The sequence below is a fragment of the Actinopolymorpha sp. B17G11 genome (assembly GCF_040196095.1).
Classification (GTDB): domain Bacteria; phylum Actinomycetota; class Actinomycetes; order Propionibacteriales; family Actinopolymorphaceae; genus Thermasporomyces.
This window is the reverse complement of the sequence record NZ_JBEFTW010000033.1, coordinates 1-57,671: the sequence shown is the minus strand read 5'-3', so window position 1 is coordinate 57,671 and position 57,671 is coordinate 1. Positions and strand designations below refer to the sequence as shown.

The 57,671-nt window shown below is 69.5% G+C and carries 49 protein-coding genes (1 of these 49 running past the window's edge); 23 read left to right on the top strand and 26 right to left on the bottom strand.

The annotated features are described in order from the left end of the window. Together metE and ABN028_RS27220 are read left to right on the top strand one after the other, a co-directional pair. On the top strand, positions 1–1,382 hold the 3' portion of the coding sequence (gene metE, locus ABN028_RS27225; RefSeq protein WP_349698595.1) for a 5-methyltetrahydropteroyltriglutamate--homocysteine S-methyltransferase. Its footprint begins 901 nt before the window's first position; only the last 1,382 of its 2,283 coding nucleotides appear in the window; its start codon lies beyond the left edge, outside the window; it ends in the stop codon at positions 1,380–1,382. 28 nt (positions 1,383–1,410) lie between these two features. Further along, positions 1,411–2,340, top strand: a complete 930-nt coding sequence (locus tag ABN028_RS27220) for a helix-turn-helix transcriptional regulator (protein ID WP_349698594.1) — start codon at positions 1,411–1,413, stop codon at positions 2,338–2,340. A 21-nt stretch (positions 2,341–2,361) separates the two neighbouring features. Here the strand turns inward: ABN028_RS27220 and ABN028_RS27215 are convergent, their stop codons facing one another. Then, entirely contained in the window at positions 2,362–3,726 is a 1,365-nt protein-coding gene (locus tag ABN028_RS27215) for an ADP-ribosylglycohydrolase family protein (RefSeq protein WP_349326965.1), read from the bottom strand. Positions 3,727–3,844: 118 nt separating this feature from the next. On the opposite strand from ABN028_RS27215, the gene ABN028_RS27210 reads away from it, so the two are divergent. After that, on the top strand, positions 3,845–4,471 hold the full coding sequence (locus tag ABN028_RS27210) for a Maf family protein (RefSeq protein WP_349698593.1): 627 nt from the start codon (positions 3,845–3,847) through the stop codon (positions 4,469–4,471). 9 nt (positions 4,472–4,480) lie between these two features. Here ABN028_RS27210 and ABN028_RS27205 read toward each other — a convergent pair whose 3' ends face one another. From ABN028_RS27205 to ABN028_RS27180, 6 genes are all read right to left on the bottom strand, one after another. Beyond that, positions 4,481–5,233: an SDR family NAD(P)-dependent oxidoreductase gene (locus ABN028_RS27205; protein ID WP_349326963.1), complete on the bottom strand. Its 753-nt coding sequence runs from the start codon at positions 5,231–5,233 to the stop codon at positions 4,481–4,483. A gap of 70 nt (positions 5,234–5,303) precedes the next feature. Continuing rightward, positions 5,304–6,176, bottom strand: coding sequence for a fumarylacetoacetate hydrolase family protein (locus ABN028_RS27200; protein ID WP_349698592.1), 873 nt, complete (start codon positions 6,174–6,176; stop codon positions 5,304–5,306). A 60-nt stretch (positions 6,177–6,236) separates the two neighbouring features. After that, positions 6,237–7,040 (bottom strand): sugar phosphate isomerase/epimerase family protein, encoded by an 804-nt coding sequence (locus ABN028_RS27195; protein WP_349326961.1) that lies wholly within the window; start codon positions 7,038–7,040, stop codon positions 6,237–6,239. A gap of 190 nt (positions 7,041–7,230) precedes the next feature. Continuing rightward, a complete protein-coding gene (locus tag ABN028_RS27190; RefSeq protein WP_349698591.1) occupies positions 7,231–8,844 on the bottom strand; it encodes an HNH endonuclease signature motif containing protein in 1,614 nt (537 codons plus the stop codon). A 194-nt stretch (positions 8,845–9,038) separates the two neighbouring features. After that, a complete protein-coding gene (locus tag ABN028_RS27185) occupies positions 9,039–10,574 on the bottom strand; it encodes an acyl-CoA carboxylase subunit beta (RefSeq protein WP_349326959.1) in 1,536 nt (511 codons plus the stop codon). A gap of 195 nt (positions 10,575–10,769) precedes the next feature. After that, the gene (locus tag ABN028_RS27180; protein WP_349326958.1) at positions 10,770–11,936 is read right to left on the bottom strand and encodes an acyl-CoA dehydrogenase family protein; all 1,167 of its coding nucleotides are present in this window, start codon (positions 11,934–11,936) and stop codon (positions 10,770–10,772) included. Between the two features lie 99 nt (positions 11,937–12,035). Here ABN028_RS27180 and ABN028_RS27175 point away from each other — a divergent pair, with 99 nt between their 5' ends. The 8 genes from ABN028_RS27175 to ABN028_RS27140 all read left to right on the top strand — a co-directional run bounded on the left by ABN028_RS27175 (position 12,036) and on the right by ABN028_RS27140 (position 21,449). After that, positions 12,036–12,434, top strand: coding sequence for a MerR family transcriptional regulator (locus tag ABN028_RS27175; protein ID WP_349326956.1), 399 nt, complete (start codon positions 12,036–12,038; stop codon positions 12,432–12,434). Positions 12,435–12,451: 17 nt separating this feature from the next. Then, a complete protein-coding gene (locus ABN028_RS27170) occupies positions 12,452–14,539 on the top strand; it encodes a heavy metal translocating P-type ATPase (protein ID WP_349698590.1) in 2,088 nt (695 codons plus the stop codon). A 9-nt stretch (positions 14,540–14,548) separates the two neighbouring features. After that, complete coding sequence (locus ABN028_RS27165; protein ID WP_349698589.1) at positions 14,549–14,914, top strand: iron chaperone; 366 nt, start codon at positions 14,549–14,551, stop codon at positions 14,912–14,914. Positions 14,915–14,939: 25 nt separating this feature from the next. Next, a complete protein-coding gene (locus ABN028_RS27160; protein ID WP_349698588.1) occupies positions 14,940–15,653 on the top strand; it encodes a class I SAM-dependent methyltransferase in 714 nt (237 codons plus the stop codon). Between the two features lie 144 nt (positions 15,654–15,797). Continuing rightward, the gene (locus ABN028_RS27155; RefSeq protein WP_349698587.1) at positions 15,798–17,798 is read left to right on the top strand and encodes a VWA domain-containing protein; all 2,001 of its coding nucleotides are present in this window, start codon (positions 15,798–15,800) and stop codon (positions 17,796–17,798) included. 77 nt (positions 17,799–17,875) lie between these two features. Next, positions 17,876–19,636: an acetyl/propionyl/methylcrotonyl-CoA carboxylase subunit alpha gene (locus ABN028_RS27150; protein WP_349698586.1), complete on the top strand. Its 1,761-nt coding sequence runs from the start codon at positions 17,876–17,878 to the stop codon at positions 19,634–19,636. A 34-nt stretch (positions 19,637–19,670) separates the two neighbouring features. Beyond that, the gene (locus ABN028_RS27145) at positions 19,671–20,582 is read left to right on the top strand and encodes a DMT family transporter (protein ID WP_349698585.1); all 912 of its coding nucleotides are present in this window, start codon (positions 19,671–19,673) and stop codon (positions 20,580–20,582) included. Positions 20,583–20,594: 12 nt separating this feature from the next. Beyond that, entirely contained in the window at positions 20,595–21,449 is an 855-nt protein-coding gene (locus ABN028_RS27140; protein WP_349698584.1) for a hypothetical protein, read from the top strand. 27 nt (positions 21,450–21,476) lie between these two features. Here the strand turns inward: ABN028_RS27140 and ABN028_RS27135 are convergent, their stop codons facing one another. Together ABN028_RS27135 and ABN028_RS27130 are read right to left on the bottom strand one after the other, a co-directional pair. Beyond that, positions 21,477–21,692 (bottom strand): hypothetical protein, encoded by a 216-nt coding sequence (locus ABN028_RS27135; RefSeq protein ID WP_349326946.1) that lies wholly within the window; start codon positions 21,690–21,692, stop codon positions 21,477–21,479. A 100-nt stretch (positions 21,693–21,792) separates the two neighbouring features. Beyond that, positions 21,793–23,223 (bottom strand): NAD(P)H-quinone dehydrogenase, encoded by a 1,431-nt coding sequence (locus ABN028_RS27130; protein WP_349698583.1) that lies wholly within the window; start codon positions 23,221–23,223, stop codon positions 21,793–21,795. Positions 23,224–23,325: 102 nt separating this feature from the next. Between ABN028_RS27130 and ABN028_RS27125 the strand changes: the two genes are divergently transcribed. Next, entirely contained in the window at positions 23,326–23,778 is a 453-nt protein-coding gene (locus ABN028_RS27125) for a gamma-glutamylcyclotransferase (protein WP_349326943.1), read from the top strand. Between the two features lie 21 nt (positions 23,779–23,799). Here the strand turns inward: ABN028_RS27125 and ABN028_RS27120 are convergent, their stop codons facing one another. Continuing rightward, a complete protein-coding gene (locus ABN028_RS27120) occupies positions 23,800–27,615 on the bottom strand; it encodes a S8 family peptidase (RefSeq protein WP_349698582.1) in 3,816 nt (1,271 codons plus the stop codon). 155 nt (positions 27,616–27,770) lie between these two features. Between ABN028_RS27120 and ABN028_RS27115 the strand changes: the two genes are divergently transcribed. Next, positions 27,771–28,577, top strand: a complete 807-nt coding sequence (locus ABN028_RS27115; protein WP_349698581.1) for a purine-nucleoside phosphorylase — start codon at positions 27,771–27,773, stop codon at positions 28,575–28,577. 163 nt (positions 28,578–28,740) lie between these two features. Here ABN028_RS27115 and ABN028_RS27110 read toward each other — a convergent pair whose 3' ends face one another. After that, on the bottom strand, positions 28,741–29,760 hold the full coding sequence (locus tag ABN028_RS27110; protein ID WP_349698580.1) for an aldo/keto reductase: 1,020 nt from the start codon (positions 29,758–29,760) through the stop codon (positions 28,741–28,743). Positions 29,761–29,906: 146 nt separating this feature from the next. On the opposite strand from ABN028_RS27110, the gene ABN028_RS27105 reads away from it, so the two are divergent. Then, on the top strand, positions 29,907–30,809 hold the full coding sequence (locus ABN028_RS27105; protein ID WP_349326937.1) for a LysR family transcriptional regulator: 903 nt from the start codon (positions 29,907–29,909) through the stop codon (positions 30,807–30,809). A gap of 184 nt (positions 30,810–30,993) precedes the next feature. Beyond that, positions 30,994–32,658 (top strand): phospho-sugar mutase, encoded by a 1,665-nt coding sequence (locus ABN028_RS27100; RefSeq protein WP_349698579.1) that lies wholly within the window; start codon positions 30,994–30,996, stop codon positions 32,656–32,658. 96 nt (positions 32,659–32,754) lie between these two features. Here the strand turns inward: ABN028_RS27100 and ABN028_RS27095 are convergent, their stop codons facing one another. Next, positions 32,755–33,783 carry a cyclase family protein gene (locus tag ABN028_RS27095; protein ID WP_349698578.1) on the bottom strand — a complete coding sequence of 343 codons (1,029 nt, stop codon included), beginning with the start codon at positions 33,781–33,783 and terminating at the stop codon, positions 32,755–32,757. 212 nt (positions 33,784–33,995) lie between these two features. Then, positions 33,996–34,643, bottom strand: a complete 648-nt coding sequence (locus tag ABN028_RS27090; protein ID WP_349326932.1) for a hypothetical protein — start codon at positions 34,641–34,643, stop codon at positions 33,996–33,998. A gap of 167 nt (positions 34,644–34,810) precedes the next feature. On the opposite strand from ABN028_RS27090, the gene ABN028_RS27085 reads away from it, so the two are divergent. Further along, complete coding sequence (locus ABN028_RS27085) at positions 34,811–35,137, top strand: ArsR/SmtB family transcription factor (protein ID WP_349326930.1); 327 nt, start codon at positions 34,811–34,813, stop codon at positions 35,135–35,137. Between the two features lie 96 nt (positions 35,138–35,233). On the opposite strand, the gene ABN028_RS27080 is transcribed toward ABN028_RS27085, so the two are convergent. Together ABN028_RS27080 and ABN028_RS27075 are read right to left on the bottom strand one after the other, a co-directional pair. After that, a complete protein-coding gene (locus ABN028_RS27080) occupies positions 35,234–35,899 on the bottom strand; it encodes a class F sortase (protein ID WP_349326929.1) in 666 nt (221 codons plus the stop codon). Further along, entirely contained in the window at positions 35,886–36,761 is an 876-nt protein-coding gene (locus ABN028_RS27075) for a hypothetical protein (RefSeq protein ID WP_349326928.1), read from the bottom strand. Before ABN028_RS27075 ends, ABN028_RS27080 begins: the two co-directional genes overlap by 14 nt. Positions 36,762–37,047: 286 nt before the next feature. Between ABN028_RS27075 and deoC the strand changes: the two genes are divergently transcribed. The 4 genes from deoC to ABN028_RS27055 all read left to right on the top strand — a co-directional run bounded on the left by deoC (position 37,048) and on the right by ABN028_RS27055 (position 41,998). Continuing rightward, entirely contained in the window at positions 37,048–38,001 is a 954-nt protein-coding gene (gene deoC, locus ABN028_RS27070) for a deoxyribose-phosphate aldolase (RefSeq protein ID WP_349698610.1), read from the top strand. Positions 38,002–38,359: 358 nt separating this feature from the next. After that, positions 38,360–39,796, top strand: coding sequence for an aldehyde dehydrogenase family protein (locus tag ABN028_RS27065; protein ID WP_349326927.1), 1,437 nt, complete (start codon positions 38,360–38,362; stop codon positions 39,794–39,796). After that, positions 39,789–40,733 carry an aldehyde dehydrogenase family protein gene (locus ABN028_RS27060; protein WP_349698577.1) on the top strand — a complete coding sequence of 315 codons (945 nt, stop codon included), beginning with the start codon at positions 39,789–39,791 and terminating at the stop codon, positions 40,731–40,733. Before ABN028_RS27065 ends, ABN028_RS27060 begins: the two co-directional genes overlap by 8 nt. A gap of 17 nt (positions 40,734–40,750) precedes the next feature. Beyond that, on the top strand, positions 40,751–41,998 hold the full coding sequence (locus ABN028_RS27055) for a SatS C-terminal domain-containing protein (protein ID WP_349326925.1): 1,248 nt from the start codon (positions 40,751–40,753) through the stop codon (positions 41,996–41,998). On the opposite strand, the gene ABN028_RS27050 is transcribed toward ABN028_RS27055, so the two are convergent. Continuing rightward, on the bottom strand, positions 41,970–42,653 hold the full coding sequence (locus ABN028_RS27050; protein ID WP_349698576.1) for a MarR family winged helix-turn-helix transcriptional regulator: 684 nt from the start codon (positions 42,651–42,653) through the stop codon (positions 41,970–41,972). The genes ABN028_RS27055 and ABN028_RS27050 overlap by 29 nt on opposite strands. A gap of 61 nt (positions 42,654–42,714) precedes the next feature. Here ABN028_RS27050 and ABN028_RS27045 point away from each other — a divergent pair, with 61 nt between their 5' ends. Both ABN028_RS27045 and ABN028_RS27040 read left to right on the top strand, forming a co-directional pair. Continuing rightward, positions 42,715–43,449, top strand: coding sequence for an SDR family NAD(P)-dependent oxidoreductase (locus ABN028_RS27045; RefSeq protein ID WP_349326922.1), 735 nt, complete (start codon positions 42,715–42,717; stop codon positions 43,447–43,449). 145 nt (positions 43,450–43,594) lie between these two features. Continuing rightward, entirely contained in the window at positions 43,595–43,780 is a 186-nt protein-coding gene (locus tag ABN028_RS27040) for a PspC domain-containing protein (protein ID WP_349326920.1), read from the top strand. 44 nt (positions 43,781–43,824) lie between these two features. On the opposite strand, the gene ABN028_RS27035 is transcribed toward ABN028_RS27040, so the two are convergent. Both ABN028_RS27035 and ABN028_RS27030 read right to left on the bottom strand, forming a co-directional pair. After that, on the bottom strand, positions 43,825–44,175 hold the full coding sequence (locus ABN028_RS27035) for a hypothetical protein (RefSeq protein ID WP_349692045.1): 351 nt from the start codon (positions 44,173–44,175) through the stop codon (positions 43,825–43,827). Between the two features lie 84 nt (positions 44,176–44,259). After that, positions 44,260–45,381 (bottom strand): adenosine deaminase, encoded by a 1,122-nt coding sequence (locus ABN028_RS27030; RefSeq protein WP_349326918.1) that lies wholly within the window; start codon positions 45,379–45,381, stop codon positions 44,260–44,262. 492 nt (positions 45,382–45,873) lie between these two features. On the opposite strand from ABN028_RS27030, the gene ABN028_RS27025 reads away from it, so the two are divergent. Then, positions 45,874–46,773 carry a hypothetical protein gene (locus tag ABN028_RS27025; protein WP_349698575.1) on the top strand — a complete coding sequence of 300 codons (900 nt, stop codon included), beginning with the start codon at positions 45,874–45,876 and terminating at the stop codon, positions 46,771–46,773. A 150-nt stretch (positions 46,774–46,923) separates the two neighbouring features. On the opposite strand, the gene ABN028_RS27020 is transcribed toward ABN028_RS27025, so the two are convergent. The 8 genes from ABN028_RS27020 to ABN028_RS26985 form a co-directional block, all read right to left on the bottom strand. Further along, complete coding sequence (locus tag ABN028_RS27020) at positions 46,924–48,228, bottom strand: thymidine phosphorylase (RefSeq protein WP_349698574.1); 1,305 nt, start codon at positions 48,226–48,228, stop codon at positions 46,924–46,926. Positions 48,229–48,359: 131 nt separating this feature from the next. Beyond that, complete coding sequence (locus ABN028_RS27015) at positions 48,360–48,758, bottom strand: cytidine deaminase (protein WP_349327328.1); 399 nt, start codon at positions 48,756–48,758, stop codon at positions 48,360–48,362. Positions 48,759–48,862: 104 nt separating this feature from the next. Then, positions 48,863–50,158, bottom strand: a complete 1,296-nt coding sequence (locus ABN028_RS27010; RefSeq protein ID WP_349326915.1) for an ABC transporter permease — start codon at positions 50,156–50,158, stop codon at positions 48,863–48,865. A gap of 85 nt (positions 50,159–50,243) precedes the next feature. After that, complete coding sequence (locus ABN028_RS27005; RefSeq protein ID WP_349698573.1) at positions 50,244–51,380, bottom strand: ABC transporter permease; 1,137 nt, start codon at positions 51,378–51,380, stop codon at positions 50,244–50,246. Further along, positions 51,377–52,939 (bottom strand): ABC transporter ATP-binding protein, encoded by a 1,563-nt coding sequence (locus ABN028_RS27000; protein WP_349698572.1) that lies wholly within the window; start codon positions 52,937–52,939, stop codon positions 51,377–51,379. Before ABN028_RS27000 ends, ABN028_RS27005 begins: the two co-directional genes overlap by 4 nt. An 81-nt stretch (positions 52,940–53,020) precedes the next feature. Continuing rightward, positions 53,021–54,151: a BMP family lipoprotein gene (locus ABN028_RS26995; RefSeq protein WP_349698571.1), complete on the bottom strand. Its 1,131-nt coding sequence runs from the start codon at positions 54,149–54,151 to the stop codon at positions 53,021–53,023. Between the two features lie 228 nt (positions 54,152–54,379). Continuing rightward, on the bottom strand, positions 54,380–55,630 hold the full coding sequence (locus tag ABN028_RS26990) for an amidohydrolase (RefSeq protein WP_349326910.1): 1,251 nt from the start codon (positions 55,628–55,630) through the stop codon (positions 54,380–54,382). Between the two features lie 421 nt (positions 55,631–56,051). Further along, positions 56,052–57,020 carry a hypothetical protein gene (locus ABN028_RS26985; protein WP_349698570.1) on the bottom strand — a complete coding sequence of 323 codons (969 nt, stop codon included), beginning with the start codon at positions 57,018–57,020 and terminating at the stop codon, positions 56,052–56,054. Positions 57,021–57,671 lie beyond the last annotated feature (651 nt).

Below are 57,671 nucleotides of genomic sequence, written 5' to 3'. Positions count from 1 at the left end.
GGCGTACCGACCTCTCCGGCGCTCTCGCCACTGCCGCCTCGCTCCTGGGTTCGGTCGGCGAGCTGGTCGTGAGCACCTCGTGCTCGCTGCTGCATGTCCCGCTCGACCTCGACCTGGAGCGGGGCCTGCCGGCGGACCTTCGCGAACGGCTGGCGTTTGCCCGGCAGAAGGTGGCCGAGGTGGTCCTGCTGGGCCGCGCGCTGCGGGAGGGTCGGTCCGCGATCGAGTCGGAGCTTTCCGCGGCCACGCGCGCCCGAGCGACGGCCCGGCAAGGTGCGGTTGACGCGCGGGTGCGAGCCCGGATCACCGCGCTGGGCGAGGGCACGCCACGAGGCGACTTCGCCGCCCGGGCGGCCACCCAGAAGGCGGTGGGGAACCTGCCGTTGCTGCCCACGACGACGATCGGGTCGTTCCCGCAGACGAAGGAGATCCGCGCCGCACGGGCCGATCTGCGGGCGGGTCGGATCTCCGCGGCCGACTACGACGCCGCGATGCGGGCGGAGATCGACCGGGTGATCGCCCTGCAGGAGGACGTCGGGCTGGACGTGCTGGTCCACGGCGAGCCCGAACGCAACGACATGGTGCAGTACTTCGCCGAACGCCTCGCGGGCTACGCGAGCACCGATCATGGCTGGGTCCAGTCGTACGGCAGTCGTTATGTCCGGCCACCGATCCTCGCAGGGGACGTGTCCCGGCCCGAGCCGATGACGGTGGAATGGACGACGTACGCACAGTCGCGGACGACGAAGCCTGTCAAGGGAATGTTGACAGGCCCGGTGACCATGCTCGCGTGGTCCTTCGTCCGCGACGACCAGCCGCTCGCCGACACCGCGAAGCAGGTGGCGCTGGCGCTGCGGGACGAGATCCGCGACCTGGAGGCGGCGGGCATCCGCTACATCCAGGTGGACGAGCCGGCCCTGCGGGAGCTGTTGCCGTTGCGAGCGGCGCAGCAACCGGACTACGTCGCGTGGGCGGTCGCGGCGTTCCGACTGGCGACGTCAGGGGTCTCCGACGGCACCCAGATCCACTCGCACATGTGCTATTCGGAGTTCGGGGAGATCGTCGACACCATCGACGCGCTCGACGCCGACGTCACCAGCGTGGAGGCGGCCCGGTCCCGGATGGAACTCGTCGCCGACCTCGCACGGGCGGGCTACCAGCGAGGTATCGGGCCCGGGGTGTACGACATCCACTCGCCGCGGGTGCCCAGCACCGACGAGATCGAGACCGCGCTGCGGCTCGCGCTGGAGGCGGTGGAGGTCGACCGGCTGTGGGTCAACCCCGACTGCGGACTCAAGACCCGCGGCTATGCCGAGGTCGAGCCGGCGCTACGGCACATGGTCGAGGCCACCCGCCGGGTGAGGTCCAGCCTGTCCACCTGAGATCCCGGACGGCCTAACCTGTCTGTTCGTGACATGCCGTGTGGTCGTCCGGACCGGTCCGGAGGTGGCGCACTACCCGCCTGGCGCCACCTTCGGACCACGGACGCTGGTCGACTACGAGTTCGTCTGGCTCCTCGCCGGGAGCGCGCGCTGGACCTGCGACGAGCCCGACAGCACGCGCCCGGAACCGCCGACGCGCCGCCACCTGCGACCCGGCACCCTGCTCCTCGCCCGCCCGGGGATGCGGGACCATTTCGCCTGGGACCCGACGCGGGCATCGCTGCATGCGTTCGTCCATTTCCGGGTGCTCGAAGCCGATCTCGACACGCTCGGACCACCGGAAACCTGGCCGATCTCCCGGGCGCTGACCCCGGCCGACCCGCTCGCGGCACTGTGCCGGTACTCCCTGTGGCTTGGCCGGGGAAGGGCTCGAGGGACCCAGCCGGGAACCACGCGCACGGGCCAGAACGATCGCACGACCGACGTCCTGGGCTTCCTGCTCGACCTGTTCGTCCGTGGTCCCGTTCCGGCCGATGACGAAGGCGACGAGATCCATCCGTACCTCGCGCGGCTCGCCGACCACCTTCGTCGGACCTGGCGCGGCGGTGGGACCACACCGCTCGCGCTCACCGAGATGGCCGCCGCGGCTGGCATATCCACAGGACACCTGAGCCGGTTGTTCCGGGCGGAGTACGGGATCGGGCCGGTCGCGGCGATCGAGCTGGTCCGGCTGGCCCGGTCGGCCACCCTGCTCCAGCGCAGCAACCTCACCGTCGGGGCGGTCGCGAGCGCGTGCGGCTTCGCCAATCCGTTCCACTTCTCCCGCCGGTTTCGCGCGGTGTACGGCGTCCCGCCGCGCACCTACCGCACCGACCGGGGCTCCGACGATCCACTCGCACCGCTCACCCCGGCCGGCCTCCTGCCCCTCGCGCACCGCCTGCTCGTCGACGACGCGTAGACGTGGCCCGACCAGACCTGGTCAGGGGGAGGACCTGGTCAGGGGTGGAGGAACGCGCTGGGAGGAGTACGTACGAGCCAGTGCGAAGGTCCGTTGCGCAACGTCGCGGATGCTGCTCCGGTCGAACCCGTAGAGCCCGCTGCGCAAGGTGTCGGCAAATGGCGATGTCCAGTGCCGCGGCAACCCACCCCTTCCCACGAAAGCGCCGGCGACCGAACCCACCGTCGCGCCGTTGGAGTCGGTGTCAAGGCCGGCTTGCACGGTCAGCCCGATCGCCCTGGTGTAGTCGTCCTCGGCGTAGAGCAGTGCCAACACGCAGGCAGCGGCGTTGTTGATCGTGTGCACCCAGTGGTAACGGCCGTAGCGTTCCCGCAGCTGGGTCAACGCGTCGTCCCAACTGACCTTCGAGTCCCGGACCCAGACCGCCCAGGTGAGCGCCTCGACCAGCCGGGTCCGCTGCGGCACGTGGTTGATCGACTCCTCGACGGCCTCCCGCAACGTCCCGGCCGTGAACGCCGCCGCCACCAGCGCCGCCGCCCACATCTCGCCGTAGATCCCGTTGCGCACATGGGAAAGCGCCGCGTCCTCGAACGCCATCAGGGCCGCGTCCCTCGGCCGTCCGGCACACACGTACCCGAAGACGTCGCCCCGGATCTGCGCCCCGATCCACTCGCGGTACGGATTGTCCACCACGGCGGCGACGGACGGGTCGACGCCGTTGACGAGGTTGCGGTAGGTCGCCCGCTCAGCGGTGTAGGTGAGGTGGTACGGAAGCCGCAGGAGCCATTCGGCGGCCACGTCGGCGGTGGTGAAGTCGAAGCCCTTCGTCTCCAACAGGTGCAGGCCGAGCAGCGTGTAGTCGAGGTCGTCGTCGCGCGGTACACAGGTGATCCGTCCCTTGGTCGTCTGTGTCCAGCACGGGTTGAGGACGTAGCCCTCGGGCATCGGGTCGAGCCGCGTCACGTAGTCGCGGATCGGGTAGTTGTGGGTCTGTTCGAGGTAGCTGCGCAGGCGTTCGGGCGTCCAGTGCTCGCCGTTCTCGACGGGTTTGCCGAGGCAGTTGCCGGCACATCTTCCGAGCCACGCGGCCTCGATCCGGTCCCGCAACTCGGCCGCCCCGATCGGCCGCTGGCCGCGGCTACGGATGCGCGTCGGCGGGAGTTCGGCCTCGATCTCGGCCCTGGTTGAGGGTTCGTGGTAGGGCCATTCCGCGGACTGTTTCAGCTCGGCCATCTGGTCGAGGAGAAGACGGGCGCGGGTGACCGTCATCTCGCCATGGTCGGCGTCAAGCTGGGCTTGCACAGCCGCCACGTCATATCCCGACTCGATGCGTTGTTCGATTTCGTACGCAAGAACGGTCGGAAGGTCAGCCGGCTCTTTCTCCACAGGTCTCCTCAGGGCACAGATCTTGCCGACGTGACCCTACCGAGTCCGCGGGGTGACCGCACGCGACACTACCGACACGGACAGCAGACGTCAGGGCGACCCTCGTAGGATGCGGCCCGTGCCCCATCCAAAGCAACCCAACCACCATCGCCTTGTCCTCGCCTCGGCCTCACCAGCCCGGCTCGCGACGCTGCGGGCCGCCGGTATCGAGCCCACCGTGATCGTGTCCGGGGTCGACGAGGACGGCGTGGCAGAAGAGAACGCGGCACAGCACGCACTCACGCTCGCCTGCCGCAAAGCCCTTGCGGTGAAGGACAATCTCCCGAATGAACCGGCCCTCGTCATCGGCTGTGACTCGGTCCTGGAGTTGGCCGGCGAGGTCCTGGGCAAGCCGGGGACCTCCACCGAGGCTGTCCGCCGGTGGCGTCAGATGCGCGGTCGCGCCGGCAACCTGCACACCGGGCACTGCGTTGTCGATGCCGTTTCCGGACAGACGGCCGCTGCCGTCGGCTCGACCGTCGTCCACTTCGCGGACGTGACCGACGCCGAGATCGAGGCGTACGTCGGCACCGGCGAACCGCTCGCGGTCGCGGGCGGGTTCACGATCGACGGACTCGGCGGTGCGTTCGTCGACCGGATCGAGGGCGACCACCACAACGTGGTGGGGCTCTCCCTGCCCCTGCTCCGGCGCCTTCTCGGCGACCTGGGGGTCAGCTGGCCGGACCTGTGGACGAAGGGAGCCTGACGACTTTCGTCACGTCCGCGGACGAAGGCGGAGGTTCTGCATCCCGCCGTCGACGAAGACCTCGACGCCCGTGCTGGCACCGGCCGCGGGCGACGCGAGGTAGATGATCGCCGACGCCACTTCGCGTGCGGAGACCAGGCGGCCCATCGGCTGGCGGGCCTCCAGGGCCTTGCGCTCGGCGACGGGATCGTCGGCCCGGTCGAGCAGCCGGCCGATCCACGGGGTGTCGGCCGTGCCCGGGTTGACGCAGTTGACCCGGATGCCCTCGTGGACATGGTCCGCCGCCATCGCCATCGTCAGCGAACGCACGGCCCCCTTGGACGCGCTGTAGAGCACGCGCTGCGGGATGCCCGCCGTCGCCGCAACGGAGCAGGTGTTGACGATCGCGGCCGACGGTGACTTCCGCAGGTGCGGGAGCGCCGCACGGCTCACCCGGGCCATCCCGACCACGTTGACGTCGAGGACACGGTGCCATTCCGAGTCGTCGTTGTCGGCCACCGTGCCCTGAGCCCCGATGCCGGCGTTGTTGACCACGATGTCGAGCCGGCCGAACTGCTCGACGACCGTCTCGATCGCCGTGCGTACGGACGCGTCGTCGGTGACATCGCACTGCACCCCGACGAGCGGCTCCCCCACCTCCTTGGCGTTGAGGTCGAGGCAGGCGACCTGCGCGCCTCGCGCGGCCAGGAGCTCCGCGACCGCCAACCCGATGCCCGACGCACCGCCGGTGACGGCCGCCGCCAACCCGTCGAAATCACCCATCGCCTTCTCCGCTGTACGTTGCGTTGGTCCGGTGGTCCGGTGGTCCGGTGGCCCGGGGTACCGTCGCCGCTCAGGCCTCGACCAGCCGCTGGCGCTGCCGGCCGAGCCCGTCGATCTCCAGCTCCATGACGTCACCCACCTGGAGGTACGGGAAACGCCCGGACAGCGCCACACCCTGCGGCGTTCCCGTGTTGAGTAGGTCGCCCGGCTCGAGGACGAGGTACTGCGACAGGTGCCAGATGAGATAGGCCACGTCGAAGATCATGTCCGTGGTCGTGGAGTCCTGGCGTACGTCGCCATTGACATACGAACGCAACCCCAGCTTGCCCGGCGTCACCTCGTCGGCCGGCACGAGCCACGGGCCGAGCGGGTTGAACGTCTCGGCGCACTTGCCCTTCGACCACTGGCCGCCGGACTGTTCCTGCTGGAACGCCCGCTCCGACACGTCGTTGGAGACGACGTAGCCGGCCACGTGGTCGAGCGCCTGTTCGGGCGAGTCGAGGTAACGCACCCTCTTGCCGATCACCACACCGAGCTCGACTTCCCAGTCGGTCTTCTCGGCGACACGCGGGATGCGTACGTCGTCGTACGGACCGACCACGGTGTTGGGGTGTTTGAAGAACAGAATCGGCGTGTCCGGCGGCGGGGACCCGGACTCGGCGGCGTGGGCAGCGTAGTTCTGGCCGATGCACAGCACGGCCGTCGGCCGGGCGATCGGCGCACCGATCCGCAGGGCGCTGCCGTCGCCCGGGTCGTCGAGCGCCGGCAACCCGCCATCCGTGACGGCGGCCCGGACTCGGCCGATCCCGTCGTTCGCCAGGAAGGCGCCGTTGATGTCGCCACCGGTGTCACTGGTCAGCGACGAGAGGTCGAAGAGCCTGCCGTCATCGGTGCGTACGGCGGGGCGCTCCTCACCGATGTTCCCCAAGCGCAACAGCTGCACGTCAATGCCTCCTTGACAGGTGAGGGTGGAGCCACGGGCACGGAGCGCGGGCGCCTACGGTCAGGCAGCCCAGGTGGAGTGGCCGTGCGCGACCAGCCAGTCGCCGCCGGCCTTCGCCACGTCGAACGGATCACCGGCGGCCTCGTCGAGCTCGATCACGTGGTAGCCGACGTTGGTGCCGGCAGCGATCGCGGCGACGTTGTCGACCGACCCTTCGCCGACCGCCGTCTGGAGCTGGTCGCGGACGCCTGGGCCGTCCTTGACGTGCAGGGTGAACACCCGGTCAACGTAGGACGTGATGACCTCGGCCGGGTTCTGGCCCGCCGTGTGCGCCCAGTAGACGTCGACCTCGAGGAAGACCCGTGGGTCGAGGTTGTTCACCAGGAGGTCGTAGGCGGGCGTGCCGTCCTCGACGGGCTGCCACTCGAAGTCGTGGTTGTGGTAACCGACCTTGACTCCACGGGACTCGGCGCGAGCCGCCGCGGCGTTGAGCCCCTCGGCGAGCAGCTTCACGCCCCCGGCGGTGGCCAGCGCCTTGCCGTCGACGCCGGCGACCGCGCCCGGAACGGGGGCGATCAACCGGTCGGTGCCGAGGATCTCCAACTCGTCGTAGACCGCGTCGGCCTCCTCGCCCGCTGACACCGATCCGTGCACCGCCACGACCTTGAGGCCGTTGGCGTCGAGCTCGGCCCGGAACGTGCGCGCGTCGGCCAGCCGGTCGGCGACCTCCCGCTGCGCGTTGCCGATACCGAACGCCTCGACCGCGCGGAAACCCTGCTCGGCCGCGCGGGCAAGTGCCGCCGCACGGTCCGCGGCGAGTGCGTCGCGGACGGTGTAAAGCTGGAGGGCGAGGGGTGTCGCCATGGTTGTCACGCTCCGTTGTGGATGAGCTCGTGGTTGTCGAGCGCACAGACTGCCGGTCCCGCCCATCCTGCCTGAGTGCCCGCGGACCGAATACACCGTCCCAGTGCCTGAGACGTCACGTCCGGTCGAGGACGTACGTACGCCCAGGTCAGCGGCCCACCGGTAGGTGCCAGCCGACCCGCTGGTGGAATCAACGCGGTGTTGATCCTGCGCCGGTCGCCGGGTCGATCGCGTCGGCGCTGGGTGGCGGTTCGGGGTCGACGGTGTAGGTGTGGCCGAGGGGGCTTTGGGTGGTGAGGTGGCCGGGTTGGTTCTGGGTCCACCACCAGCCGGCTTCGTGTTTGGCGCGGTGGTGTCGTCGGCACAGTGGGGCCATGTTGCACAGGCAGCTGGGTCCGTCGAGGCGGTGTTCGATGGTGTGGTCGAGGTCGCAGGCGGTTGCGGGTCTGGAGCAGCCGGGTTGGGCGCAGGTGCGGTGGGTGGCCTGGATGAGGCGGCGTTGGGCCGGGGTGGGTTTGTAGCGGCGGCTGGAAGCTTGGTGGTAGACGACTTTGCCGTCGATGGTGACGGTGCGGCAGTACTCGAACCCGCCAGCTGCAGCGTTCTTGATGTCGTCGATCACCGCGGGGGTGATCGCGCCGAGGCCGGCGAGTTCGCCTGCCTTCTCGCCGAGGCGGAGCCAGGTCTCCAGGTCGGCGACCAACTCCACCTTCGCCACCAGCCGCTCATCACCTGCCTCGACACACGCACCACCATCACCCGGGGCATCCCAGGCATCCACGTCACCGACGACCTCGTGTTCGGTGACACTGCGGGACGCGCTGCCAAACGCGCTGCCGGACACGGGGCCGGACGCGGGGCCGCGGTCGGGGTTCCAGTCGAGGTCGAGGTCGCGGTCGGGGTTCCAGTCGAGGTCGCGGTCGCAGTCGCAGTCGGGGTTGCCGGGCGCCGGGTCGGGGCTGCTGGTCTGGTCCGCAGTTGTGGCCGGATCGGCGGCGGCGGCCGTGACTGCGGGATTAGCGGCGGGGTTTCGGCCGCGGAGTAGGTCGAGGAACACGTCGGCTTCGATCTGCGCGAGCGTCCTGCCGTCGCCATCGCCCTTGATGCGTTTGGCGAGGGATTTGACGAACACCCGCGCGGCCGCGGTACCGGCCATCGGCAGGTCCTGACCCGTGATGCTGCCCGTGCCGTCGGGGTTAGCCCCGAACCGGATCCGACGTCCCTGCTGCGCCTCCCGCCGACGCTCCTCCGCACCGTCCGGGTCGAGCTCCAGCACCTTCCGCCGCAGCCGCCGCACCAACTGCGCCCGAGTCAAACCCAACCCGACCGCAGCATCAGCAGCAAGGATGAACTCCTCCGCCCGCCGCGCAAGCTCCGGCGCCAACCAGGACGTCTCCTCCGCGATCGTCCGCGCCTTGCCCAGATTGATGCTCCCCGCCGCGAGTGCGGCCCGAGTGCCAGGGAGTCGTTCGGTCAACTCGTAGGCGAAGGACAGTTCCCGATCAGCCGACCCCGGCGACAAACCCAACGCCGCACCCACCTCCGCAGACGCGAATTCACCAAAACACCGATCCAGCTCAGGCGGCGAATCCGGCTCACACGCCGGCGACCGCGCCACCATCCCCATCGCCCCATATAGCTGCGCGTTCGACCACGACACCTGCCGCTCCCACGCGGCCATCACCACCACACGCGCATGACCATTCACCGCAGCAACATCGATCCCCGCTAACACCGCGGCAAGCTCAGGACCCGGCGCAGCCGAAGCCAACGCACTGAGGTCAGGAACCCGAGGATCGAACATAGGAGCGAGTCTACCAGAAGTTGATCAGAACCACGGCCAGAACAGGCTTGTTTTCAAGAGGGTTCGCCGTCTGCCATTCACCCAGCCGACACGGATAGCGCTCATCGCGGAGCTCCGGCCAACGCCACTCACACCCATAGCGGAGCTCCGGCCGGTGCCAATAACGGACTTCGCCGGCGCGGTGAGGTCACCGCTCACACGGGAGGGACGCCGTGCCGCTTGTCCGGCGTACGACGGTCCTTGGTCTGGGCAGCCGCAAGCCGCGCCACCAGCTCACCACGCAGGGCGCCCGGTTCGACCACCGCGTCGATCACGAGGTCAGAGGCGAGCCGCAGAATGTCGATGTCGTCTTCGTACTCCGCCCGCAGCCGCTCCACATAGGCTTCCCGCTCGACCGGATCCTCGATCTCGGCGATCTTGTTGTAGTACACGGCATTGATCGCCGCCTCCGGTCCCATCACCGCGATCTTCGCCGTCGGCAGGGCGAGGCATGCATCGGGTGAGAATCCGGGCCCGCACATCGCATAGAGCCCGGCACCATAGGCCTTGCGCACAATCACCGACACGGTAGGAACGTTCGCCTCCGCCACCGCGGTGATCATCTTGGCGCCCGCGCGGATGATTCCCTGGCGTTCCACCTCGCTGCCGATCATGAATCCCGGAACGTCGGCGAGGTAGACCAACGGCACGTTGAACGCATCGCAGAGCCAGATGAACCGCGCCGCCTTGTCCGCACTGTCGACGAACAGCACTCCACCTTTGACCGCGGGATTGTTGGCGACGACCCCGACGACCTGACCTTCCAGACAACCGAACCCCACGATGAGCTCTGGTGCGTACAACGGCTTGATCTCGAAGAACGAGTCGCCGTCGAGAAGGGCGTCGAGCACCTCGTGCATGTCATAGCCGATGCTGTCCTGCTCCGGCACGAGGTCGGCGGTGAAGTCACGCGCGGGCGGACTCGCGGCGTACGACGGCGGACGATCGCGCCAATGTGCCGGTATATAAGAGAAGTACGTCTTGGCGAGGTCGATCGCCTCGGCGTCGTCGGCCGCCAGCAGGTCACCGCAACCTGAGATTGACGCGTGCATCCGCGCGCCGCCCATCTCCTCCAGTGACACCTTCTCGCCGACGACCATCTCGGCCATCCGGGGCGAGCCGAGATACATCGACGCGTTGCCCTCGACCATGATCACGAGATCGCAGAACGACGGGATGTACGCACCTCCGGCAGCGGACGGGCCGAACAGGCAACAGACCTGCGCGACCTTGCCCGACAGCGCCACCTGGTTGGCGAAGATCCTTCCCGCGCCACGACGACCTGGAAAGAGCTCCACCTGGTCAGTGATCCGGGCACCGGCGGAGTCGATGAACCAGAAGATGGGAAGCTCGTCACGCAAGGCGATTTCGGTCGTACGCACGATCTTCTCCACCGTGCGGGCACCCCAGGAGCCCGCCTTCACGGTGGGGTCGTTGGCCACCACCAGGACGGGGCGTCCGCCGACGAGGGCACGGCCGGTGACCACGCCGTCGGCCGGCAGGTCAGCGGCCGCTGCATTGGCCAACTGACCGTCCTCGACGAACGTGCCCGGGTCGACGAGCAGGGCAACCCGGTCACGGACATAGAGCTTCTGCGCGTTCGCAAGCCGCGCGGCACCTTTGTCGGACGGGCGCAACGTCGCCTCGCGGGCGGCCGCGACTGCCTTGGCGTGGTCCTTGCGTTCACCCATCGCGTCGCCCCCAGTGTCCTTAGGCCCTGTCTCCCAAATCGCGCCTGACTCGCGACGCCCCGCATCCCGGCTGGCTGCGTTCTCGTCGATCGGCGCACAAACCCAGTGCGCCTTCCTCCTCCGCCTAGCCAACCGGGCGCGGATGCGCCGCTCGCTTGACCGGCGCCATTTGGGAGACAGGGCCTAGTCAGAACACTAACGGACCGGCAGGCCCAGGTCGCGGGCGATCACGAGCCGTTGGATCTCGCTCGTCCCCTCACCGATCTCCAGGATCTTCGCGTCACGGTAGAACCTGGCGACCGGGTACTCCTCCATGAAGCCGTACCCACCGAAGACCTGCGTCGCCGTCCTCGCCGCAGCCACGGCGGCCTCGCTGGCGAACAGCTTCGCCATGGCGGCGGCGCGCTTGACCTCGGCGGCCGGTCGGCCGGCGTCCTTGGCCGCCGCGGCCTTGTACGTAAGGAGTCGCCCCGCCTCGACCGAGACCTGCAGGTCGGCGATCTGGAACGCCACCCCCTGGTTGGCACCGATCGGTTTGCCGAACGACGTCCGGCTCTTCGCGTAGTCCAGAGCGGCGTCAAGGCACCCTTGCGCGAGCCCCACCGACAGCGCCGCCAGGGCGATCCGCCCATGGTCGAGGATGGCGAGGAACTGCTTGATCCCCTCACCCCGCCGCCCCAAGAGGTGGTCGACAGGCACGCGGGCGTCCGTGAAGGTCAACGGATGCGTGTCGGACGCGTGCCAGCCCAGCTTGCGATAGGCCGGCTCGACGACGAAGCCTGGCGTGCCTGACGGAACGATGATCGCGGAGATCTCCGGACTTCCGTCCGGCAGGTCACCGGTCCGCGCCGTCACGGTGACGAGAGAGGTGATCGGCGTACCGGAGTTGGTGATGAACTGCTTCGACCCGTTGACAACCCAGTGGTCATCGGCAACGACGGCACGCGTCTTCGTCGCCGCCGCATCCGAACCCGACTCGGCCTCGGTGAGCCCGAAACCCGCCAACGCGGCCCCGGCGGCAAGGTCCGGGAGCCAGCGTTGTTTCTGTTCCTGCGTACCCCAGGAAAGGATCGGCCCGATCCCCAACCCCACCGCGGCCTCCAGCGTCAGGCCGAGCGACTGGTCCACCCGGCCGACCTCCTCGATCGCGACGCAGAGGCTGGTGAAGTCGCCGCCTGATCCGCCGTACTCCTCGGGCACCGGCAACCCGAAGAGTCCCAGCTTGCCCATCGCCTGGACGGTCTCGACCGGGAAGTGGTGCCGCTCGTCCCAGTCGGCGGCATGGGGCGCGATCTCCGCCTCCGCGAACTCGCGCACGACCTCACGGAAAGCTTCGTGCTCAGGTGAAAGCTCGAACGTCATGATCCCCAGAGCTCCCGCCGCTCGGTGGCCGCGAGGCCACGTTTCGCTTACGCTTACGTAAACGTAAGTCTGACTCTACCTCGGCGCAAGGGATATCCGATGAACGCTCCCGCCCGATCGACGCAGGAAACCTGGACCATCACGGAACTGGCCGCGGAGTATTCGGTGACACTGCGGACGATCCGGTTCTACGAGGACCAAGGCCTCATCTCGCCCGAGCGGCGTGGGAGCCAGCGGGTCTTCCGCGCCCGCGACCGGGTACGCCTGGGCCTGATCCTGCGCGGCAAGCGGCTCGGCTTCTCCCTCCAGGAGATCGCCAAGATCGTCGACATGTACGACGCGGAACCCGGGGAGGCCGGGCAGCTGCGGTATCTCCTGGAGCAGATCGCCGTACGACGGGAAGAACTCGAGCAGCGCCGCCGCGACATCGAGGAGACGCTGGACGAACTCGCCGAGGTGGAACGCCGCTGTCGCGAGGATCTTGCACGATTACCCTAGGGGGGTATGGTGTACCAATGACGCACGCCGACACCGGGCACCACGGGCACGACACGCAGGTTGGACAGGCCAGGCATGACCAGCACGCCGGCCATGACAAGCACGCGGGACATGATCCGGAGATGTTCCGCCGCAGGTTCTGGCTGAGCCTCGTCCTCACCATCCCGATCGTGGTGACCAGCGAGATGGTCATGGGCTGGTTCGGCTACTCCCTCGACATCCCGGGCGTCACCTGGATCGGCCCGGTGCTCGGCTCGGTCGTGTTCCTCTATGGCGGCTGGCCGTTCCTCGCCGGTGGCGTCACCGAGATCAGGGACCGCGCGCCCGGCATGATGCTCCTGATCTCCATGGCGATCGTCGTCGCCTACGTCGCCTCGCTCGCCAGCACCGCCGGGCTCTTCCAGCTGGAGTTCTGGTGGGAGCTCGCGGCCCTCGTCACCATCATGTTGCTCGGCCACTGGCAGGAGATGAAGGCGATCGGCCAGGCACAGGGCGCACTCAGCGCCCTCGCCGCACTGATTCCCGACGACGCCGAACGCTTCACCCCCGGAGGCGGCGTCGAACGCATCGACGTCACGGACCTGCGGCCCGGCAACGTCGTCCTCGTCCGTCCGGGCGCACGGGTGCCCGCCGACGGCACGATCGTCACCGGCGGCGCGGAGTTCGACGAGTCGATGATCACCGGCGAGTCCCGGCCGGTGGCACGCGGCGAAGGTGATCGCGTCGTCGCCGGCACGGTCGCCACGGATGCGGCGGTCCGGGTCGAGGTCACCGCTGTCGGCGACGACACCGCCCTCGCGGGCATCCAGCGTCTCGTCGCGCAGGCGCAGGCCTCCCGTGGCCGTGCGCAGGTCCTCGCCGACCGCTTCGCCGCCTTGCTCTTCTACGTCGCGACAGGTGCGGGTCTCCTCACGTTCCTCACCTGGTGGGCGCTCGGCAACCTCGGCGAGTCCGTCACGCGCACGGTCACCGTCCTCGTCATCGCCTGCCCACATGCCCTCGGTCTCGCCATCCCGCTCGTCATCTCGCTGTCCACCGCGGTCGCGGCCCGCTCCGGCATCCTCGTCAAGGACCGGTTGGCACTGGAACGCATGCGTACCGTCGACGCGGTTCTCTTCGACAAGACCGGCACACTCACCAGGGGCGAGCACGTCGTGGCCGGGGTCGCCGCCACCGACGGCACCACCGAGTCCGAGGCGCTCCGCCTCGCCGCCGGCGTGGAAGCCGACAGCGAACACCCCCTCGCGCGGGCGATCGTCGCGGCCGCCGCCCGCCGCGACGGAGCCACTCCGCCGCCCGCGGCGACCCGCTTCCGCGCGCTGACCGGTCGTGGTGCGCAGGCCGACATCGACGGTACGACGTACGCCGTGGGCGGCCCCGCGCTCATGCGGGAACACGGTGCGCAGGTCCCGCCGGACCTGCGTACCGCGACCGAGACATGGGCCGAGCGCGGTGCCGCCGTCCTCTGCCTCCTCCGCCTGCCGTCGCCGAGCGACTCCGCGACCCCTGTCGTGCTCGGGGCGTTCGGACTCGAGGACGAGGTACGCCCGGAGGCGCGCGAGGCGATCGCGGAGCTGCGGCAGCTGGGGCTCGGCACGATCGCGATGATCACCGGCGACGCCCGCCAGGTGGCCCAAGCGGTCGCCGCCGACCTCGGATTCCGCGAAGGCGTCGACGAGGTCTTCGCCGAGGTCCTGCCCGCCGACAAGGACCGCGCGGTCGCCGAGTTGCAGGAGCGCGGCCTCACCGTCGCGATGGTCGGCGATGGGGTCAACGACGCACCGGCACTCGCCCGGGCCGACGTCGGCATCGCGATCGGCGCCGGCACCGATGTCGCGATCGAGTCCGCGGGCGTCGTCCTCGCCACCTCGGATCCGCGCGCGGTCACCGGCGTGATCCGGCTGTCCCGCGCGTCGTACCGCAAGATGATCGAGAACCTCGGCTGGGCGGCGGGCTACAACGTCGTCGCGATTCCGCTCGCGGCCGGCGTGCTCGCCTGGGCCGGCTTCAGTCTCAGTCCGGCCGTCGGCGCGATCCTGATGTCCCTCTCGACGATCGTCGTCGCCCTGAACGCACAGCTGCTCCGCCGCGTCCGACTCGCATAGGCTTCTGCAATGGTGCAGAGCAAGGCCCTCACCGCCGACGACTATCTCGCCGACGTGCCCGAGGAACGCCACGCCGCCCTCGCCCGCCTGCGCGACCTGTGCCGGGCGGAGCTCACGGACTTCACCGAGGCCATGACCTACGGCATGCCCACGTACGAACGGAACGGCACCGCCGAGGTCGCGTTCGCCAGCCAGAAGCAGTACATCTCCCTGTACGTCCTGCGGAGCGACCTCCGGGAGGCGTTCGCCGACCGGCTGGCCGGACTGGACATGGGCAAGGGCTGCCTGCGCTTCCGCAGGCCGGAACAGATCGACTTCGACCTCGTACGCGACCTGCTGCGGGCCACCGCCGCCCAACCGGGCACGATCTGCTGATCGCGCAATGCCCTAGGCTTGTCCGATGAGCGAGACCCGAGTCTCACATGACAAGACAGTGGCTGAGGCGTTCGGCGCAGCGGCAGGGACGTACGACGAGAGCCGGCGCCGCCTCGTGCCGTGTTTCGACGACTTCTACGCGACCGCGGTCCGGTTCGCGACCCTCGACCTGCCGGCCGCGGCGCCGCGGGTTCTCGATCTCGGGGCGGGGACCGGGCTCTTCTCGCTCCTACTGTCCGGCGTACGACCGGATGCGTCGTTCACCCTCGTCGACTCGGCCGCACCGATGCTGGCCAAGGCCGAGCGCATGCTGACCGACCGCGGGATCACGCACGAGATCCGCCAGCAGGACCTCGCCGATCCGCTGCCGTCCGGTACGTACGACGCCGTGATCTCCGCCCTGGCCATCCACCACCTGCCCGATGCCGGGAAACGCGACCTCATGCACCGGATCCGTGCGGTCCTCGCCCCCGGCGGTGTCTTCGTCAACGCCGAGCAGGTGGCGGGCGAGACTCCGCGGCTCGACGCACAGTGCGACGCCCTGTGGGAGGCCGGCGCCCGCGCCCTCGGCAGCGACGACGGCGAACTTGCCGCGGCGCGCGCCCGCATGGCGTTCGATCGGCCGGCGACCGTCGACGACCAGCTGCGGTGGCTGACGAAGGCGGGATTCAGCGACGTCTGCTGCCCGTACCGGAACCTCCGGTTCGCCGTCCTCGTCGGCTGGACACCGCGGTCCTGAGTCGGCGTCGGGCCCAAGCGGATGGCGATGCGCGGGCCCAGCCGGCTGGCGAACGGTCGCCCTTGCCGGATGGCAGAACTACCGCACTGTCTGGCAAGCTCCCCCACGTCCTCGTGATCACTGGCCATCCACGCACGGAGAACCATGTCGACCCCGCCGCCCAGACTCCTCGCGGCAGCCAGCACTCTCAGCCTGCTTGCCATGCTCACCGCCGTGCTCACCGTGTCCTCGGTGCCCGCGGCATCCGCCGATCCCACCTCCGACGAGGGACCACACAAGCTGCTGCTGTTGTTCGACTCGTCCGGGTCCATGCAGGAACCCGACGCCGACGGGTCGACGAAGATCGACGCCGCCCGCACCGCGTTCAACGCACTCATCCCACGGCTCCCTACCGAGGGTCGGGTGGGCCTGCGGGTCTACGGCTCCACGGTGCCCGGCGAGACCGATCCCGGCGCGTGTACGGACAGCCAGCTCTCGGTCCCGATCGGGCCCGCTGACAAGCCGGCGTTGACGAAGGCCGTCGCGGGCTTCACACCGTACGGCGAGACTCCCATCTCCCACAGCCTCCAGCAGGCCGCGAAGGATCTCGGCACGACCGGCAAGCGGACGATCCTGCTCGTCTCCGACGGCGAGGAGACCTGCGATCCCGACCCGTGCGCGACCGCGAAGAACATCGCCGGGCTCGGCATCGACCTCAAGATCGACGTCGTCGGGTTCCGGGTCGACGCCACCGCCCGGCACCAGCTGCGGTGCATCGCCGACGCCGGCAGCGGGACGTTCTACGAGACCGACGACGCGGCCAACCTCGCGGCGAGCCTGCACAGGTTGTCCATCCGCGCGTTCCGGCCGTTCCGGGTGAGCGGTCAGGCGGTCGCCGGCACGGGCGCGGTCGATGACGCACCGGTGCTGACCGCCGGCCAATACGTCGACACCGCTCCCCGCCGCGGTGAGGTGAAGCGCTACCGGATGAAGCGGTCTACGAAGGGCTCGACCCTGCACGTCGGCGCGAGTGCCCGCCCCGCGCCCGGCAACGCCGTCGCCTCCCTCGCGCTCGAGACCACCACCGTCGACGGGAACGTCTGCGGCTACGGCCTCGGCACGGCGGTCAGCTACGAACGCACGAACCCGATCGTCACGGCCTCGACGTCGAGCTATGACAAGTCCACGGCATTCGACGAGCGGTGTCAGAAGGCCGACGAGATCGTCCTGACCCTGCGGCAGTCCAACAGCACCGGGACGACGTTGGACGGCGTACCCATCGAGCTCGCCGTCATCGAGGAGCCACCCGTCACGTCGCGCGACGGGCTGCCGGGAGCGGCCGACGACCGGCCGTCGTGGGTCGGCCCACCGAGTGCTCCAGCCCGCCCGGTCGTCGCGGGCGCGTCGTTCTCCGATGCTCCGCTCGTCACCGCCGGGCGGTACCAGTCGTCGCTGTTTCCCGGTGAGGTGCAGTTCTTCAAGGTCCGCCTGGGCTGGGGCCAGCGGCTCGAAGCGGCCGCTCGCGCACCCAAACCGTCACGGAAGCTCGCCAAGCTCACCGACAACCCGCAGCTCCTCGACGTCTCGATCATCAGCCCGACGCGCGGCAAGGCGACGGCGCCGTTGAGTGAGGTGGCCGGCCAGAACCAGGCCGTCATCGACGACACCGCCACCGCCATGGCTCGCACCACGACGGTCGACGTGCGTTATGAGAACCGCGACGGTGGAAGCGACGCGCAGCGGCGGCTCGCCGTCCCGGGCGACTACTACGTCGCGGTCGCGCTCGGCGAGGACCAGGACGGCGAGACCTATCTCGTCCCGATCGAGATCGTCCTCGGCGTGACCGGTCGTTCGGGCGCGGGCGCGCCGAGCTATCCGGACGGCGCCGCGATGCTCGTCCCCGGACCTGACGGCGAGGCGACCGCGTTCACCCCGGAGGTCGCCCCGGTCTCGACGGGCGCAGACGACGACGGCCCGGCCGCCGAGGGGGTCGGACCCGCGGAGGACCAGGCCGCGCCGTCGGCGCCGAAGGAGCGGATGTCGCCGGGACGCGTCGCCGCGGTCCTCGCCCTCACCGGCCTCGTGCTGGTGCTGGTCGTCCTCTCCGGCGTACGTACTCTCCGGCTGCGGCGTGCGGCGGCACAGCGCCATCCGGCCGCGCCGTAGGCAGCACCGACGCGACCTGACCGCCCCATAGACTCACGGGAGTCGTGCGACCAGCTGGCTCGGTGAGGTGCAAACAGGTGTCGACCATCAGCAAGGTGCTCATCGCCAACCGCGGCGAGATCGCTGTCCGCATCGCCCGCGCGTGCCGCGATGCCGGCGTCGTGAGTGTCGCGGTCTACGCCGAACCCGACCGGGACGCACTTCACGTCCGGGTCGCCGACGAGGCGTACGCGCTCGGCGGCACCACGCCGGCGGATAGCTACCTCGCGGTCGACAAGCTCCTCGAGGTCGCCCAGCGCGCGAGCGCCGACGCCGTCCACCCCGGCTACGGCTTCCTCGCCGAGAACGCCGACTTCGCCCGAGCCGTCACCCACGCCGGCCTCACCTGGATCGGCCCGCCGCCGGAGGCGATCGACGCGCTCGGCGACAAGGTGCGGGCCCGCCACATCGCCGCCAAGGTCGGCGCCCCTCTCGTGGCCGGAACCCCTGATCCGGTGTCCGGTGCCGAGGCGGTGACGATCTTCGCCAGCCGGCACGGACTCCCCGTCGCGATCAAGGCGGCCTATGGAGGCGGTGGGCGGGGACTCAAGGTTGCCCGCACCGCCGAGGAGATCCCCGAGCTCTACGACTCGGCCGTGCGCGAGGCGGTGGCGGCGTTCGGGCGTGGTGAGTGCTTCGTGGAGCGCTATCTCGACCAGCCGCGACATGTCGAGACGCAGTGTCTCGCCGACCAGCACGGCAACGTGGTCGTGGTGTCGACGCGCGACTGCTCGCTGCAGCGTCGGCACCAGAAACTCGTCGAGGAGGCGCCGGCACCATTCCTCAGCGACGAGCAGGTACGCACGCTCTACCAGTCCAGCAAGGCGATCCTCGCCGAGGCCGGCTATGTCGGCGCCGGCACGTGTGAGTTCCTGGTCGCCCAGGACGGCACCATCAGCTTCCTGGAGGTCAACACCCGACTCCAGGTCGAACACCCGGTCACCGAGGAGGTCACCGGCATCGACCTCGTCCGCGAGCAGCTCCGGATCGCCGCCGGTGAGCCGCTCGGTTACGACGATCCCCCGCTGCGCGGCCACGCGATCGAGTTCCGCATCAACGCCGAGGACGCCGGCCGCGGCTTCCTCCCGGCGCCGGGCACGCTGACCCGCTGGCACGCGCCGTCCGGTCCGGGCGTACGCCTCGACGGCGGTTACGACCAGGGCGAGACCGTGCCAGGCGTCTTCGACTCGCTGATCGCCAAGCTCATCGTCACCGGACGCGACCGTGCACAGGCGCTGGAGCGGGCCCGGCGGGCACTCGCGGAGTTCGTCGTCGAGGGCATGCCGACGGTGATCCCGTTCCATCGGGCCGTCCTCGACACGCCGGCGTTCACGGCGCCCGGGGGCGCCTTCGAGGTGCACACCCGCTGGATCGAGACCGAGTTCGACACCCCCATTCCGGCGTACGACGGCACCGCCGAAATCGCCGCCACACCTCCGCGGGAACGCATCACCGTCGAGGTCGGCGGCAAGCGGCTCGAAGTCGTCCTCCCGGCCGGGCTCGGCGCCTCGCAGGCGGCCGACGCCGGCAGCCGGCGACCGCCGCGGCGCGGCAACAGCGCGAAGTCCCAGGCCACCGCGTCGGGCGACGCCCTCACCTCGCCCATGCAGGGCACCCTGGTCAAGGTGGCCGTCGAGGACGGCCAGACCGTGCAGCCCGGTGACCTCGTCGTCGTCCTCGAGGCGATGAAGATGGAACAGCCGGTCAACGCGCACAAGGCCGGCAAGGTCGCCGGGCTCGCCGCCCAGGTCGGCGCGACCGTGACGGCGGGCGCCGTACTCTGCGAGATCAAGGACTGACCTCCAGGCCCGGCAGGGCGGGAATGAGTGGGCGATGCCACGTCGTGCCTGGGCAGAACTGCTCGCCCTCTCCGCCCTGTGGGGATCGTCGTACCTCTTCATCAGCATCGCGTTGCGCGACGTCGGGCCGGCGTTCCTCGCGTTCGTACGGGTGGCGGGGGCGGCACTCGTCCTCCTCCCCCTCACCTGGCGGCGGCGGTCCGCGCTCGAGGGCCGGTGGAAGTACCTCCCGCTCGTCGGGCTCTTCCAGGTCGCGGTGCCGTTCGTCCTCATCTCCGCCGGGGAGCGGCACATCGACTCCGGGCTCGCGGGAACGCTGGTGGCCACGGCGCCGCTGTGGTTGGTCGTCCTCGGTCCGGCCATGGCGCTCGGGCGCCCGAGCGTCCAGGCGCTCGTCGGCACCCTCGTCGGCCTTGTCGGCGTCGCTCTCCTGCTGGGCGGGATCGGCACCGGTGCCTCCGTCGACCTCGGTGGCGCCGGCATGGTGGTCGCTGCCGCCATGTCCTACGCCGTCGCGCTGACCCTCGTCCGGCGCTTCATGCACGGGGTGCACGCCACCGCCCTCACCGGGGCGACCATGGGGACCGCGGCGGTGCTGCTGGTGCCGCCCGCGGCTCTCGACCTGCCCACCCGGGCGCCCGGGTGGACGGCTGGGGGCGCCCTCCTCGCCCTCGCCGTCGCCTGCACGGCGGGTGCGTTCGTCCTGTTCAACCGGCTGATCGCCGAAGTCGGGCCGCAGCGTGCCAGCCTGGTCGCCTACCTCGCGCCGGTGTTCGCCATCGGCTACGGCGCGGCGCTCCTGGACGAGCCGCTGGGAATCGGCACCTTCGCCGGACTTGCCCTGATCCTGGGCGGTTCCTGGGCGTGCAGCCGACCGCCGCGGATCACCCCGGGGAGCGGGGAACACGAGGGGAGGGTTCGAGCGTCTAAGCTGAAAGCAGGCTAAGGGAGGCCGCTCGTGGAGTTTCTACTTGTCGCAGTGGTGATCATCGGCATCGTCGCGTTCGTTGCCAACCGGCGGGCGCAGACGCAGCGCCGAGAGCTCGAGGCTGCCGAGCTGCAGAAGGTCAAGGCGTTCGCCGCCGAAGACGTCACGAAGTTCGGCGAAGAGCTGCAGCGCCTCGACACCGACGTCGCCGGGCAGGACCTCGACGAGGCCACCCGGCAGGACTACGAACGCGCGCTGGACGAGTACGACACCGCCAAGAAGGCCCTCGACACGGCCCAGCGGCCTGACGACATCAAGCACATCACATCGATCCTCGAAGACGGCAAGTACGCCGTCGCCTGCGTGCGCGCGCGGATCAAGGGCGAAGGTCTGCCGCAGCGGCGGCCGCCATGCTTCTTCAACCCCCAGCACGGACCGTCGTTCGAGGACGTCGAGTGGGCGCCCGCCGGCGGTGCCTACCGCACCGTGCCGGTCTGCGCCGCCGACGCCGAGCGAGTCCGCGCTGGCGCCGAACCCGACATCCGCAAGGTGACGGGCCCTGACGGCGAGCGGGTGCCCTACTGGCAGGGCGGGCCCGCCTACGCCCCCTGGATGCAGGGCTACTTCGCCGGCTTCGCGACGTCCGGCCTGCTTCCGGCATTCCTCATGGGCTCGATGATGGGCGGTATGTGGGGCGGCTACGGCGACGGCGGTTACGGCGATGAAGGCGGCGGCGACGGCGGCGACGCTGGTGGAGACGGCGGCGACGCTGGTGGAGACGGCGGCGACGCTGGTGGAGATGCCGGCGGCGACGGCGGCGGCGACTTCGGCGGTGGCGGCGACGGCGGCGGTTTCGACTTCGGCGGCGGCGACTTCGGCTTCTGACGATCCACCGGCGCCGGATGCGGAGACTCAGGTACCGGTGCCGGCACGCTGGTGCGAGGCGGAGCGGGCTATGTCCGGAGAGTCGGCGCCGGCGGCCGGCGTCACCTTTGCGGCGTACGTCAGGCCGAACATCAGGAGAGCGACGACGACCAGGACGACATAGTGCGCCCAGCGCCTCCGGATTATGGTGGTCTGCCGGCTGCTGTTCTCGGTGGATGGTCCCGTCGTGAGTGTCCCGCGCATCTCAGCTCCCCCGTTCGCTGAGGCGTTACGTCAGACCCTTGTCGGACCCAATTCCAGTTTTCCCTGACCTCTGGTGTCGCACACATGGCGGCGGCGTACGTCACCCATGTCCGGTACCAGGGGACTCGCCCCGAAGGTGCAGCCGCCTGGCCGCCTCGGCGACCGACCCGGAGAGGGACGGATAGACCGCGAACGCGTTTGCCACCTGGTCGACGGTCATGCGTCCCGACACCGCGATCGACACCGGATGGATCAGTTCGCTGGCGCGCGGAGCGACGACGACGCCGCCGACGATGATCCCGGTGCCCGGGCGGCAGAACAGCTTGACGAACCCGTCGTGGATGCCCTGCATCTTGGCGCGGGCGTTGCGTGCCAAAGGCAGCTTGACGCTCACCGCCTGCACCTGCCCGCTGTCGACGTCGGCCTGTGACCAGCCGACGGTGGCGATCTCGGGGTCGGTGAAGACGGTCGCGGACACCTGATCGAGGTCGAGCGGCTGGACCGCGTCGCCCAGCGCGTGGCGCATCGCGATCCGGCCCTGCATCGCGGCGACGGACGCGAGCATGAGCACACCGGTGCAGTCCCCCGCCGCGTAGACGCCGCGCGCGGTGGTCCGCGAGACCCGGTCGACCTCGACGAAGCCGGCGTCGTCCAGGCGTACGCCTGCCTTGTCCAGACCCATGTCGGCGGTGTTGGGAATCGAGCCGACGGCCAGCAGGCAGTGTGAACCCTCCACCACGCGCCCGTCGGTGAGCGTGACGACGACGCCGTCGCGGCCGCCCTCGACCGGACCACGCTGCACCGACGCCGCCCGCGACCGCGACAGGACCGTCATGCCGCGCCGGGTGAACACGTCCTCGATCACCGTGGCGGCGTCCGCGTCCTCGCTCGGCAGCACCCGGTCGCGGCTCGACACCAGCACGACGTCACAGCCGAGCGCGTTGTAGGCTCCCGCGAACTCCGCACCGGTCACACCCGAACCGACCACGATGAGGCGTTCGGGAAGCTCGTCCAGGTCATAGACCTGCTCCCAGGTGAGGATGCGTTCCCCGTCGGGTACGGCGTCGGGGAGCACCCGTGGATGGGCGCCGGTCGAGATGAGGATCACGTCGGCGTCGAGGAGTTCTGTGCCCCCGTCGGCGAGGGTGGCGATCACCCGGTCGGGTCCGTCGAGCCGGCCGGTGCCGCGCAGCACCCGGATGCCCTCCCGCTGCAGCTGGCGGTCGACGTCGGCGGACTGGGCGCGGACGAGGGTCTTGACCCGGGCGTTGACCTTCGCCACGTCGACGGTGACGCCGCTGACCTCAGGCGAGGCGCGACCGATCCGCAGACCCAGCTCGCCAGACTCGCGGACCTGGGTGATCACCTCGGCGGTGGCCACCAGGGTCTTGCTGGGTACGCAGTCGGTGAGGACCGCCGAGCCGCCGAGCCCGTCGCGGTCGACGACGCACACCTCCGCGCCGAGCTGCGCCGCCACCAGCGCCGCCTCGTAGCCGCCCGGTCCGCCTCCGACAATCACCACTCTGGTCACGGTGTCCCATCCTCTCTCACCGATACTCCGTCAGCCAGATAGGCGAGGTGACCCCGCAGTTCTCCCCCCAACCCTTGCGTGGGGCCGTTACCCTCAAAGATCGTGACCTTGTACGCCGCGTACGCAGCCAACCTCAGTCCGCTCGAGATGGCGGACCGCTGCCCGCACTCCCCCCTTCGTGGCACGGGGTGGCTGGTCGGCTGGCGGCTCACCTTCGGCGGCGAGGACCACGGCTGGGAAGGCGCACTCGCCACTGTCGTCGAGGACGAGAAGGCGCAGGTCTTCGTCGCCCTCTACGACGTCGCACCGGCCGACGAACCCACGCTCGAGGTGTGGGAAGGTGCGAACCTCGGTCTCTACCGCAAGATCCGCGTACTGGTGCAGACCCTCGAAGGTCCGGTGACGGCGGTCAGCTACGTCCTGGACGCGTTCGAGGGCGGGCTACCCTCGGCCCGTTATCTCGGCATCCTCGCCGAGGCGGCGGAGGCGGCCGGCGCCCCGGACGACTACGCCGCCGAGCTCCGCCGCCGCCCGTGCCGCAACGTCGGCCTCTGACGTGGCGACCACCCCACTACCTCACGACTCAGACAGCCGCCACGCTCGGTCGATGCGTTGGACCAGCGAGTTCCCAGCGGCGTCGGTAACGGTCACGCGCACCGATCCCGCCTCGGCTCCGTCCGGCGCGGGCGGCAGCGTCACGCCGAAGGTTCCTCGCTTGCCGGGCACCGAACCGAGCAGTTGCCAGCTGATGCCGTCGTCGTACGACACCTCGGCGTCGACGCGGAAGTGACCCGGCCCACGAGCACCGGGCTGGTACGCAGGCGTGAGGACGATCTGCGCGGGTTCGTAGCGGCCGAGCTGGTTCGCGAGGTCGGTCTCGAGCGCGTAGTCCACCTGGATCAGGGGCAGCACCTCGCGGCCAGCCGCATGACCGGAACGAAACGTCCACACGCTGCGAGTGCTGTTCGACGTGGTGGACCAAGTGTCCGGTGCCCGTCGTGCGGTCATGTCGAGCTCATAGACTGCCGCCTCCGCCGGGACCAGGAACCGCGTCACCGACTGGTCGGCGCGTCCGACCTCGGCGCCGCCACGGCGAAGCACGACCTCGGTGTGGTCGTCGGGGTCGTCGGCCCACCCGTAGATCTGCCGGTCGCCGGAGACGAACGGCGGGATCAGCAGGCGGATTGCGTCGCCGAAGCGCGCCACCGGTGAGCCGTCCAGCTCGTCGCCGCTCTGGTCCAGGACGGCGGGCCGGGTGAGTGCGGGCCACCAGTGCTGGTCGACAGCATCGCCGCGTTCGTACTCTCGCGGCAGGTCGTACTCCAAGCCTCGCCACGGAGCATGCAGGGCGTCGCCGACCGAACGGCGGGCCCAGGCCGTGTCACCGGCCGTCGTGAGATGGTCGGTACGCCGCACCGGCGCGGCCACGGTCCGGGCGATCGGGAAACCGTCCCTGATGCCGGGGACGAAGGCGTCGCGGTAGGTCACCTCGCCGGGCAGCGACGGGACGGCGCGGCGGTGGAAGAACGTCGTCACCTCGGCGGTCGGCAGCCGCCCGGCATCATAGGTCAGCGGCCCGTCCACCTCGGGTTCGGTCAGCATGAGGTCGTAGCCGTAGGCACTGTCGCGGCGTCCGGTCACCCGCGCCGGCACAGAGCCGCCCGCCGGGATCAGGGCCAACAACCGCTGTGCCTCCGACTGCTGCAGGCCGTACGCGGGAAGGGCCGTGCCCACCGACCCGTCGGACCAGTAGCCCGGAGCGTCCTTGTAGAACAGGACCAGGCTCGCGCCAGCAGCCGCGGCCGCCGTCACCTGGCCAGCGCTCTTGCCCGGCCCCGCCCACCGGATCACGACGACGGCACCAGCCGCCGGCACTGCCGCGAGGTCCTCGGGTGTCGCGTCGCCCCCGTCGACCACGGGAAGCTCCTCGCTCCCGACGTACGCCGGTGTCGCGCTGCCACCGAGCTTCAGCGGCGTCGGGAGCCTGAAGCCACCCGCCCCCATGACGTCGACCGTCATCAGCGGCTGCGAGAACCCCCAACGGTGCGCGACCAGGAACGTGCCGGTACGGACCTTCGGGAACCGCTGGATGTAGACCTCCGGAGTCTGCTTCCCGGACAGCACCCAGCCGGAGAGTGCGCTCCGGTCGTCGATCGAGCGGTACCAGGAGAGGATGTACCGGTCCGGGTCGGCCGGTCGGGGGGTTCTGATCGTCATCCGTTCGGCGTCCCGCGCGTCGAACGCGAGCTTCATCGACGACGTCACCGTCACGTCGGGCCGACCCAGCAGGGTCACCGACCGGTCGAAGGTCCCGCCGTCGGATGTCTTGACGAAGACCATCACGGCGTAGCGCCCGGACGGGACCTGGAAGATGCGGGTGCCGGTCGCGTCGAATGCCCGCACCATGACCTGGCCGGTGTCGACGTTCCACAGCTGAGCTCCGCTGGCCGGAAGGGCAGGTCCGCCGTCCCTGTCGATGGCCGAGACCTCGACGGTGTGGGTCCGGCCGCCGACCGTGAAGCCGACGGCCGTACGCAACGTTCCGGCAGCAGCGCCGCGGGCGATCAGCTGGCCGGCGTAGCTCCCAGGCTCGGTGTCGTTCGGGGCCAGACGCAGAGTGGCCGTCGCCGTCATCCCGGGTGCGATCGTCAACCTCCGCGACGCCAGCACCAGGTCGGCGCGTGCGGTGCTCCCGGCGGCGAGTGGATCCACGTCGACGCTGAGGTCGAGGCGTACCGTCTTGGCGGTGGTGTTGGTGTACGTGACCTCGCGGGTGACGGGTGGTCGAGATTCTCCGGTCCAGGCGAGGTTGCCGAAGGCCACCGTCGCCGTACTCGGGTGGACGCGCTGGGCGAGGGCCGCGGCAACGTCGATCCGACCGGTGCCCTGGGCCGTGGCGGGCGCGTCCAACGCCGGCACCGCGCTGCTGGCGAGCACGCTCTTGAGCTGCGCGGCGGACCAGTCCGGATACCGCTGCGCCAGCAGGGCCGCCGCCCCCGCGACATGGGGGGTAGCCATCGAGGTGCCACTCAACGCGGTGGCGTACTCGTCCAGGTCGCGGCCGAGGTTGGTGCCGGCGGCCCGGGCGGCCACGATGTCGACGCCAGGTGCCGTGACCTCGGGTTTGACGGCTCCATCGCCGCGCCGCGGACCACGACTCGAGAAGCCCGCGAGGACGTCCTGCTTGTCCACGGCGCCGACGGTCAGGGCGGACGTGGCAGTGCCGGGCGCCCCCACCGTGCCTTCTTCCGGTCCAGAGTTCCCGGCCGCGGTAACGAACAACGCGCCGGAACGCGCACTCAGCTCGTCGACCGCCTGGCTGAGCGGGTCGGTGCCGTCGGAGGCCGTGCCGCCCAGGCTCATGTTCACGACCCTCGCGTCGTTGTCGACCGCCCACTCCATGCCGGCGATGATCTGCGAGGTCAAGCCGCGACCGCGGTCGTCGAGAACCTTGCCGACCAGCAAGTCGACGTCCGGGGCAACCCCCTTACGGCGTCCACCGGAGGGCGCACCGGAACCTCCGACGGTCGAAGCAACATGCGTACCGTGGCCGTTCCCGTCCACCACCGTCTCACCGGGAACGAACGTCTGGGCAGCCGCGACCCTGCCGGCGAGGTCGGGATGAGCCGCGTCGTAGCCGGTGTCGAGCACGGCCACCCGCACACCCTTGCCGGTGTAACCCGACTTCCACGCCTGCGGCGCACCGATCTGTGGGGCGCTCTCGTCCAGGGTGGCCCGCACCCGGGCGTCGAGCCAGACCTTGCCGATCCCTCGAGCCAGCCGCGGTAGGCCATCGGCCGGCGTGTCGTCGTCGATCGACTCCCAGAAGTCCCGAGCGTCCTCCCGACGCGGTGTTACCGCCAACGCAGACACGCTGCCCAGGCGGCGCTTGCGCGCGACCCCGGTCGGAGTCATCGGCACCTCGTCCGCCCGGGCGCCCGTGGCAGGGGCGGTGAGGATCAGCGGAAGGCTCGCGTCGTCGCGATAGCCCTGCGCGACGAGTTCGGTGAGGTTGAAGAGGCTCTCGTCGAGCTGGCCGCTCGCGAGATACGGCATCGCCTCCGCGGGAATCAGGCGTACGTCTCCGTCGTAGTCGCCGACGAAATAGGGCCGAGGGTCCGTGGCCGGTTGCTGCACGACTTCGGCGAGCCTCCGGCCGCCGGGGAGCACGGTGAGTCTGGCAACGTCGCCGGTGATCAGCGTGACTGTGTGGGTCCCCCTGGTCGCTGCCGCGCTGACGTCGGCAGTCGCAGGACCCGCACCCGACACCACAACCGATGTCGCACCCAGCGCCGCGCCCCATGCCGGTCCCACGGCGGCAAGGGTGGCGACGATGACGACGGCGACTCGGTAAGCAAGAGGGCCCCGGCGGGCGCCACGCGGTGATCTCACCGTTCAACCTCCTGACTCCCCGCCAGCACACGGCGTTCCGGAAGCTTCACAGTGGAGATGATCCGGGTCCAGGCAGTTGCCGTGGCGCTGATGTGTCATGGCTCGATTCAGCCAAGCCGTCGCCGCTCGCCAGGCAACAAGTAGGGTCGGCTTCCGTGACGGACGTACGGACCGATCCATACGCCGTGGCGGCATCCGCGGCCGCGCTCCTCGCCGAACGCACCGGAGTAGCCAGCCACGACGTGGCCGTCGTACTCGGCACTGGCTGGCGGTCCGCCGCTGACCTGCTCGGCGACACCGTGGCTGAGGTGGGATTCACCGAGCTGCCGGGGTTCGCACCCCCAGCGGTGGCCGGCCATGCCGGTCGGGTCCGCAGCATCGTCGCCGGCGGTCGGCGGGTGCTGGTGTTCCTCGGTCGTACGCACCTCTACGAGGGCCACGGCGTCGCGGCCGTCGTCCATGGCGTACGTACCGCGATCGCGGCGGGGTGCCGCGTGGCGGTGCTCACGAACGGGTGCGGCGGGCTCCGCGAGGAATGGGAGCCTGGCACTCCGGTCCTGATCGCCGACCATCTCAACCTCACCGGACAGTCGCCGCTCGTGGGCGCCCACTTCGTCGACCTCACCGATCTCTACGCCGGTCGGCTCCGCGCGCTGTGCCGCGAGATCGAGCCGGCGCTACCCGAGGGTGTCTACGCACAGCTGCCGGGACCGCACTACGAGACGCCGGCGGAGATCCGCTACCTGCAGACGATCGGCGCCGACCTCGTCGGCATGTCGACGGCCCTGGAGGCGATCGCCGCCCGCGAAGGTGGCGCCGAGGTGCTCGGTCTGTCCCTGGTGACCAACCTCGCGGCCGGCCTCAGTGGCGAACCCCTCTCCCACACGGAGGTGCTGGCCGCCGGCCAGGCCGCCGCGGACCGGATGGGCCGGCTCCTCTCCGCCCTCGTCGGACGGCTGTAGCCGGGCACGTGCCGCCGGGCGAGTAACGCCGGGGCGCCTGCGCCGGGGCGCGGAGAATGACCACGCTGCCCATGCCTCTGCGAACTCAGCCAGGCGTCGATGCCTGGTCAGAGTCCAGAGGCATGGGCAGCGTGGTCATTTGCGGTCTCTCGCCGACCGTGAGTCAGACGGCCCGGTTGCGCTGGGCCGCCCCTGGTACGCCGTAGGGGTAGTCGTCGACGATCGGCGTACTCGCGTCAGTCAGCAGGGCGGTCTCCTCCTCCGACAGATGCAGGCCCGCCGCACCGAGGTTGTCGTCGAGCTGCTCGACCGTACGTGCACCGAGGATGACCGACGTGACGGCCGGGCGGTCGGCCAGCCAGGCGAGGGCCACCTGTGCCATCGAGACACCTCGACCTTCGGCGACCTTGCGTACGGCGTCGATCACCTGCCAGGTACGTTCGGCCGCGTTGCGCTTGGCGTAGCCCTCCATGCCGCGCTCGGGGTTCTCGCCGAGGCGGGTCGCGCCGGTCGGCGTGGAGTCGCGGGTGTACTTGCCGGTGAGCCAGCCGCCCCCGAGCGGGGACCAAGGCAGGATGCCGATGCCTTCGTTCTCGCAGACGGACACCAGCTCGAACTCGATGTTGCGCTGGAGCAGGTTGTACTGCGGCTGCAGGGTGACGATCGGCGCGAGTCCGAGGTGCTTGGTCAGTAGCGCGGCCTTCTGCAGCTGCCAGCCGAGGAAGTTCGAAACGCCGACGTAGTGGATCTTGCCGGCACGTACCGCGTCGTCGAAGAACTGCAGCGCCTCCTCGATCGGCGTCAGTGGGTCCCAGGCGTGGGCCTGGTAGAGGTCGATGGTCTCCACCTGGAGCCGGCGGAGGCTGGCGTCGAGGGCGCGGGTCAGGTGCAGCCTGGAGAGGCCGAGCTCGTTGCGGACACCCGTGCGGGAGAATCGGCCCTTCGTGGCGATGACGAGGTGCTCGCGCAGTTCCGGGTGGGCGGCGAGCCAGCGGCCGATGATCTCCTCGGACGCGCCGGAGGAGTAGACGTTGGCCGTGTCGATGAAGGTGCCGCCCTGCTCGACGAAGCGGTCGAGCTGCGCGTGCGAGACGCGTTCGTCGCTCTCCGTACCGAACGTCATCGTGCCCAGGCACAGCGACGACACGATCGTGCCGGTGCCGCCCAGCGTGCGATATTCCATGCGTACCTCCATCCGAGGGGTACCGGACGTGCGGCTTGAGCAGGCACAGTCCGGACCCGAGCTTCGCGGTCAAGGGTGCCCCAGCACGATTAAGCTGTCCAACAGAAGAAACCGATCCAGCTGATCAGGCCAGGTGATGACCTGCCATGGAGCTACGCCAACTCGAGTACTTCGTGACCGTTGCCGAGGAACGACATTTCACCCGGGCGGCCCAGCGGTTGCACGTGGCGCAGTCCGGTATCTCCGCGTCCATTCGTTCACTGGAACGGGAGTTGGAGGCCGAGCTCTTCATCCGCAGCACCCGCAGCGTCGAGCTCACCGACGCCGGGCGGGCACTGCTCGTCGAGGCGCGACACACGCTCTGTGACGTGGCGGCCGCGCGCGAAGCCGTCGCCGCCGTCCGCGGGCTGGTGAGCGGCCGGCTTGTGGTGGGGACGCTGCAGTGCCTGTGCGCGCTGAGCGTCCCGGACCTGCTCGCCCGCTTCCACCAGGCACATCCGGGTGTGGAGATCCGGCTGAAGCAGGGCGGTACGCCAGAACTGCTCGCGCAGGTCCGGGCCGGCGACATGGACGTCGCCCTGGTGTCCGAGCCGCCCGGCGAACCGGCGGGGGTCGCCGTGACACCGCTGGCGCGCGAGCCGATGGTGCTGGCGTGTGGGCCCGGTCATGCGTTCGCCGGGAGGGACAGCCTGGACCTCGCCGACTGCAAGGACGAACGGTTCGTCGACTTCCACCCCGGCTGGATCACCCGCGACGTCACCGACCGATCGCTCGCCGACGCGCGGATCGAACGGCGAGTGGCGCTGGAGGTCAACGACGTCCACTCGCTGCTCGAGTTCGTCGGCGCCGGTCTCGGGGTGGCGCTGGTGCCGCACAGCTTCACGAAGAAGAAGACCCGGGCGCGCTTCGTACCCCTCCGGGCGCCGGTCCCCGAGTGGCGGACGGTCGTGGCGGTCCCCGCCGGGCGTAGGCCGAGCCCGGCGGCGGCGGCGCTGCTGACCGATCCGGCGTTGGCACCCCGGCGGAGTGCCGGCGCCGCTCGCCCATGATGCAGTGGCGGCGCCGCTCGCCCATGATGCAGTGGCGGCGCCGCTCGCCCATGATGCAGTGGCGGCGCCGCTCGTCCATGATCATGAAGGATTTGTCGGCTGTCCGGCTGAAAAGCTTTCATGATCACGATCATGATCACCGGATTGAGGGGGCGCTGTGGGTCGGGTGAACGAGGTGGGCACGATGGAGCTCGGCGGTCTGGTCGAGAAGGCGCGGGAATGGCTCGCGGAGGATCCCGATCCGGTGACCCGTGCGGAACTCACCGCGCTCGTCGCCGCCGCCGAAAACGATGACGAAGCCGCGCGGGCAGAGCTTGCGGACCGGTTCGCCGGAACGTTGGAGTTCGGGACTGCCGGCCTGCGCGGCGCACTCGGCGCAGGGCCCAACCGGATGAACCGCGTCGTCGTCATCCGGGCCGCCGCCGGACTCGCCGCCTACCTGCGTACGCACGGACATGCAGGTGGCGCCGTCGCGGTCGGCTACGACGCCCGCCACAACTCCCGCACCTTCGCAGGCGACACAGCGGCCGTTCTCGCCGGTGCCGGGCCGCGCCCACTGGTGTTGCCCCGGGCGTTGCCCACACCCGTTCTGGCGTTCGCGATCCGACACCTCGGATGCGTCGCGGGCGTGATGGTCACGGCCTCGCACAACCCCGCTCAGGACAACGGCTACAAGGTCTACCTCGGCGACGGTACGCAGATCGTGCCGCCCGCTGACGCCGACATCGCGGCTGAGATCGCGGCGGTCGGACGGCTCACGTCCGTCCCCCGCGGCGAGGGGTGGGAGACACTCGACGACAGTGTCGTGGAGGCGTACCTCGCGCGGGTCGCCTCGCTGCCTGCCCCCGGTCCCCGGGACCTGCGCATCGCCTACACACCACTGCACGGCGTGGGAGGTGCGGTCGTACGGACGGCACTGGAACGGACCGGGTTCTCCGCCCCCACTGTCGTCGCTGCCCAGGCCGAGCCTGATCCCGACTTCCCGACGACGGCCTTCCCGAATCCCGAAGAGCTCGGAACGATGGACCTCGCATTCGAGCTGGGAGCGCACATCGGCGCGGATATCGTGCTCGCGAACGATCCGGACGCCGACCGGTGCGCGGTCGCGGTGCCGAGCGACGGCGGGTTCCGCCGGTTGTCAGGAGACGAGGTGGGCGCGCTCTTCGCCGTCCATCTGCTGCGGTCGGGAATCCGCGGGACGCTCGCGACGACGATCGTCTCGAGTTCCCTGCTGTCGGCGATCGCCGCGCGCCATGATGTGCCCTACGTCGAGACGCTGACCGGGTTCAAGTGGCTCGGCCGGGTGCCGGGGCTGATGTTCGGCTACGAGGAAGCGCTCGGCTACTGCGTCGACCCGGGCGCCGTCGGCGACAAGGACGGCATCTCGGCGATCGTCCGGATGGCAGAGTTGGCGGCCGCGTTGAAGGCCGAGGGCCGGACGCTCCTCGACCTGCTCGACGACATCGCCACGGAGTACGGCGTCCATGCCACCCAGCAGCACGCGGTCCGGCTGCGTACCGTCGCCGACGCCACCCCCACGCTCGAACGCCTGCGGAAGGTTCCACCCCGGTCGCTCGGCGGCCGGCCCGTCGAACGGGTCGACGACCTCGCCGCTCCCGAGCCCGGCGGTTTGCCTCCGACAGACGGGCTCCGCTTCGTTCTGGCCGACCGGGGACGGGTCCTCATCCGCCCGAGCGGTACCGAGCCGAAACTCAAGTGCTACGTCGAAGTCGTCGTACCGGTCGAGGATCCGGGAGCGGGCACGGTAGACCTGGCAGCTGCGAGAACCGCAGCCGACGAAGCCCTTGCCGCCATCGGCAGGGACATCCAGGACCTGCTGGGCGCCTGATGCGCAGCCGACGCCTCGGCCAATCCCTCGCGAGTCCCTCGGGACACCCTCAGACCGGCACAGCCTCAGACCAGCACAGCCCGGACCGTTGCGCTCTCAGACGGTGGCGATGGCGTTGGCAGGGGAACCGACTGCGCCGGGCAAGCGCAGGGGCGGAGCCGTCAACAGGAACCTCGATCGTTCGTGCTCGCGCAACCACAGCGCCAGCTCCTCGAGGTACCACATCTCCCCGAGGTTGAGGCCGAGCTTGAACAGGCAGTGGTGATGGATGGGCAACGCCGCATGCGGATCCGGCCCACCGTCCTTGGCGGGAAACGCCTCCACGCCGTAGTTGTCCGCGATCAGGGCCGCGATCTGGCTGTCGCTGATCCACTGCAGCAGGCGTTCGTCTCGCCCGTCGAGCACCGCGCACATCGCGTGCACCCGCTCCGGGTGCGGCGTACCACCCATCGCCAGCAACTCCGTCGCATAGCCCGTGTGCAAAAGCAGCATGTCGCCGGGCTCGACCACGACATCGTCGGCGTCCATGGCGGCTGCCAGCTCGTCGTAACCGACGTAGGTCTGCGTACGGCCGAAATGCTTCTCGAGGTCGACGAGGACACCGCGACCCTGGATCGGCTTCTCGGCCATGTTCTCGACACCGAGCTTGTACGCATAGCAGGCATGACCGTCGGCGCCCACCTCCGCCAGCGGGCCCACCACATCGGCTCCCGACCGGAAACCGTTGTAGAAAAGGGCTTCCGGCGCACCGTCACCGTCAGCGTCGAACATCGCCCCGACATGGCAGAGGCTATCCCACTGGGAGGAGTACTGCAGCGTCAAGGCGACCTTGTCATCGCAGACGACGTCGAGGTGCCGCGCGTCCAACCTTCCTGTACGGAAGTTGTAGCGGAAACCGTTCTCGTCACTGGTCGGCGACAGCACCGGAGGCACCCGGCGGGGATTGACCACGTTGCCGCCAGGTGCGTCGAGGGGAAGGCTGAGGCAGAACGTCAGGCCCTCCCGCACCTCGGCAATTCCCTCGCGGACCTTCGCGGGCGTCAGCAGGTTGAGCCGGCCGAGCTGGTCGTCCTCCCCCCAGTCGCCCCAGGTCGAACCGTCGGGTCGGTGCGTCCACCGCGTCATCGGTTGCCTCCACTTGTCAGAGCCGTACGACTGTGCCCGGCCTCCGCGAGCAATGGCCAGGGCTCGCATAGTGCCGGTTCTGGGGCGCGAAGAACCAGAGGCTGCCCACGAACGCCGACGCTGCGAAGGCCAGCGCCGCGAAGTTTGGCGCCACGAAGGTCAGACTGCGCGTGACCCTGGCACGCCGACGAAGGCGCGCGCCCTCGTCGGCTTCAGCCGAACTGGCTCGCCACCACGGCGACCAGGATCGCTGCGGCGATCACCCCGAACTCCGGCCACCGCCAGTGCCGCTCGACCTTCGCCGATCCGCCGGTCTGTTGTGCGGTCGTCTCCGCATACTTCCGCGACAGCCCGTCGATCCGCTGGAGGGTGTAGTCGGACGGCGAGACACTGGCGCCCGGGCCCGTCGCGTCGGCCGGTTCCAGGAGTCCGCCCTCGGCGATCCGCACCGCGTCGCGCTTCGATCGGCGTCGCAGCGACCGCCGGTCGGCGCCGGTCAACGCGACCGCCACCGAGCGGTGTTCCGCGCCGGCCACCTTCACCTGGAGGACCGGGGCGATGGCGACCGACTCGATCAGGTGCCACGGTATCCACGTGTCGCTCAGGATGTTGCGTAGGACCAGGGCTTCTTCGTACGCGACGACGCAGGGGCGGACCAGCGCGAGCCAGACGACCGCGCTCACCGCGATGACGACCGTGGCGGCCGTGAACCCGTCCCAGGTACGCCACTCGAGAACGATGTCGACGAGGATCAGGGCCCCGATCGCCAGGGTGAGCACGCCGAGCACCCGACCCGCGGTCGGAGCGAAGCTCTCGATCTTGGACGCCTTGTCCGCCGTACGCACTGAAAGCCGGCTCACTGGTTACCCTCCCGACATCATGATCGCCCGCGTGCTCCCTCCCGTGGGGCCTGCTCAAGGCGGGCCAGCTGGGCGGGCGCATCGGGCGTTCGGTGAGTCGATTGTGCCGTGCTGTTGACGGCACTGGAAGCACCTGCCAATAATTTCTAGCATGTGCAAGGTTGATCATGCGTGAGAGTGAGCTGACCGGAGACCAGCTGCTCCAGGCGTTGAGCACGCTGGCCAACCCGCACCGGCTGCGGGTCGTCGCGGCGCTGAGGCCGGGCCGGCAGTACGTCAGCGCGATGGCCCGCCAGCTCGGGATCAGCCGACCACTGCTGCAGATGCACCTGCGCAAGCTCCAAGCCGCTGGCCTCGTCACCGCGCAACTCGAGCTTGCCGACGACGGAAAGGCGGTCAACTACTACAGCCTCACCCCGTTCGCGCTGCACCTCTCCCCCGACACCATCGCCCGCGCCGTCCACACGCTCAGCGACGGCAAGGAAGGACGGTAACCGTGTCCGACGCACAGAGACGTTCCATGTTGACCGCCCCGACGTAGACGAGCTGAAACGGAAACCACCGCTCAGGGCCGTCCCGGAGCGTGCGCCTCAGACCGGTTGGGCGAAGACGAACGTGTTCCCGGTGAAGCGTGAGCCGTCGTACCAGCAGGTGATGAGGACCAGCCTCCCGCCCGGGAAGTGCCGGTCGTCGATCGTCTTCGCCTCCTCGGCCACCTGCTCGAACGCCTTGTCCGGGACCACCCTGGTGACCTCGTACCTGACCACACCGCGGTTGGTGTAGACGTCGACGTCGTCGCCTTGCCGCAACCGGGCGGCATATCCGAGGGCTCCGCCACCCACGCCTTCGACACCTCGTCGCTTCAGGGTGTGACCCACGATCAGCGAACTGCCCACGCCTGCACCAGGTATCGGACCGTCCTGCCACCAGCCGACGGTGGCGGGATCACTGGGCGGGACAAGAGTGCGGTACTTCTTGCTCGCCGGGTCATTACTCATGCTGATGCCCTGGACCGGAGCACTGACGTGCAGCCGGGGAATCTCGATCCGGGACGGGACACCTGCCTCAGCTCGATCTCGATGCACCGTGGCCTGGCCTTCAGCCTCCGCGGCCCCTGACCTGGCATTGCCCCCGGAGTTCGGGTCTTCCCCGGAGTGGGTCCCGGGCAGGGACCCACTCGCGAGGAAGCATCCCGTCACCGCCAGCACGATGCCGACGGCGAGGAACAGCCAACGCGCTGCCTTAGGCGGCGCCATGTCCACCCTGGTGCGCCGGCTTGAGGAGCCGGAATCCGCCGAGCGCCATCACCGCCAGGCCGGTGAACAGGACAACCCAACCGAGAAGGGCAACCGAACCGAGACCCCCTGCCGGGCCGTCACCACTACCGCCGAAACCACCCTCGAACGCGGTCGGACCCGGGCCCGGCACGGGTGTGCTTGTCGGTGCCGGGCTGTCCGAAGGTGTCGGCTCAGGACTGTCGGTCGGCTCCGGCGTCTCTGTCACCGTCGGCTCCGGGCTCGGTGTGTCGGTCACCGTTGGCTCCGGGGTGGGCGTGTCGGTCGGCTCCGGCGTCGGCTCCGTGCCGCACGCCTGCACCCAGAACACCTTGTACTTGTGGAACGCCACCTTGCCGCCCGCGTCGGTCACGGTGACGTCGACCTTGATGTGCACCTGGCCCTTGGTGTTCACCTCGAGACCGGTGAGGTCGAGTTCGTAGGACTCGCTGTGGTTGAGGACGTTGCTCGGATCGTTTCCACCCACGAAGTCGAACGACGAGCGCCCCTTGTCCGCAAGTGGCACCACCACCGGAGGCGTGGGATTGGTCGGGGACCATACGTTGAAGGTCACGTCGGCCGTGTTGGTGCCGGGTTCAGGATCGAACCCGAAGAACTGCAGGTCGAAGCCACAGACCACGTGCGGTTCGTTGGACGGATCCGCATCGACCGGAGTGCCGTCGATCTTGACCGAGCCATTGGCGCCCGCCGGCTGGTGGTCGGCTGCCGCGGGCTGGACGAGGAGGAGTGCGCCGATGACGGCGAGGAGGAGGCCGAGCATCAGCGTGCCGATGCTGCGTGCGGCGCCAGAGAGGCGACGCTGAACAGGAGGACGGGCGTTCATGGTTCCCTTTCGAGGAAACTGAGATGATCCGTGAACCCCCGTGAGAAACGTCCAGCCGCCGGCGCCAGGCGCCACGTGCGTGACGGATCTTTATACACGCCTGCTCGGCACCCGGTTGCAGAGAATCCGCGCTTGCTCGGCTGTGGCCACTTTCGGCCAGTCCGAGCGTGTCTCACGCTCACGGACTGTCCGGTTCCCGACACGTTGAGCGCCGATCAGGTCGACCGCGGCGGACGCGGAGCACTGAGTCGGAACCTGTACGCGACATAGACTCTGGCGGGTGACCATGACCGCCGCGCTGTCGCCGGAACGGATCTCGGCGATCACCGGTTCCGATGCGAGTCTGCGCGCGTTTCTGGCGGGCTTGCCAGGCGTCGACCAGGTGGGCGCGGAGGCGCGGGCGGCCACGCTGGCCACCCGGTCGATCAAGACGTCGGCGAAGGAGTACGCCCTCGACCTGGCCGTGACGATGATCGACCTCACCACGCTGGAGGGCCAGGACACGCCCGGCAAGGTGCGGGCGCTCTGCGCGAAGGCCCAGCGTCCGGACCCGGCCGACCCGACCTGCCCACCCGTCGCCGCCGTGTGCATCTACCCCGACCTCGTACCCACCGTGAGGGACGCCCTCGCCGGCAGCACCGTCAAGGTGGCGAGCGTCGCCACGGCGTTCCCGTCGGGGCGGTCCAGCCTCCACGTCAAGGTGCGCGAGACGGCTGACGCGGTAGCGGCCGGCGCCGACGAGATCGACATGGTGATCGACCGTGGAGCGTTCCTCGCCGGGCGGTTCGCCACCGTGTACGACGAGATCGTCGCCGTCAAAGCGGCCTGCGGCGAGGCGCATCTCAAGGTGATCCTGGAGACCGGCGAGCTGGCGACCTACGACAACGTACGCCGCGCGAGCTGGCTCGCCATGCTGGCCGGGGCCGACGTCATCAAAACCAGTACGGGCAAGGTGTCGCCGGCCGCGACCCTGCCGGTCACGCTGGTGATGCTGGAGGCGGTGCGCGACTTCCGCGACGCCACCGGCCGGCTGGTGGGGGTGAAGGCGGCGGGCGGCATTCGTACGGCCAAGGACGCGATTCGCTACCTCGTCCTCGTGAAGGAGACCGCCGGCGAGGACTGGCTCGATCCCGCTGGCTTCCGGATCGGGGCGTCCAGCCTGCTCAACGACCTGCTGATGCAGCGAACCAAGATGCGGACGGGCCGGTACGCAGGTCCTGACTACTTCACCCTCGACTGACCAGGAACGTCGCGGCTGCGGTCGCGGTCCTGGACTGCTTCGCGGGGCCGGCGACCAGTGGCACGTCCACCGGAAGCAGCCCGAAGACAGGCCGCCCCGCCATGATCATGCGGGAGAAACTGGGCGTTTCCCACCCTGAACCCGCCCCGTTTCTCCCGCATGATCATGGTCGAACGCCGCCAAGGTCGACGTCCGCGAGGCGGCCCCGCGGCGCGGTCCGGCGCCGCACCCTCACCGGTCGTACCGCCGGGCTTAGGGTGGTAGACACGGGTCCGTTCCCGTTCACCGCGGGATCACCCTCGAGCCGACATGCTGCACCACGCCGGACATCGGGTTGGTTGTAAAGGGGGCGCCTGCCATGCCCAGGTTCGACTACGCCCCAGCACCGGAGTCGCGGGCGATCGTCGACATCGCCTCGTCGTACGGACTGTTCATCGGCGGTGACTTCGTCGAGCCGGTCGACGGCGGTCCGTTCAAGACCGTGAGCCCGGCGACCGCGGAAGTGCTGGCTGAGGTGACGGGGGCCGGGCCGCGCGACGTCGACCGCGCGGTCGCTGCCGCGCGCACCGCCTACTCCGGTACCTGGTCCACGATGTCCGGCCGCGACCGCGGCAAGTACCTCTTCAGGATCGCGCGTCTGATCCAGGAACGGGCCCGCGAACTCGCCGTGCTCGAGTCGCTCGACAACGGCAAACCGATCCGCGAGTCCCGCGACGTCGACATCCCCCTGGTTGCCGCGCACTTCTTCTACTACGCCGGGTGGGCGGACAAACTCGCGTACGCGGGCGTCGGCCCGAATCCGTTGCCGATCGGCGTCGCCGGCCAGGTCATCCCGTGGAATTTTCCCCTCCTCATGCTGGCCTGGAAAATCGCGCCAGCCCTGGCGTGCGGCAACACCGTCGTACTGAAGCCGGCCGAGACGACACCACTTACCGCGTTGATGTTCGCCGAGATCTGCCAGCAAGCCGACCTGCCGCCCGGTGTGGTCAACATCGTGACCGGTGCGGGCGAAACCGGGCAGGCACTCACCACTCATCACGGGATCGACAAAATAGCCTTCACCGGATCGACCGAGGTGGGAAAGGCCATTGCCCGCGCTCTCGCCGGCACCCGGAAACGCCTCACCCTCGAACTCGGCGGAAAGGCCGCCAACATTGTCTTCGACGACGCAGCACTCGACCAGGCCGTCGAAGGCATCGTCAACGGCATCTTCTTCAACCAGGGCCACGTGTGTTGCGCCGGCTCCCGCCTCCTCGTGCAGGAGAGCGTCTACGACGACGTGCTCGCCAGGCTCAAACGGCGGATGGGCACACTGCGCGTCGGTGATCCGCTCGACAAGAACACCGACGTCGGCGCGATCAATTCTCCCCAGCAACTGGAGAAGATAAGGATGCTCAGCGACGTCGGCGAATCCGAAGGAGCCGAACGCTGGTCAGCACCCTGCGCACTACCCGATCGTGGCTACTGGTTCGCGCCGACCATTTTCACCGGAGTGACCCAGGCACACCGGATCGCGCGCGAGGAAATCTTCGGGCCGGTGCTTTCCATTCTCACCTTCCGTACGCCGGAAGAGGCGGTCGAGAAGGCCAACAACACGCCGTACGGGCTGTCCGCCGGCGTCTGGACCGAAAAGGGTTCGCGCATTCTCTGGATGGCCGACAAGCTCCGGGCCGGGGTGGTGTGGGCGAACACGTTCAACCGGTTCGATCCCTCGTCGCCGTTCGGCGGTTACAAGGAATCCGGCTATGGACGCGAAGGCGGCCGGCACGGCCTGGAGGCCTACCTCGATGCCTGAAGACCAGACACCAGAAAAGCGGCAGCCGACCGAGACACCCCGGACGACCGAAACCGTCCGGACCGCGGAACGACTGGACGTGCGCAAGACGTACAAGCTCTTCGTCGGCGGCGCCTTCCCGCGCAGCGAGTCGGGCCGTAGCTATCCGGTCCACGACGCCGGCGGCCGGTTCGTCGCCAACGCCGCGCTCGCATCGCGCAAGGACGCCCGCGACGCCGTGGTGGCAGCGCGGAAGGCGTTCGGCGGCTGGTCGGGGGCGACCGCCTACAACCGCGGCCAGATCCTCTACCGGATCGCCGAGATGCTGGACGGTAGGCGCCAGCAGTTCGTCGCCGAAGTTGCCGCCGGTGAGGGACTCGACACCGAGCGCGCCATCGCGCAGGTGGACGAGAGCATCGACCGCTGGGTGTCCTACGCCGGATGGTCGGACAAGATCGCCCAGGTCGTCGGCGGGGCGAACCCGGTCGCCGGGCCGTACTTCGACTTCTCCCTCCCCGAACCCACCGGGGTGGTGGCCGTCGTCGCCCCACAGGACTCCAGCCTGCTCGGCCTGGTCAGCGTCGTCGCACCGGTGATTGTCACCGGCAACACCTGTGTCGTCCTCGCCGCCGAACGCACCCCCCTCCCGGCGGTCACCCTGGCCGAGGTGCTGGCGACGAGCGACCTGCCCGGCGGGGTCGTCAACCTCCTCACCGGGCGGGTCGCCGAGGTCGCTCCGTGGCTCGCCAGCCACATGGACGTGAACGGCATCGATCTCACCGGAGTCGACGATCCGGAGGTGGCGGCTGAACTCGAGGGGGCGGCTGCCGATAACCTCAAGCGCGTGACGCGGCCGCCGCTCGACCACGAACGTCCGGACTGGTACGCCGAGCCGGGCCTCGATCGGATGACGGCCTACCTCGAGACCAAGACCGTCTGGCACCCCATCGGCAGATAAGACCGGGATGTAACGCTGTGACGACAGAATTCCTGAACGATCCGATCGTGCCGCTCGAGCTGACCATCACCGGCGGCAAGCGATTCACGTTGTACCAGCCGGGGTGGTACACCGCCGACGACGGCTCCGCCGGCTTCCTCGGCACGAAGGGCCAGGTCTACGGCTTCCGTACCCTCGACGACCTCGTCAGTTTCGTAGACTCCAGCACCCCGACCGACCTGTCGCCGAGCCAGCACCTGCGGCCGCTGCGGATCTGGCCGGCGGAGGAGTACGCCCGCAAACTGTGTTCGTACGACCTCATCAACCTGCCGGAGATCGCCGACGGCGAACTCGACGCCGACGAGCAGGCCTCCCTGGGGTCGACGCTCGCGCTGATGCTCGACCTGCTCGACTACATGGACGTCGACGACCCGCACGCGCAGGCGCTGCACGACGACGAGGACATCAGCAAGCTCGCCTCCGGCGATGAGGTGCTGTCGATCTTCCGCGCGGCGCACCACCGCAAGCACGTTGTCGAGATCCTCGACGCCAACTGGTCGTGGTGTCTCGCCGAGGTCTCCCGCCGAATCGTCGTCCCGGACCTTCCGGAGTCGCCGGTCAGTAGCTCACCGTTGCTGGGCGGCGCTGCCGGTAGTGCCGCGGTCAGCGAGGAGGGCGACGGCTCGGTACCGCTCGAGGACGCCACCGACGCGATGACGTTGTGGTTCGGCCTTGCCGAGGAGGGGTTCTACGCCGTACGCAGCACGAGCCTGCATGATGGCATCCCGCACTATGCGGGTACGCCCGACGACGCAGGCATCCCCCGGTTGACGGTCTGGACCGACCTCGACCGGATGCGTACCGACCTCACGTCCGGTCCGGTCGCCGGCCTGAGCGACGGACGCGGCGGTGAGGTGGCGCTCAACCTGCTGAGCGTCCTTGACCGTCCGGACGTCAGCCTCACCCCGCACGACGACTCCATCTTCGACCTCGTGCTCGTCGCCGACTCCCTCACCGAGGAGATGGACCACGAGGCCGCCGACAAGCTGGTGAGCGCCTGGACCGAGCTGTCGCGACTGGCCGACTGGGGCGGCTGGACCGACCTCGCGGAACTGCTCAGCCCCGAGTCGCCGGCCGGCAGGTTCGTGATCTCCTGTGCCGTCGACCTGGCCCAGGACCGACCGGGTGCCGCCCAGGCGCTGGCCACGGCCGACGTGAAAGCGGCGGCAGCCGGGTGGCAGGCCGTGCTCCCCGTCCTCACGGCGCATCTGGACCAGCAGAGCTGACGTCGAGTGGACCAGGGGAGCTGACGTCGAGGGTGCGCGACCTGACGTCGGCCGTGAGTTTCGCGAGCAGGGCGATGAGTGTGTCGCGCTCTTTCGCGGACAGGCAGCTGACGAGCGAGGCTTCGCGTGCGAGTACCGCGTCGACCGAACGTTCGATGAGGGCGTGCCCGTCGGCCGTCAACGACACGAGGACGGTACGGCGGCCGGTTGGTGCCGGGGCGCGCCGGACGAGTCGATCGCGTTCGGCCCGCGCTACGCGTTGAGAGATCGCGCCGGCCGTAACCAGCGTCCGCTCCGCGATCTGTCGGGTGGTGAGGGCGTACGGCGGACCCGCGCGGCGGATCACGGACAGCAGGTCCAGCGTCGCCGCGTCGATTCCCGCCTTCCGTAGCACCCGGTTGCGGTCGTCCGCGAAGAGCTTCGCCAGGCGCCAGAGGGGTGTCACGATCTCGATGGAGTCTGTCGGGGTGCCCGGGCGTTCGCGTTGCCAGGCTGCGGCGATCTCCGCGGCCGGATACGGCGAAACGGCTCCTAGCGGTGAGCCAGCATCGGCGGGCGAGCCGGCAGCATGGGCGGGCAAGCCGGCAGCATCGGCGGGCGAGCCGGGACTCTCCACGGGCGAACCTGCATCCCCCGGGGCGGGGTGGTCGGCCACGGCGCGTACTCCTCGTCTCCGCTATGTTTAGACCTAAACGTACCAGGAGGCAGGAGGAGCCTTGACCCGCATCGTTCTCGTCACCGGCGGTACCAGCGGCATCGGGCGCGCCGTCGCCGCTCGGTTCGCCTCTGACGACGCCGAGGTCTTCATCACCGGGCGCCACACCGACACGGTGGAGGCGGCCGCGAAAGCACTCGAGGTCCACGGCGTCGTCTGCGACGCCACCCGGCCCGACCAGGTGTCGTCCCTGAGTTCGCAACTCGGCGAACGGCTCGACGTCCTCGTCAATGCCGCCGGCGGCCTGGCCGAGGTGGACCCCACCGGCCCCGGCTCGACCGCCCCGGACCCGCTGGACACCCTGGCCGCCGAGTGGCAGTCGAGTCTTGCCCAGAACCTGCTCAGCGCGGTCCTCACCACCGCCTCGGTCCAGGAGAAGCTCGACCGGGGCGGCTCGATCCTGAGCATCGGTTCGATCGGGGCCGAGCGTCGCGGGGGTGCGTACGGCGCGTCCAAGGCCGCCCTCGCAGCCTGGAACGCGTCTCTCTCCGCCCAGGTCGGCCCGCGCGGTGTCACCAGCAATGTCATCTCCGCCGGATACATCGAGGGCACCAACTTCTTCCGAGGCAAGATGACCGACGAACGCCACCGAACTCTCGTGCAGGAGACTCACGACAAACGGCCGGGCACTCCGGACGACATCGCCGAAACCGCCTACTTCCTCGCATCGCCCGGTGCGAGGCACATCACCGGCCAGACGATTCACGTCAACGGTGGTGCCTTCACCACGCGGTAGCCGGCCTGGACATCGGGATCGCGCATCAGGCCGGCGTAGGTCGGGGAGAACCCTCGCCTGTCCCCGATTTCGGCGTACGCAGGAAACACTCCGTGCGGGCGGCTCGTCTTACCGGTGTAAGCACAGTCGAGGAAAGGACTTCCGCATGGCCCGCCTGGTCCGCCCGCGCAGGGGAAAGGTCTTCGCTGGCGTCTGCGCCGGGCTCGCCGACCGGTTCGGCCTGCCGCGCTGGTTCGTGCGGCTGGCGTTCATCCTGTCCTGCCTCCTACCCGGCCCGCAGGTGATCCTCTACATCGTGCTGTGGATCCTCATCCCGCGGGACGACACCTGAGGTGGGGTCCCCTCATCGGAACAGGAGCCGCATGGATGGGCGCCCTACCAGCGCAGGCCCCGGCGGGCGAGTTCGATCTCGAGCTCCATCCGGCGTACGCCTGACAACGGGCTCCGCGCGCCCCGTGTCTCGACCTCGAGGGCGCGGCAGGCAAGCAGCAGCGTGTCGTCGTAGGCGAGTTCGGTGACGTGCAGGTGGAACGCCCGGGCGGACACCCGCCGGTCGGCGTGCAGGCGCATGATTTCCTCGCCGAGCCGATGCAGATCGGCGGCCAGGCGTTCGATTGGGCGTTGTGCTGGTTGCATGCCGGCCGTGGCCGCATTCCAGTTGGGAGTCGGGCCCATGCCCTTGCGTAGCGCCTGCCCCAGCCAGTCCAACACCCGTCCGCCCGCCATGCCCCATCCTCTGCACGCGCTTATGTGCTTCCAGGATGCGCCATCCGGCGGGATTTGGCTCCCGCGAAGGTCCCGGGTATTCGTTCAGCGTTCGTCGACCGGCCGCTGCATCTGGGCGAACGCCCGCTCGGCAGCGAGCCCGGCATACCCCGGCTTGATGACGTCGTTGATCAGCGCGAGCCGCTGGTCGAACGGCAGGAACGCGCTCTTCATCGCGTTGACGGTGAACCACGCGAAGTCGTTCAGGTCGTAGTCGAACGCCTCGGCGAGGGCGGCGAACTCCTGCCCCATCGACGTACCGCTCATCAGCCGGTTGTCGGTGTTGACCGTCACCCGGAACCGCAGCCGGGTCAACAGGCCGAACGGATGCTGCGCGAGCGAAGGTGCCGCACCGGTCTGGATGTTGGACGTGGGGCAGAGCTCGAGGGGGATCCGCTTGTCGCGGACGTACGCAGCGAGCCGGCCGAGGCGCGCGGTCCCGTCGGCGCTGACCTCGATGTCGTCGACGATGCGTACGCCGTGACCGAGCCGGTCGGCGCCGCACCACTGGATCGCCTGCCAGATGGAAGGAAGGCCGAACCCTTCGCCGGCGTGGATGGTGAAGTGGGCGTTCTCACGCTGGAGGTACTCGAACGCGTCGAGGTGCCGGGTCGGCGGGTAGCCCGCCTCAGCACCCGCGATGTCGAACCCGACCACGCCCTGGTCGCGGTAGTGCACGACCAGCTCGGCGATCTCCCGCGACCGGGCCGCATGCCGCAGAGCGGTCAGGATCTGGCGTACGACGATGGGCCGGCCGGCGACGGCTGCCCGCTTCTCACCCTCGGCGAAGCCGTCGCGTACGGCCTCGACCACCGCCGGCAGGCTGAGCCCAGCCTGCAGGTGTTGTTCAGGGGCGTACCGGACCTCCGCGTAGACCACACCGTCCTGCGCCAGGTCGAAGGCAGCTTCCGCGGCGACCCGGGCCAGCGCCTCCGGAGTCTGGAGGACGCCCACCGTGTGGACGAACGTGTCGAGGTAACGCTCGAGCGACCCGGAGTCCGCGGACTCGCGGAACCACTGCCCCAGGTCGGGCGCCGTTGGCGCGGGCAGCTCGTGGCCCACTTCCGCCGCCAGCTCGAGGACCGTCTGCGGACGCAGCCCACCGTCGAGGTGATCATGGAGCAGAACTTTCGGGGCCCGGGCGATCTCGTGGGCGGTGACCTTCATAGCGTGACGATACGCCGTCTCACGTCCGGTCGCGGCCAGCTTTCGGGTGGCGCCTGGGCCCGTGGGGGCGTGCGTCCCCGGACCGCGCGGTCAGGTGAGGGAACCGCGGAGACCGCGCACGATCCGGTTGAGCGTGGCAGCGTCCTCGGGCGCCGGATTCGCTGCCACCTGGCCAGGCTGGCAGCTGCTCGTGGAGTACTCCCCCAAACGTTGGCTTGCGCCGCCCGCTGGGCGTCGGCAACCGTGTGAGACAGGGCGCGGGCTGCCCCCACCCGGTGATCATGAGAGTGGTGGGGGGTCCAGGTGCCGCTATTCCTTCATGATCATGGAACGTACGCCGGCTCGGGGGGTAACTGCTACGGCGTCGGCGGCGCGGCCTGGGCGGGTGACGGCAGACCCTGACCACAACGGGTAGGTCAATGTCGGCACAGCACCTTGACAGGTAAGTTACTTTCGCTCACCTTCAAGGCCGGCACGGTGATTGGGGGTTGGATGCTGGCTCTTGTTCGAGACCTGACGCCGCTCGTCCTCGGCGTACTCCTCACCTGGATCGGCGCGACGACACTGCTCGACCGCTCGGCGAGCCAGCAGACCGCTGCCCACGCCTTGTTGCCGCCCCTGATGGGCGAAGGGCCCGCGACGACGGCGATTCGGATCGCGGGATGGGCCGAGCTGCTCGTGGGTCTTGGCCTGCTCGGCGTTCCGACGCACCGGCTGCCCGCGGTTGGCGCCGTGGCGCTGGGAGTGGGGTACGCAGGGATCCTGGCGTACGCCCGACTGCGCCCGTCGGCACCAGCTGGCGCGACGGAGTTGCCCGCGGCCGGCTCGGCCGAGGCGGGCGGGACGACGGTCCGATGGCAGTCCTACGTCCGGGCCGGCCTGGTGGTCGTCGGCGGGCTGTTCGCCGCCAACGCGGCCACCCCGTGGTGGATGGCTGGCGGACAGCACCCGGTGACGTCGTTCGGGATCGTGGTGTTCGTCACGCTCACGCTGGTCGCCCTCTCAGCCCCGATCGACCAACTCTGGGCCCGTCACACGCCGCGACGTCGGTTGCGACTGCCGCACGCGCGGACTGCTATCCCTCTCCATGCACCCGACCTCCATGTGCCGGACCTCCATGCGCGGGATCTCGGCGCCCCGGACCTCGCCGTCCCGGACCCCGGCGCGCCGGACCTCGGCGCCCTCGACCTCCCCGGCCCCGATCTCGATGGCTTCGGCCCCGATCTCGAGGGCTTCGGTCCCGCCCAGGCAGGTGGCGTGGCCAGCTCCGCCCTGCCCGTGGCTGGCCGCTCGCCAGACGCATCCCGGACCACCTCGGGCGCGTGGACGCTACCTGTTCCCGTCGGTGGTCATGAGGATTCCCCGGGCCATAGCTCCGCGCAGCCTTCATGATCACGGTCATGATCACGGCATAAGGCCCTACCCGACGCCCGGTCACCAGAGGGCCACACCCGATACCTCAACCGATGACCTCAACCGACGCGCCTCAACCGACGCGCCTCAGCCGACGCGCCTCAGCCGACGCGCCTCAGCCGACGCGGGTCAACCGAGCCGGTCGAGCACGAGTGACTGGTGCGGCCGAGCGCCGTCCGGCGCGACCACGATCCCGCCGTCCAACGCGGCGACGGCGCGGTCGAAATGCGCCGGATCCTCGGCGTGCAGCGTGAGCAGTGGCTGGCCGGCGCGGACGTACGCACCAGGTTTCACATGCAGTTCCACCCCCGCCGAGGCTGACACGGGAGCCTCCTTGCGGGAGCGGCCCGCCCCCAGTCGCCATGCCGCGACACCCACCGCGTAGGCGTCGAGCTGGACCAGCACACCCTCGGCCGGTGCGTAGACCACGTGAGTCTCCGGCGCCCTGGGCAGGGCCGCTGCCGGATCGCCGCCCTGGGCCTGGATCATCTGCCGCCAGACATCCATCGCCGTACCGTCCTCGAGGACTTTGGCCGGATCCACGCCCCCGGACACATCGCATGCGGCCAGCATCTCCCGCGCCAGCGTGACAGTGAGCTCGATGACGTCGGGAGGGCCGCCGCCTCCGAGCACCTCCACAGCCTCGCGGACCTCCAGCGCGTTGCCCACGGCGAGCCCCAGCGGCGTGTCCATCGACGTGAGGAGGGCCGTCGTCCGCACCCCGGCGGCGATACCCAGCTCGACCATGGTCGTGGCGAGCGCGCGCGCATCGTCGACGTTCTTCATGAACGCACCGGAGCCGACCTTGACGTCGAGCACCAACGCCGACGTCCCCTCGGCGATCTTCTTGCTCATGATCGAACTGGCGATCAGCGGAATCGACTCGACGGTTCCAGTCACGTCGCGCAGGGCGTAGAGCTTGCGGTCTGCCGGCGCGAGGGTGTCGGTGGGCGCGCAGATGACCGCGCCGACGTCGGTGAGCTGCCGGACGATGTCGCCGTAGGACAGGGACGCCCGCCAACCCGGGATCGACTCCAGCTTGTCGAGGGTGCCGCCGGTGTGGCCGAGGCCGCGGCCCGACAGTTGCGGTACGGCCGCGCCGCACGCCGCGACGACCGGTGCGAGCGGCAAGGTGATCTTGTCGCCGACGCCGCCCGTCGAGTGTTTGTCGACCGTGGGGCGTCCGATGCCGGCGAAGTCGAGGCGCTCGCCGGACGCGATCATGGCGTGGGTCCAGCGGGCGGTCTCGGCCGCAGTCATGCCACGGAGGAGGATCGCCATCGCCAGCGCGGCCATCTGCTCGTCGGCAACGACGCCACGGGTGTAGGCGTCGACCACCCAGTCGATCTGGGCGTCGGAGAGGGTGCCGCCATCGCGTTTGCGGCGGATCACCTCGACGGCGTCGAACAACTCTGGCCCCACCTGCTCACCCACGGGAGCTTCCTATCAGATCGTCCGGGCGCAGCCGGCTCGGATCGTTCCGGGCGCGCAGCCGGGTCGAATCGTCCGGGCGCAGCCGGCTCGGATGGTCGGGGCACATTTCGTCGGACTCACCCCCGTCGGACTCACCCTCGGTCCGACCTCAGATCGTCCGGGCCGAAGGCTTCGGGAAGCAGCTCGCGCAGCGGTCTTACGCCGTTCGCTGAGTCGACCTGCAGTTCGGGTCCGCCGTGCTCCCACAACAGCTGCCGGCAGCGACCGCACGGCATCAGGAGGCCACCGTCCCCGTCGCAACAGGTGAACGCCACCAGCCGGCCACCACCCGTCGCATGCAACGTCGAGACCAGTCCGCACTCGGCGCACAGGGTCATGCCGTAGGAGGCGTTCTCGACGTTGCAGCCGACCACGATCCGGCCGCTGTCGGTGAGCGCGGCCGCCCCGACGGGAAAGCGGGAGTACGGCGCATAGGCTCGGGCCATCGCGTCCCGCGCCGCCGAGCGCAGCGCCGCCCAGTCCACGTCCACATCCACGTCGTTCGTCCGCCTGCCTTCTCGTCACGATGCACGCCAATTCCCAACGAGGCACGGCAGATTTACCGCGTATCGTTGGGGAATGATCACGTACGTGATCATTTCACGTACGGCTCACCGTCGGCCTTTGGTGCGCGTACCCGCCCGACGAGGCCGGCTACCGCGATGATGGTCGCGAGGTACGGCGCCATGATCAGCAGCTCCCCCGGGATCGGGGTCTCGATGATCTGCAGCTGGTTCTGCAGCTGCTGGGTGAACCCGAAGAACAGCGCGGCGACCGTCGCGCCGAGAGGATGCCAGCGGCCCATGATGAGAGCCGCCAGGGCGATGAAGCCCTGTCCGGCCGTGAGGTCCTTGTCGAAGCTGCCGGTGAACCCGACGGTGAAGAACGCACCACCCAGTCCGGCCGCGATCCCGCCCGCGAGGACGGCCTGGTAACGCACCCGCAGGACGTTGATGCCCACGGTGTCCGCCGCGCGCGGATGTTCGCCGACCGCGCGGACCCGCAAGCCCCAACGGGTCTTGAAGAGGACGAAGGTCACGATCGCCACCGCGGCGTACATCGCGTACACCAGCAGCGTCTGGTGGAAGAACGTGTCGCCGATGACGGGGATGTTGGCCAGCAGCGGGATGCGGACGGCCGGCAGGACGCCCGGGTTGTTGAACCGGTCGCCGTTGCCCTCGGCTACCTGGTCGAACAGGAACCCGGTGATGCCGGAGGCGAACACCACGAGAACGACGCCGAGCACCACCTGGTTGACGCGGTAGCGGATCGCGAACACCGCGAGCATCGCCGCGATCAGCACCCCCGCCACCACAGCCGCAGCGACCCCGGCCAGCAGGCTCCCGGTCACGGTGGCAAGCACCGCAGCCGCGAACGCACCCGCCAGGAACTGTCCCTCGATCGCGACGTTGATGACACCGGCCCGCTCGCACAGCACGCCGGCCAGCGCGCCCAGAATCAGCGGGGTCGCGACGTTCAGCGTGCCCTGGAGCTGGTTGGTCAGCGGGAACGTCTTGCCGGCGGCGGCCCAGCACAGGAACGTCACCACGAACGCGAGGCCGAACCCGGCCCACAGCAGGCTTGCCCAGCGCCGGGGAAGGCCGCGAACGAGATGAACGAGCGCGACCACCACGGCGTAGGCCGCGAGTGTCACCGCGACAGGCAACGCGGGGAGCCCGAGGTTGGGCAGCGGCCGCTCGGAGAACTGGCTCGACAACGTGAACGTCACCGTCGCCGGCGAGGTGGAGACCGCGAGGACGGCGCCGACGGCCGCGAGCACCAGCATCAGGATGCCGGTACGGATCCGTTGCCGGCGCTCGTCCGGCGACTCGATGGCCATGGCGGGAGTGGGCGGCGGCGCCATCGTGGTGGTGGGTGCGGCCTGGCTCATGCGGTTCTCCTTTTGCATGACCGCTGCGGTGCCTCACTCCGGCACACCTCGTACCTCTGCATACCTCCGTGGGGGCTCCTCGCGCTCATGCGGTCCACCCCTTCGCGAGAACGGTGCCGGTGCCCCGGGCGCGGATCCGGAACACGGCCCTGACGAGGGCGGGTGCCGCGATGAACAACACGATGGTGGCCTGGAGCACCGTCGTGAGGGTCAGTGGTGTCTGGGTCTGCAGCTGCATCTGCAAACCGCCCGCGTTCAACGCACCGAAGACGAGGCCGGCGACGACCGTGCCGGCCGGTGAGGCCCGGCCGAGCAGCGCCACGGTGATGGAGTCGAAGCCGATCGATCCTGCGATCCCGTCCGTCAGGGGGTAGTCGGTGCCGAGCACCTGCTGGGCACCCGCAAGCCCCGCCAGCGCGCCGGCCACGAGCATCGCGACGGTGTAGGCGCGGCCGACGCTCATGCCGGCCGTGCGGGCGGCGTCCGGGTTGGCGCCGACGGCACGGAGCTCGAAGCCGGTCGTCGACCGGGCGAGCAGCCACCACACCACAGCGGCCGCGGCGAGGGCGACGACGAAGCCCAGATGCAACCGGGTGCCCGCCCAGTGCGGGAACTGCGCCGTCGTGGCGACGACCGGACTGATCGGGTCGTTGCGCCCAGGTCGCTGCAGGGCGTCGGTCGTCAGCAACCATTGCAGGAGATAGAGCGCGACGTAGTTGAGCATGATCGTGAGGATGACTTCGTGGGCGCCGGTACGCGCCTTGAGCAGGCCGACCACACCGCCCCACAGCGCACCGCCCGCGATGCCGGCGATCACCGCTACGCACAGGTGCAGCACCACCGGAAGGTCCACCGCGAAGCCCACCCACCCCGCGCACAGCGCACCGGCGATGAGCTGTCCCTGCGCCCCGATGTTGAACAGCCCTGCCCTGAACGCGAGCGAGACGCCGAGACCGGCACAGATCAGCGGCGTCGCCTGCACGAGCGTCTCGGTGAGCGGCCGCCATCCGCCGACCGCACCGAAGAACAGCGCGGAGTAGGCGTCGGCGACGGCGGTCCACGACGCGGCGAGGGCGTCCGGTGGGTACGCGAGGAAGTATCCCCACGTCGCCAGTACCTCCGCGTTGCTGACGATGACGAGAACCGCGCCGACGAGCAGGGCCAGCACGACGGCTGCCACGCTCACGGCCACCTCACGTAGCGGCAGCGCTGCCGGCCTCATGACGCGTCCTCCAGTGAGCCGAGCACGGTCGGGTGCTCCTCCGCCTCGGTGGCCGCCGCCTCCGGTGGTACGCCCGCCATCATCAGCCCCAGCTGGTCCCAGGGAGTGTCGGAACCGACGATGCCGACGATCCGGCCGCGGTACATCACCGCGACCCGGTCGGCGAGGGCGACGATCTCCTCCAACTCGGTCGACACGATGAGGACGGCCGTCCCCTGGTCGCGTTCGCGCACGATCCGTTGGTGGACGAACTCGATGGAACCGACGTCGAGGCCCCTCGTCGGCTGCGCGGCGATCAGGAGCTCCAGTGGCCGGGACAGCGCCCGGGCGAGGACGACCTTCTGCTGGTTTCCACCGGAGAGCGCGCTCACCGCGGTCTCCGCGGATTCGGTGCGTACGTCGAACTCCTCGATGCGGAGGGCGGCATTCGCGCGGACCTCGGCGAGCGAAAGCCTGCCCTGCTTGGCGAACGGAGCTCGCCGGAACAGGTCGAGGACGAGGTTCTCCGCCACCGAGAACGTACCGACGAATCCGTCATGGGCCCGGTCCTCGGGGATGTAGCCGATGCCCGCCTCCAGGCGTTCGCCCGGGCTGGCAGCGGTGAGCTCGCGACCGGCCAGCTCGATCGCACCACCGGCGATGCTCGTCAGGCCGACCAGCGCCTCGACGAGTTCGGTCTGGCCGTTGCCCTGGACGCCTGCGATACCGAGGATCTCGCCTCCGTTGACCTCGAACGACACGTCGTCCACGGCAAGGCAGGCCTGCGCGTCGACGACCTGGAGGTTCTCGACGCGCAGCTTGGGACCTGCCGGCGTCGCGTCCGCCTTGTCAACGGTGAGTTGCACCGGGCGACCGACCATCAGCTCGGCGAGCTCGCTCTCGGTCGCGTCGGTGTCGACCGTCTCGACGACCCTGCCGCGCCGGATCACGGTGATCCGGTCAGCGATCGCCCTGACTTCCTTGAGCTTGTGGGTGATGAAGACGATGGAGGTGCCGCCTTGCTTCAGCGCCCGCATCACCTCGATGAGTTCGTCGATCTCGCGAGGGGTGAGCACTGCGGTCGGCTCGTCGAGGATGAGGACTTTGGCGTTGTTGGCAAGGGCTTTGAGGATCTCGACACGTTGCTGCACCCCGACCGGGATGTCCTCGACCTTCGCCTGGGGATCGACCTCGAGCCCGTACCGCTGCGAGAGATTGCGGACCTGCTCGCTGGCAGCGGCCGGATCCAGCATGCCGAGCCCGCGAGTGGGTTCGCGGCCGAGCATGATGTTCTCGGCGACGGTGAAGACCGGAACGAGCATGAAGTGCTGGTGCACCATGCCGATGCCCGCGGCGATCGCCTCGCGCGGCGACGTGCAGACGAGCGGTTCACCGTCGAGGACGATGCTTCCCTCGTCGGGTTGCAGCAGGCCGTAGAGCATGTTGACCAGCGTGCTCTTGCCGGCACCGTTTTCGCCAAGCAGGCAATGGATCTCGCCCGGCTCGACGGTGAGGTCGATGTGGTCACACGCGACGAGGGAGCCGAAACGTTTGGTCAGCCCGCGCAGCTCGAGCTTCATGGCACGTTCCCGCTCCTTCGCCGTCGTGTGTCGTACCGCGAAATACCGTGGGATCTGCGGGGAACCGCTGTCCCGTGGCCGTTACTGCGTCTGCGGGACCGCCTTGGACTCGATGGGGATCGTCCCGTCGATGATCTGCTGCTCGATCTCCTCGATCTCGGCCTTGAGCTCGGCGGGGATCTTGCTGTCCCACTCGTGGTACGGCGACAGTCCGGTGCCCTTGTTCTCCAGGGTTCCGACGTAGGGCGTGTTGTCGAACTTGTCTTCGTACGTCGTCGTGATGACGTTCTTGACCGCGACGTCCATGCCCTTGTAGACGCTGGTGAGGAGCACACTGCAGTACTCGGCCGCGCTCTTGCAGCCGTCGGTGTCGACCCAGATCGCGTTGACCTTGCCGCCGGAGGCCTTCGCGGCCTGCAGACCGCCGAGTCCAGCCGGACCGGCCACCGGGAAGATGATGTCGGCGCCCTGGCTGATCAGGTTCGTGGCGGTGTTCCGGCCCATCCCCTTGTTCTCGAAGTCGTTGGTGAAAAGGCCCTTCTGGTTCTTGTCGTTCCAGCCGAGCAGTTGGACGTCCTTGCCCTTCTGCTCGTTGTAGTACGCCACGCCCTCGGAGAAACCGTCCATGAAGATGGTGACCGTCGGAATCGGCAGTCCGCCGAACGTGCCGACCTTGCCGGTCTGCGACATCCCGGCCGCGAGATAGCCGGCGAGGAAGCTCGACTGTGCCGTGTCGAAGAGCAGCGACTTGACGTTGGTGGGCGCCTTGTCGAGCTTGACCTCCTCGAGGTCGACGGCGTTGATGTCGAAGTCGACGATGCCGAACTTCACGTCGGGGTTCTCCGCCGCGGCGATCGCGGTCTGGTTGCCGAGCTTGAAGCCGACGGTGATGATCGCGTTGCACTTGGCATTGACCATGCCGGAGATGTTCTCCGGGTAGTCGCCGTCAGAGTCGGACTCCGCTGTCGACTCTGCGATGCCGTACTCGCTCACCGCGTCCTGCAATCCCTTGTAGGACGTCTGGTTGAAGGACTTGTCGTCGAACCCGCCGGAGTCCGAAACCATGCAGGCGCGGAAGTCCTTGGCGTCCGCGGCCGGTTTCTCGCCGCCCGAGCCCTCCGCTTCGTTGCTCTCGGTTGGCCTGCTCCCACAGGCGGTGACGACAAGCGCCAGAACGCCTAAGACAGCAAGACCCCTGAGGTACTTCGTCAAGAGACACCCCTTCTCGCCTGACCATTCGGGTGGATGCCCTGCCACGTCGCGTGCCGCTCTCGACGGCACTCGGGCACTGCGCTTCGGTGACTATAGGCCGCGTGGGCGTCCACGGAAGACCCGCCGGGGCGGTTGATGCCACGTGAAACCTTCCCGTGACATTTGGCGTAGAAAAAGGGCGCCGGAGTCACCATCCGCTGCCCGTCGCAGTGCGCGCGGCTGGCGACCTCAGAGAAGCTCGGGACGGACGGGCGCGTCGAGGCCGTCCGTCGCGGCGAGCAGTGCCGTCGCCACGAGGAGACGCACGCCGACGGCGATGGCGTGCTCGTCCACGTCGAAGGTCCCCTGGTGGAGGTCGAACTGCCCGTCGCTGCCCGGAGCGCGGACGCCGAGCCGCGCCATCGCGCCCGCGATCTTCGTGAGGTACCAGGCGTAGTCCTCGCCACCGAGGCTCTGGTCCGTCGGCGCGATCGCACTGCGGCCGAGCGTCGACTCGGCCGCGTCCTGAAGGATGGCGACCGAGAGCGGGTCGTTGACGACCGGAGGTACGCCACGGTGCACCTCGGCCTGGACACTGACGCCGAACGGAGCGACGATCTCCCGCGCGAGAGCGGGGACGAGTTCGGCCGCGGAGGCCCACACCTTGGCGTCGAGGCAACGGAGGGTCCCCTCTGCCTCGCCCTCCATCGGGATGGCGTTGGCGGCCGCGCCGGCGTGGACGCGACCCCAGACAAGGGTCAGGCCCGCCCTTGGATCCACCCGACGGGACAGGGCAGCGGGCATCTGGCTCACCAGGGTGGCGAGCGCATGCACGAGATCGGCGGTGAGATGCGGCCGTGCGGTGTGCCCGCCGGGGCCGGTCAGGCGTACGTGTACACGGTCGGCGGCCGAGGTCAGCGAGCCGGTGCGCAACCCGACCTTGCCGACATCGAGGCGCGGATCGCAGTGCACGGCAAAGATCTGGTCGACTCCGTCCAGGCCGCCGGCCGCGATGACGTCGAGTGCCCCGCCGGGAATGATCTCCTCGGCGGGCTGGAAGAGCAGGCGTACGCCGTGATGGAGCATCCCGGCCTGTGCGAGCTCGGCGAGGACGAGACCGGCGCCCAGCACGATCGTGGTGTGGACGTCGTGGCCGCAGGCGTGGCAGACACCGGCCCTCGTCGAGCGGTACGGCACGGTCTTCTCGTCGGCGACCCGGAGCGCGTCGAGGTCGGAGCGGAGGGCGATCCTGCCCAGGCCAGGTGGGGGCTTACCGATGTCGCAGAACAGGCCGGTGCCGATGGGGAGCCGGGTGGGTGAGAGACCCGCGCTGGCGAGCCGATCGACGAGTACCGTCGTGGTGCGAAACTCCTCGCGACTCGGCTCCGGATGGGCATGCAGATCGCGCCGGAACAGGATCAGCTCGTCGGCGTAGGTCTTGGCGAGCCGGTCGACTTCGGCGGCGATTTCCTCCTCGAGGGGCACCTTTCGATTGTCCACCCCATCCTTTTTGTGACGCACGCCACCCCCGTTTCACGCTGCGTAGGCCCCTTCAAGCATCCCGCACATGTCACTGTCGCCACGCCCCTTTCCCGTGATCATGATCGTGATCATGAAGATCCTCGCGACATATAGCCCTGTTTCGCTTCATGGTCCGGTTTCGCTTCATGGTCCGGTTTCGCTTCATGGTCCGGTTTCGCTTCATGGTCCGGTTTCGCTTCATGGTCCGGTTTCGCTTCATGGTCCGGTTTCGCTTCATGGTCCGGTTTCGCTTCATGATCTCGGCCGGGGCGTCGGAACGAGAGTCGGCGAGAAATGGTGGTTCCGCGGCGAGCCAGACCCCACGGCCTACAAGGCTCCGCCGCGGCGTGATCGCAACAGTGCGGACTCAAGTCCGGGCGATCTCACCGACCGCGCTGGCTCACGCCGCGAGCTCACCGACTGCGCAGAAGGGGCCGCACGGTCGCGGGCGGCCCTGCCAGCCGTTCGCCTTCAGGACCTCGGCCACCTGCCAGGCGACGTGGCAGCTCCTCGTCGTCGTGTCTGTCCATCCGTACCGCAAGGTGACGCGGCCACGAACACTCGTGTCGTTGTCCCGCTGGTAGTCGCGGAACCGCCCTTCTTCGGTGTGGCCGGTCAGCCCGTCCAGCTCGACGACTGTCCGAAAGTCCTCGTACTCCACGTCGCTCCGTCGACTCTGCTGGCCGAACCGGCGGTGACGCTGCCGACGGCCCGGAGGCAGTCCGTGGGCACGCTCCACCCTCTGGGCGTAGGTGATCTCAAGGGGCGACTCGGCGCCCGTCGACACGTCGACGAGCAGGCGCTGCACCTCGCTCCGCCAGCGGATCTTCTTCCGAGCGTCCAACGCGATCCCGAGCCTCTCAGGTGTCGTACGTCGGCGCTGGCAGGCGCGGATCACCCACATCTCGGCGTCCTGCGGACGCTCGGCCTGATCCACCAGGTCGAGGACGGTCTCCTCGACGTTCGTCACCGGTGGCCTCCGGTTGGGATGCCGGGTCGCGTCGAGTCGATACGAGTAGTGGATTTGTACGCCTACCAGGCTTCTCACCCGGCGATCCACGCCGATCGTCACGTGAACACCGTGCCCCGGCTGGTCGACGAGACCCCACAGCTCTGCCGCGGTCTCATGACTCACGGTCGCCCCTGCGCCGGCGTACAACAGGGCGGCCCAGACTTGCGCAGAGCGTGTCAGCGGGCCAGTAAAGGTGGCGTATACCCGTGGAAGCACGCGCTGCCAGCGCCCTGCTCTCACGTTGCTACGCACGAGGTCCCCGGGAAGGCCCGCGTGGGTGAGCTGCTGGCGGGTGAGGACGCCCTCCTGCGCCGCGATGGTCTCGCGGAGGCTTCGCGGTATCCGGTGTTCAGCCATGGTTCGAGCATGGACGGCCCTACGCAGTCAGGTGGCTGCCCGGGACCAGGCTGTGGACGACTGGGCCGATTTCGCACCTGTGGATAGTTTCTGGCGCACCGCACCCCAAATGGACCGCCACACCCGGCGGCACCCGGCGGCGCCATCCCGCGGCGGCGGCACCCGGCGGGCACCAACCCCTGCGGCACCATCCCGCGGCGGCGGCACCCGGCGGGCACCAACCCCTGCGGCACCATCCCGCGGCGGCGGCACCCGGCGGGCACCAACCCCTGCGGCGCCATCCCGCGGCACCAAACCCTGCGGCACCAACCCCTGCGGCGCCATCCCGCGGCACCAAACCCGGCGGCGGGCACACACGCGGAGGGCATCCAAACGACCTCGCCCCACCGCCGCAGGACCGACGTCGGTCCCGCGCTACCTGCCACGGCGACCCCAACTGGCCGAACCATGAAGCGAAACCGGACCATGAAGGCCGAAGGGGCTATAGCTCCGCAGGGCCTTCATGATCACGATCATGATCACGGGAAGGACGCTGACCATGATGGCCGCGCACCTGCCGCCAGCCGAATTCGGCACGAGTACCCGCCCCGGCCCGGATCCCACTCGAATCTGGTACGAATCCCCACCCACGCCCGAATCCCCACCCACGCC

Excerpts from the sequence above, each read along its gene's own strand:
- ABN028_RS27205 (WP_349326963.1), bottom strand. The coding sequence starts at position 5,233 with ATGGGTGATTTCGACGGGTTGGCGGCGGCCGTCACCGGCGGTGCGTCG.
- ABN028_RS27195 (WP_349326961.1), bottom strand. The coding sequence starts at position 7,040 with ATGGCGACACCCCTCGCCCTCCAGCTTTACACCGTCCGCGACGCACTC.
- ABN028_RS27190 (WP_349698591.1), bottom strand. The coding sequence starts at position 8,844 with ATGTTCGATCCTCGGGTTCCTGACCTCAGTGCGTTGGCTTCGGCTGCG.
- ABN028_RS27185 (WP_349326959.1), bottom strand. The coding sequence starts at position 10,574 with ATGGGTGAACGCAAGGACCACGCCAAGGCAGTCGCGGCCGCCCGCGAG.
- ABN028_RS27180 (WP_349326958.1), bottom strand. The coding sequence starts at position 11,936 with ATGACGTTCGAGCTTTCACCTGAGCACGAAGCTTTCCGTGAGGTCGTG.
- ABN028_RS27175 (WP_349326956.1), top strand. The coding sequence starts at position 12,036 with ATGAACGCTCCCGCCCGATCGACGCAGGAAACCTGGACCATCACGGAA.
- ABN028_RS27170 (WP_349698590.1), top strand. The coding sequence starts at position 12,452 with ATGACGCACGCCGACACCGGGCACCACGGGCACGACACGCAGGTTGGA.
- ABN028_RS27165 (WP_349698589.1), top strand. The coding sequence starts at position 14,549 with ATGGTGCAGAGCAAGGCCCTCACCGCCGACGACTATCTCGCCGACGTG.
- ABN028_RS27160 (WP_349698588.1), top strand. The coding sequence starts at position 14,940 with ATGAGCGAGACCCGAGTCTCACATGACAAGACAGTGGCTGAGGCGTTC.
- ABN028_RS27155 (WP_349698587.1), top strand. The coding sequence starts at position 15,798 with ATGTCGACCCCGCCGCCCAGACTCCTCGCGGCAGCCAGCACTCTCAGC.
- ABN028_RS27145 (WP_349698585.1), top strand. The coding sequence starts at position 19,671 with ATGCCACGTCGTGCCTGGGCAGAACTGCTCGCCCTCTCCGCCCTGTGG.
- ABN028_RS27135 (WP_349326946.1), bottom strand. The coding sequence starts at position 21,692 with ATGCGCGGGACACTCACGACGGGACCATCCACCGAGAACAGCAGCCGG.
- ABN028_RS27110 (WP_349698580.1), bottom strand. The coding sequence starts at position 29,760 with ATGGAATATCGCACGCTGGGCGGCACCGGCACGATCGTGTCGTCGCTG.
- ABN028_RS27105 (WP_349326937.1), top strand. The coding sequence starts at position 29,907 with ATGGAGCTACGCCAACTCGAGTACTTCGTGACCGTTGCCGAGGAACGA.
- ABN028_RS27100 (WP_349698579.1), top strand. The coding sequence starts at position 30,994 with ATGGAGCTCGGCGGTCTGGTCGAGAAGGCGCGGGAATGGCTCGCGGAG.
- ABN028_RS27095 (WP_349698578.1), bottom strand. The coding sequence starts at position 33,783 with ATGACGCGGTGGACGCACCGACCCGACGGTTCGACCTGGGGCGACTGG.
- ABN028_RS27085 (WP_349326930.1), top strand. The coding sequence starts at position 34,811 with ATGCGTGAGAGTGAGCTGACCGGAGACCAGCTGCTCCAGGCGTTGAGC.
- ABN028_RS27080 (WP_349326929.1), bottom strand. The coding sequence starts at position 35,899 with ATGGCGCCGCCTAAGGCAGCGCGTTGGCTGTTCCTCGCCGTCGGCATC.
- ABN028_RS27075 (WP_349326928.1), bottom strand. The coding sequence starts at position 36,761 with ATGAACGCCCGTCCTCCTGTTCAGCGTCGCCTCTCTGGCGCCGCACGC.
- deoC (WP_349698610.1), top strand. The coding sequence starts at position 37,048 with ATGACCGCCGCGCTGTCGCCGGAACGGATCTCGGCGATCACCGGTTCC.
- ABN028_RS27065 (WP_349326927.1), top strand. The coding sequence starts at position 38,360 with ATGCCCAGGTTCGACTACGCCCCAGCACCGGAGTCGCGGGCGATCGTC.
- ABN028_RS27060 (WP_349698577.1), top strand. The coding sequence starts at position 39,789 with ATGCCTGAAGACCAGACACCAGAAAAGCGGCAGCCGACCGAGACACCC.
- ABN028_RS27040 (WP_349326920.1), top strand. The coding sequence starts at position 43,595 with ATGGCCCGCCTGGTCCGCCCGCGCAGGGGAAAGGTCTTCGCTGGCGTC.
- ABN028_RS27035 (WP_349692045.1), bottom strand. The coding sequence starts at position 44,175 with ATGGCGGGCGGACGGGTGTTGGACTGGCTGGGGCAGGCGCTACGCAAG.
- ABN028_RS27030 (WP_349326918.1), bottom strand. The coding sequence starts at position 45,381 with ATGAAGGTCACCGCCCACGAGATCGCCCGGGCCCCGAAAGTTCTGCTC.
- ABN028_RS27025 (WP_349698575.1), top strand. The coding sequence starts at position 45,874 with ATGCTGGCTCTTGTTCGAGACCTGACGCCGCTCGTCCTCGGCGTACTC.
- ABN028_RS27010 (WP_349326915.1), bottom strand. The coding sequence starts at position 50,158 with ATGAGCCAGGCCGCACCCACCACCACGATGGCGCCGCCGCCCACTCCC.
- ABN028_RS27005 (WP_349698573.1), bottom strand. The coding sequence starts at position 51,380 with ATGAGGCCGGCAGCGCTGCCGCTACGTGAGGTGGCCGTGAGCGTGGCA.
- ABN028_RS27000 (WP_349698572.1), bottom strand. The coding sequence starts at position 52,939 with ATGAAGCTCGAGCTGCGCGGGCTGACCAAACGTTTCGGCTCCCTCGTC.
- ABN028_RS26985 (WP_349698570.1), bottom strand. The coding sequence starts at position 57,020 with ATGGCTGAACACCGGATACCGCGAAGCCTCCGCGAGACCATCGCGGCG.